Here is a 55,212-nt window from a genome sequence, read left to right as displayed (position 1 = left end):
TGCTTGAGAATCCAGTGGGTGCGGTCGCTGACATAGGGCTTCATCATCGCCGCCGAGAGCTCACCGTGATTGTAGGGCGACAGGATGTCGCCGATGTCATGCACCAGCGCGGCCACCACCAGTTCCTCGTCCGCACCGTCTTCGTAGGCGCGGGTCGCGGCCTGAAGGCAGTGCTGATAGCGGTTCACCGGATAGGGCGTCCAGTCCTCGTCCAGCGAGCGGATGGCGTCGAGAATGCGGTCCGGCAGGGCGGCGTTGTAGGCTTCCTCATATGCCATGACCGCGTCCCAATCGGCCTTGGTCGCCTCTTCGAACGTGGTCCAGGTGGGTTTGTGGGTCTTGTCCAGCATGATCTGTCCTCTGGCCTGAATCTGCCGAGAGGATAGACGAGTCGCGTTGCGCAAAAAAATGAATTGATTTTATCATTCCGATAAAAAAATACTTTCACATGCAGATGAAGGCGCTGACAACCTTTCTGTGCGTGGCCGATACCGGCGGCTTTCACGCGGCCGCGCGGCGGCTGAACGTGACGCAAACCGCGGTCAGCGCCCGCATCCGGCAGATCGAGGAGGCGACCGGCAAGGCCCTGTTCACGCGCGGCGTCGGCGGCACCGCGCTGACGGAGTTCGGACGCCAGTTCCGGCCCTATGCCGAGCAGATGGTGTCGCTGTGGTCCTTCGCATCGAACGATCTGCCGGCGCAGACGCAGAACCGGGTCGCCTTTAGGCTGGGGGCGCAGCTGAGCATCTGGGATCCGCTGCTGGTGGATCTGGCGGTCAGTTTCGAGGAGCATTTCGGCAAGCTGCTGCTGACCCTGAATTACGATCACGACCTGAACATGGTGGATGCGGTCGCCACCCATGTCCTCGACGCCGCGCTGACGCACGAGAAACCGGGCGATGCGCGCACGATCTGTCATGCGCTGCCGCCCGAACGGCTGATCCTGGTGGAAACGCCGGGCGCCTCGGACGGCGTGCCGCCGCTGTTCGTCAATCTGGAGCTTGGCGACCTCTACCAGGATCACGTGCGCGGGGCGGCGCGGGCCGCCTCGGGGCAGACGATCTTTCTGGGCAACTGCATGATGGCGTTGCGCTATGTGCTCCGGCGCGGCGGGCGGGGGTTCTTCCCGGCTGGCGTGGTTGCCGAGCATGTCGAGTCCGGTGCGTTGGTGCCGGTGCCCGGAGCGCGCGACTTGATGCTGCCGCTCTACCTCGTGTCCCGCCCGGACGCCGAGGTTCGGGAACTGATCGACGAGTTGCTGAGCTGCCTTGAGGCGCTGCGCGAGTGAACGCCGGTTCCGGCCCTGGATGTCAGATCAGCATCTCCAGCCTGGCCCCCGGAAAGCGCGCCAGAGCCTCGGCCATGCGGTCTCGGGGCAGGAGGCAGAAGGCCGTCGAAAGCCCGTCCGCCACGGCCGCGCCGGGGGCCGAAACCGAGACCGCCCGATGCAAGGACACGCCGCCGCGTGGGTCGAGGATATGCCCCTGCCCGGCGCTCAGCATGGTGGCGTCAGGGGCCGAGGTGGCCACGGCGCGGTCGCTGAGGGTGATCCGCTGCCGCACCGCCCGGTCGGGCCCGAGCAGGCCGACGCGCCAGGCCGCCCCGTCGGCGCGTGTGCCCAGCGCCGCGATCTCGCCCATGTCCACCAGCACGTCGGTCAGCCCGTGCGCCCGCAGCAGATCGGCGATGCGGTCGGTGATCGCGCCCTGGGCGATTCCGTTCAGCGTCAGCGCGGATGTGCCGGGCCGGGCCAGACGCACGCTGTCGGGGCGCACCCGCACCTTGTCCCAACCAACGGAGGCGCGGGCCTGTTCGATCTCGGCGCGGGGCCGGCCAAGGGCCAGCGCCATCCAGAGCGGCTGCACCGTCGGGTCGAAGGCGCCGCCGGTGGCCTGGTGCAGCGCCGCGCACAGGCTCAGCACGTCCAGCAGTTCCGGCGCGGGGGATGACAAGTGGCCCGCGGCGTTCAACCGGCTCAACTGCGAGTCGGGCCGGTAGAGGCTGAAGATCCGCTCCAGCCGGTCCAGTTGCGCCTCGACCGCGGCAATGACGGGCGCAGCCTGCGCGTCGTCCAATCCTTCGATGCGCAGGCTGGCCCCGGCCCCCAGCGCGGTTCCGCGCCACCGGGCAACCGGTGCGCCAATGGCACCTGCGGGCAGCGCCGCGCAGGCGGCCGAGATGGTCAGAAAACGACGGCGGGATAGGCGGGTCATGCCGGGGTCTCCAGTGTCATGTCCAGATCGACCGGGCCGAGAACCTCGGCATCCGGGATGTCGGCCAGTCGCATGGCCGAACCGCCGTAGCGGGCGATGAAATCTTCCGCGGCGCCGGGATCGGCAAAGGGCACCACCTCGGGGGCGCCCATGCCGCCGGCGACATCGGCGCCGACGACGAAGGTCGCGCCCTCGGCGGCGATCCAGTTGGAGATGCCCGGCGAGGCCCAGCTGGGGGCCACGCCCATGTCGCTAACATAGACGGCGGTGATTTCGGCGTCGCGCTCGGGGCTTTTGAGATAGGCCAGCATGTCGCGCACCTGCGCGAAGAACAGCGGTGCGGGATGGCCCTGCAAGTGGATCTGCCCCTTGGGGCCGCCATGTTCGGCCACGTTCATCTGGCAGAAATAGCTGAGCGCGGTTTCGGTCAGGTCCATCGGCGCGGGCGGCGCGGCGGCCTGTTCTTCTTTGCAGGCCGCGAGAGCGACCAAGGCGATCAGGGCGATACGTTTCATGGTTCGACCCTCCGGAAAGCGAGCCGGGCCAGGCCAAAACCCAGCACCGGCCAGATCAGCAGCGAGGCGGGCGCCGCCCAGGCCGGCAGGGCCTGCGCCGCGCCGGTCATGCCGGATGCCATGGCCACGCCTTCGGTTGCGGCGATGTTCCACAGACGGAATGCGTCGGCCGGGTTGGCCACCATCACCCAGGGAAAGACGGATTGGGTGAAGGTGCCGCCCTGATCCATGACCACGGCCCCCAGCAGGCCGAGATCGTAGAGGACGACAAAGACGAGCCAGAGCCCGGCCGACAGACCCGCCGCCGCCGTGGCGCCCCGTGCCAGGGCCGACAGCAGGTATCCCAGCGCCAGGAACACGGCGCCCAGCAGGATGGAAGTGAGGATGAGGCGCAACAGCGCCGTCAGGCTTTCGGGGCCGGCGCCGCCGAACCAGGCGGCGACCGCGCCGGCGGTGCCGAAGCCCACGGTCATGGCAAAGGCGAGCGCCGCCAGATGGGCGGCGAACTTGCCCAGCAGGATTTCGCCGCGCCCGGCCGGATAGGACAGCAGCAGCGCCAGGCTGCCCCGGTCCACGTCGCCGGCGATGGCGTCGAACGAGATCATCAGCGCCAGGAGCGGCGCGAGATAGACCGACAGGGTGGTCATCGAGGCAACCGAGACTGTCAGCATGTCCACGCCCAGCGTGCCGGTGGGGGCGCTGCCCGCAAAGGTCAGGGCCAGCGCGAACAGCACCATGATCAGGGTCGCGACCAGCAGCCAGCGGTTGCGGCGCAGGATCAGCATTTCGGCGCGGGTGATGGCAAGAAAGCGGGTCATTGCAACTCCTCCCGTGCGTAGTGGCGATAGAGGTCTTCGAGCCGGGGCGGCGTCATCTCGACATCCGCCACCGCCTCGCCCAGACCGGCGATACGGCGCAGCGCCTCCATCTTGTCGGCGGGCAAGCACAGCAGTTCGACCGACGCGCCGTTGATGCGGCTGCCGCCCAGTTCCGCGGCCAGCGCCTCGGCATTGTCGGTGGCGCGGACCCGCAGCCGGATCGGCAGCCCGGCCAGCGCCGACAGGTTGGCCAGCGTGTCGTCGGCCACCATCCGGCCCTTGCGCATGATGGCGATGCGGTCGGTGCGGGCCTCGACCTCGGTCAGGGCGTGGCTGGCGATCAGCACCGCCGTCCCCTGCCCGGCCAGCTCGTCGATGATGGCATAGAGATCCTGGCGCGACAGCGGATCGAGCCCGCTGGTCGGTTCGTCCAGCAAGGCCAGCTTCGGCCGACCCAGCAGCACCTGCGCCAGGCCCAGACGCTGCCGCATCCCCTTGGAATAGGTGCCGATGCGCCGGTCGAGCGCGTCACCGAGCCCGACCCGTTCGAGCAGGCCGGGAATGTCGGCGCCCTCGCCCGAGAGCCGGGCGAACAGGGTCAGCTGCTCGCGCCCGGTCAGCGCCGGATGGAACGAGACCGCCTCGGGCAGATAGGCCGTGTCGCGGCGGGCGGCGGCGCTGCCGGGGGCGGCTTCGCCCACGCGGATGGTTCCGCCATCGACCGGGATCAACCCGAGGATGGACTTGATGAGGGTCGATTTGCCCGCGCCGTTGTGGCCCAGGAGCGCAACACGCTCGCCGGGGGCAAGGATCAGGTCGATATCGCTGAGGACGCGGATCCTGCCGCGGTCCTTGCAGACGTGTCGGATGGTCAGGGCCTTATCCGTCATGAGGCACCTTTTGCATGGCTGGGGGTTGGGGGGCTTGCATCAGGGGATTGCTGTCGATCACGCCGCCCGGCAGCAGCGCCGGGAACGCGGATTGCGACCAGCGCACCAGCTGCACGGCGGGGGAACCGAGCAGCAGCTTGGCTGAGGGTTGGGTCCACAGCACATGGTCCATCGAGTCATTGGGGCGATAAGGGGCGTCGGCGATGCCGTCGCCGTTCACGTCATAGGCGGCGAAATCGGACCAGTAGTTGCCGCGCCCGTCCTCGGACCATTCGACCCAGCGGGTCGAGACGTATTTCACCTGCGTCCGGTTGCCGACAAAGGCGTTGCCGACGATGCGGTTGCCTTCGGACCCGGCGGTGAAGTGGATGCCGATGCCGCATCCCTGGAACCAGTTGTCCGAAAACTCGTTCTTGTTGGCATTGTAGAGGAAGGTGCACTTCTCTTTCGCACCCATCACCACATTGCCCGAGATCACGCTCTGGTTGGCGTAGTTCAGCATGACGCCGTGTTCGCGGTCGTCGATGGACACGTTGTCGATGACCTTCACGCGCTTGGTGAACATCACCGCATAGCCCAGATCGTTGCCGATCGAGACATTGCCCGAAACCTCGGAATGGTCGGCATACATGTAGTGCACGGCAAAGCGCAGGTCGCGGAACAGGTTGTTGCGGAACACGTTTTTCTTGGACGAGTTCACGAAGATGCCGTCGCGGCCATACTGGATGTCGTTGTCTTCGACCACCGCGCCGGGGGCGTTCCAGACGTAGACGCCATTGCCGCGCGCGTTCATGTGGCGGTCCTGACGGCCTTCGATCCGGTTGCCGCGCACGATGCTGTCATCCGCGCCGTGGATATCGACACCGTAGAGGTTGCCGATCAGCACGTTGTCCTCGACCACGGCCGCGCGGGCGGTCTTGGTCAGCTGGATGCCGCTGTCGATGCCGTCATGGTCCGAACCCGAGCCGATCACCGTCAACCCGCGCAGGGTCACGTCCGGGCCGGTCACGGTGATGACGCTGCCGGTGCCCTGTCCGTCGATGGTGGCCCGGCCCTGCCCGTCGATGGTGACGGGCCGGTCCAGAACCAACCGCTCTTTGTACGTGCCGGGCGACAGGCGGAGGGTGTCGCCATCCGCCGCCTGCGCCAGTATCTCGTTGATGGCCCCCGCCCGGTTGGGCACATCCCAATCCGCCGCCCAGAGGGGCGAGCCGAGCAGGAGCGGTATGAGCAGGGGCCAGCGCATCTTAGGCGCTCCGAGGCTCGACGAACATCCGTCCGCGCATCTCCATGTGGAGCGCGTGGCAGAACCACTGGCAATAGAACCAGTGCACGCCCGGACGGTCGGCGATGAAAGTGACCGAGGCGGTGGCCATCGGTGCGATTTCCATCGCGATGCCGAAGTTCGACAGGCACAGCCCGTGGGTCACGTCGTCCACGTCATCGAGGTTGGTGACATAGAGCGTGACTTCGTCGCCCTGCTTGACGGTGAACTTCTCCAGGCTGAAGGTCGGCGCGGTCGAGGTCATGTAGACGCGGACCTTGTTGCCGTCGCGGATCGGCTCGTCGGCGCCGTCTTCCAGCACCACACCGTCCGCCTCGGCCTGTCTGCGGGCATCCTCCCACATCGGGTCGTTGCGGTCCCAGACATTGACCGGGTTGACGATGTCGCGACGCACGATGATCGAGTCATGCGGCTCGGCAAAGGTCGGACCGTCATGGACCACCTTCATCTTGTCGCCGGAGATGTCGATCAGCTGCTCGTTCTCGGGTTTCAGCGGACCCACGTTCAGGAACCGGTCCTTGGAGAACTTGTTCATCGAGATCAGCCACTTGCCGTCGGCCTCGGCGGTTTCGCCCATCGAGGTCGAGTTGTGGCCCGGCTGATAGTGCACGTCCACCTTGTCGAGGATCGGGTCAACGTCCTCGCCCGCGAACTGGCGGATGGCGGCGTCGATGTTCCACTTCACCACCTGGCTGTCGAGGAACAGCGTGGTAAAGGCGTTGCCCTTGCCGTCGAACGCGGTGTGAAGCGGGCCAAGGCCCAGCTGCGGTTCGGCGACGATGGCGGAACGCGGATCGGCGTTGTCCGTGAACAGCGCATCGACCTTTTCCACATCGATCACGGAAACGGTCGGGGACAGCTTGCCGTTGATCATGATGTGCTTCTTGTCGGGCGCGGCGTTCACGCCGTGCGGCGAGTTCGGGATCGGGATGTAACGGGTGTAGTTCTTGCCCGACTCCTTGCGCCCGTCGACGACCTTGACACCGTTCAGCTCCTGATAGTCGCCCGCGGCGATGCCGGCCTCGATTTCCTTGAGGTTGAAGACGACCACGTGGTCCAGCTCGTTCTCGGTCATCTCGGCCAGGTTCATGCCCATCTCCGAGTTGTACGAGGTCGAGAAGGCGTATTTGCCCTGATAGTCGCAGTCGGTGTTGTCGAGGTTGCCCGACACGATCACCTGCCACGCGATTTCCATCGTGTCGCCGTCGATGGCGGTGAAGATGTTCACGTATTGCGACGGATCGTCCAGGATCTCTCCATCGTTGACCAGAGGGGCCTCATGCTCGCCATTGGCGAAGACATAGCCGGTGCGCGGGAATTTCTGCGGGCGCAGGCCGTGGATGTCATGCGCGTTCGGGATCTCGATGATCTTGTCGCATTTCATCACGTCGCAGCGCACGCGGGCCACGCGGGTGTTGGCCTTGTCGTTCATGAACAGATAGCGGCCGTCATAGGTGCCATCGGTGAACGACATGTGCGGGTGGTGCAGGTCGCCGTTGTCATAAGTCACCTTGCCGTTGGCGGCGAGGTATTCCTTGGTTTCCGGCAGCAGCCCTTCGGTCAGCACCTTGAGCGACTCGTTGGTCTGGCCCCAGCCGGTGGCAGAGCAGCGGTTGAACACCGGCACCCGCATCAGCTCGCGCATGGAGGGCACGCCCAGAATGCGCAGCTCACCGGTCTGGCCCGAGGACCAGAAGCCGTAATATTCATCCAGTTCGCCCGGCTCCAGGGCGGCGTTGGCCGCGGCGCTGGCCTCTTTCGCGGTCATCAGGGTCGAACCCAGACCGGTCCCGGCCAGCACGGCGCCGGTGGCGGTGGCCCCCAGCATCCCGCGACGGGTGATGTTCAGTTTGTTCTCGTGTTCCGACATGATCGTTCCTCCTTTCAGGAAACTACTTTCGGTTTGGCGTTCGGATGGTTCGCCGGTGGTGGTCCGAGAGGGGTCTTGAGATCGACCGACCCGGTCTTGGCTCGCCGTTTCAGCTGGCGGATGACGACGGGACACTTGGTCTCGGACTGATAGAGCACCTGGCAATGCAGGCAGGTGACGCATTCGTTCGGGTTGATCTCGCCGGTCGGGTGGATGGCCTGGACCGGGCATTCGTTGCGGCAGGTCTGGCAGGGACTGCCGCAATCCTTGTAGCGCCGCAGCCAGTCGAACATGCGGATGCGCGCCGGGATGGCCAGCGCCGCACCGAGGGCGCACAGGTAGCGGCAGTAGAATCGCTCGACGAACAGCCCGATCGCCAGCAGGCCGACGGCAAAGACCACGAACGGCCATTCGCGGACGAATTTCAGGATGATCGCGGTCTTGAACGGCTCGATCTCGGCGAATTTCTCGGCCAGCGGGATCGAGACGATGGACAGGCCGAACAGACCCAGGAAGATCATGTATTTCAGCGGCCAGAGGCGTTCGTTCAGGCCCCAGGGCAGCGACCATTGCGGCACCTTCAGGGCGCGGGCGATCTTGTTGGTCAGCTCTTGCAGGGCGCCGAACGGGCAGAGCCAGCCGCAATAGGCGCCGCGGCCCCAGAACAGCAGGGCGGCGGCCACGGCGAACCACTGGACGAAGACCAGCGGATCGAGCAGGAAGGCATCCCAGGTGAAACCGCTGCGCAGGCTGCCGGCCAGCGCCATAATGTTCACCACGCTCAGTTGGGCATTAGCGTACCAGCCGATGAAGAACAGGGTCATGGTCAGGAACCCGATGCGGAACCAGTAGAACACCCGCGCGTTCATCGTGGCGTGGAACTGGAAGAAGAATGTCGCGGTCAGCACCAGCAGCATCACGCCCAGAACCGCGATCTCGACCTGCCGGTCCTTCCAGATCCGCTGCCACAGGGCGGTCTTGGCGGCCGCCTCGCCGGTGGCGTCGTCTACCACCGCGGGGGCGGCGGCGGGCAGCAGGTAGCGTTCGGGCAGCTTGTAGCCGAGATCGAAGGTCAGAAAGGTCTTTTCCACCGCGCCAACGGCCCGTTGCGCCAGCAGTTGCAGGCGGAAGGGCGCGGCGGGATCGAACTCCGCATCGGCGGGGATCTTGAAGATGTCGAGTTCGGCAAAGCTCGGCGCATCGGGGGCCGCGACCGCGCCCAGACGCCGCTGCTGGCGGTCGAAGAACCGCACCGACCGGTCGCCCTGGATGAGCTGAATGCGGTCGAATATCCCGCCGCGGACATAGCCGGAGCCCTTGAAACTATAGGCCCCGCGGCCCAGCACCAGAATGGCGTGCTCGCCCTCGTCCAGCCAGTTCATCAGGTTCTGGTATTCGGCTTCGCCCAGCAGGGACTTGCCGATGGACGGCACCGAAACCAGGGCCATGTGCATGTCGATGAAGGTGTCGTCGGGCGCGCCCGGTTCGGGCCGGTTGATGGCGCGCTGGTCGCCGGTGGCCTCGAACGCCGCGTTGATCTGGCCGATGTCGAGGGTCATCCGCCGCACCGAGCCGTCGCCCGACAGCGTGGCCCAGTCATAGGTTTCGGTCTGGGCCATGTCGATTTCGCGCCTGGGGCCTTCCGGTTGCACGGGGGACAGGCCGCCGAGGCCCAGGGCGCGGGACACCTTGATCCCGGCGCGCACCAGGCTGTCGTCGATCACCATGATCGTCACCGTCGCGCCGGAAATGATGTCGAGGTCATGCCCCTCGCCGCCGGTCGCCGCCTCGCGCTTGAGATCGAGCCCGGCATAGCCTTCGGTCAGATCGACCATGCGCGAGTTGGGAATGCCAATGAGAACAATGGGTTCCGAGTGCTTGACGAGCTTCACGCCGGTCAGAACCGCATCGCCGTCGATGGCGGCGACCACGTGGATGGGCTTGCCGGAATAGCCGGTCGTGCCGACGAAATCCGAGGTCAGGAAGGCCCAGGCCACGGTCTCGCCGCCCTTGCGAACGGGGGCGACTTTCACGTCGTCGCGCACCGGGCCAAAGGAGTCGGCGCCGGGGGCGAGTTCGGACGGGTCTATGTCGGGAAGGAAGCTGGCGAGGCTGTCGGCCTGCGCGGTGGCGGCGCCGAGGCAGAACAGAACGAGGGCCAGCAGAGTATGAAATGCGCGCTTCACGACCACGGCGCACCTCCGGTTGCTTGGGTTGACGCCATGGACGCGCGCGGGGCGCGGTCGGTTCTCGTGTGCGGCATGCGCGGGGGACCGCGGCCGCGGGTCCAGAATTGCGCCGGATCGTCCGGTTTGTACGCCCCGTGAGCCCCGTATCTTCCGGTTTGTACGAAACGGATCGGGGCGATCGCGGGCAGGTCGGGCAGCGGCGCGTCGGCGGTCGCGGCGCACAGGACGCAGCGCGCGCAATCCGGGCAAGAGGCGGTGTGGGTTGAATCCTGGTTCGGAGTCACCTGAACCCACACCGCCCCTGCCTCCGAGCAGATCTCCATCCATTCGCCCTGCTCCGCGCTCGCCAGCGACGGAGCGATGAGTTGCAACAGCAACAGGAGGATGCCCAAGACCCCGGCCACGTTAAGGGACGCGCGAACGGTGGAACGAGGGTTTGGACGGCGGGCGAACATGAAACATCCGACTCGGAATTGGTCTGTGACCCGAGTCCTATGCCTGCGCCCGGACGGGTTACTTGACTTTGGTCAGGCCGTGCCCGCCGTTTCGATCACGTTTTGGTCCGAGTCGTTGATTCGGTTCGGAAAACCTCCGCTATCGCCATTTGACCGGTCCGACCTATACTCCTTTCGCAAGGTCAAAGGCCCGGTGCCGGCACCGGGCCGGACCACGTTGATTGACGGAGTACCGGAGGACATTGAATGACCAGCCTGGTTTGGAAAGCCGCCGCCCTGGGCACCGCCCTTGCCTGGACGAGCGCGGGCGCGGCGCAGGAGATTGCCGACACGATCTATACGGGTGGGCCGATCCTGACGATTGCCGACGCCCGGCCGACCGCCGAGGCGGTGGCGGTGAAGGACGGGCGCATTCTGGCGGTGGGCGATCTGGCCGATCTGACCCGGCATCAGGGCGCCGAGACGCAGATCTTCGATCTGGACGGGCGGGCGATGCTGCCCGGCTTCGTCGATAGTCACGGGCATGTGGTCATGGGCGGGCTGCAGGCCCTGTCGGCCAATCTGCTGGCCCCGCCGGATGGCGACGTCACCGACATTGCCAGCCTTCAGGCGGCGTTGACCGACTGGGCCGCGCAGAATGCCGAGGCGGTGGACCGAGTGAAGATGATGGTCGGCTTCGGATACGACAATGCGCAGCTGGCCGAATTGCGGCACCCGACGCGGGACGATCTGGACGCGGTGTCCGAGGATCTGCCGATCGTCATCGTCCACCAGTCCGGGCATCTGGGCGTGGCCAATTCCAGGGCGCTGGAACTGGCGGGCATAGATGCCTCGACCCCCGATCCGGCGGGCGGCGTCATCCGGCGCGATCCGTCCGGCGAGCCCAACGGCGTTCTGGAGGAATACGCGTTTTTCACCGTGCTCGTTCCCATGCTGTCCGGACTGGGGCCGGACGGGATGACCGCGTTCGCACGCGCGGGCTCGGAGCTTTGGGCGAGCTACGGCTACACGACGGCGCAGGAAGGCCGGAGCGCGGCGGCGGTGGTCGAAGCGCTGAAGGCGCTGGATGCCGCCGGCGGGCTGGAGGTTGACGTGGTGGCCTATCCGGATGTGCTGGAAGACCGGGACTATATCGCGGCGAACGTGTCGAAGGAGTACACCGGGCGGGTCCGCGTGGGCGGGTGCAAGCTGACCATCGACGGCTCGCCGCAGGGGTTCACCGCGCTGCGCGATCGCCCCTATTACGATCCGGTGGGCGACTATCCGCCCGGCTATGCCGGCTATGCCTCGGTCACGATGGAGCAGGTGCAGGAGGCGGTGGACTGGTGCTATGAACGGGGCGCGCAGATCCTGACCCACGCCAATGGCGAGGGCGCGTCGGACATGCTGATCGCGGCGCTGGAGTCGGCTCAGGCGACATACGGCGATCCGGGCAATCGCCCGGTGCTGATCCACGGCCAGTTCCAGCGCGAGGACCAGATCGACAGCTACAAGCGGCTGGGCGTTTTTTCGTCGGTCTTTCCGATGCACACCTTCTATTGGGGCGACTGGCATCGGGATCACACGGTCGGGCCGGTGAATGCGGAGAACATCTCGCCCACCGGCTGGATCCGGCAGCGCGGGTTGATGTTCGGCACCCATCACGATGCGCCGGTGGCGCTGCCCGACAGCATGCGGGTGCTGGCGGCGACCGTGACGCGCCGAACCCGGTCCGGCGACATCCTCGGCCCGCATCAGCGGGTCGATGTGATGACCGCGCTCAAGGCGATGACGATCTGGCCGGCCTGGCAGCATTTCGAGGAAGACGACAAGGGCAGCATCGAGGCCGGCAAGATCGCGGATTTCGTCCTGCTGTCGGACGACCCGACCGCCGTCGATCCGGAAACGCTGGCCGAGTTGGAGGTGCTGGTCACGATCAAGGAGGACAAGGTGATCTTTGAAGCCGAGGAGGGCGTCCGCGAGGGCCATCTGAGGATGTCGCCCTTTGCCGCCGATCCGGCGCTTGCGCATGAGTTCCTGCACGCCATCCATGAAGGACTGGGCCGGATCTAGGGTGCGGCGCAGCCCGGCGGGCGCCGCGGATCACGCGCCGGGCGCCGGTTTTGCCGCCTCCTTGCCCAGCGCGGCGATCATGTCGTCCACCCGTTTCTGCACCAGTTCCAGATGCAGGCGGGCGTCGTACTGACCCTGGCGGTAGGCCGCCGGCAGGCGAATGCGGGCCAGACGCTCGTCCAGCTCGGCCAGCCGTGTCCGCATCGCGCCCAGTTCCGCCTCGGACGGGTCGTCGCCGAGCTCGTCCTCGATCTGGCGGATTTCCGGGTAGTGCTGCCAGACCCGCCAGCGCATGAAATAGGCGTATCCCAGCGGCAGGAGCCGCAACAGCGGGATGACGATGAAGAAGAACGGCAGAAACAGCAAAAGCACCCGGTTGACCTGTGCCGCGACCCAATAGGGCAGCCAGTCGTGCCAGGTGGAGGGGCCTTCCTGAAGCAGTTGCCGGGCGTTGTTGTTCTGGGGCAGCCCGGTGCCCTCGACCGATGGAAATGTGCCGGGATCGGTGATGATGCCGCGATTGCGGTGCAGCGCGATCGCCGCCATGGTCAGCCGGTTCACCAGCGCCGGATGCAGGTCCGGGCGCACCGCCAGCCGCGCCTCGAGCGCGATCAGCTTGCGCGGACGGGGCGGCAGCACCGGGTCCAGCGACATGCCGCCGGCCGGCACCGTGACGACGCGGGCATATTCCAGCCGCCGCGAGATCGCCTCGACATGCTGCAGCGCCAGCACCCGCAGCCCCGGCTGGTGATAGGCGCGGCGCAGATAGGGCGCGTCGATCGGGGCGACGAACACGGCCATGTCGATCCGGTCGGCGGTGAGCGCGTCGATGGCGTCGTCATAGGGGATCTCGAAATGTTCGTTGTCCTCGCGGGTCAGGCCGACGGCGCGTTCGAAATCGCGAAACGCCGCCTCGGTGCCCGATCCCGGCGCGCCGGAATTGATCCGCAGGTTGCGCCAGCGCGCCGGGTTGCGGGCAATGCCCGAGCCGTCGCGGACCAGAAAGATCATCGGTTCGTAGAACACCGCCCCGATCGCCTCGACATCCGCGGGATCGGCCGCGATGCCGCCCTGGAGAAAGCCGGCCTCGACCCGGCCGTCCTCCAGAAGGCGCGCGTTTTCGACCGATCCGGCGGTTTCGACGATCTCCATCCGGATGCCGTCGCGGGCCAGCAGATCGGCATAGTTGCGGGCGATCTCGACATAGGCGCCGCCGGCGGGCCCCGCGGCAAAGCGGAAGCTGCCCGGCGGGTAGAGCCGCGTCAGGATCACCGCCAGCGCGGCCAGCACGATGCAGACGGAGATGACGAACCACGTTCTCATTGTCCCTCCGGGGGGGGGCGGAAAACACTTGTATTGCAGAACGCTACGGCGGCGCGGCGCGCAAGACAAGCATCCTAGCGGTTGCGTTTCGGCAGCGGTGCGTTGGCGGTCCAGTCCCAGGTGCCCTCATCGCGCTCGGCGACCGCCTGTTTCCAGCCGACCTGCTCGGCGCGGGTCTTGAAGTTGATCCCTTCCGGCGAGTGCCGGGTGATGCCGTCGAAGATCGTCGCCAGCCGCTGGGTCTGCATCACGCCGGTCTGTTCGATGGCCTGGTTGATCACCAGTTTCTGCATGGCCAGCTGGTTGATCGGAACCGAGGCCATGCGGGCGGCCATCTCTTCCACCGCATCGTCCAGCGACTCGGCGGGCACCGCCCTGAGCACCAGACCCATCTCGGCCGCCTCGCGCCCGCTGATCCTGTCGCCGGTGAACAGCATCCGCTTGGCCCGTTCCGCGCCCAGGCGATAGACCCACATGGCGGTGGTCGGGCAGCCCCAGACGCGGGCAGGCATGTAGCCGATCTGCGCGTCCTCGGCCATGATCGTCAGATCGGCGCAGAGCGCGATGTCCGACCCGCCCGCGACGGCGAATCCGTGCACCTTGCAGATCACCGGCTTCATCGCGCGCCAGAGCGACATGAACGCCTGGGTGTTCTCCCACATGAAGCGGTAGTCCCTGATCGGATCCCAGGGCATCGGCTGGGTCACCTCGCCCGATCCGTTGCCCTCGGCATAATAGGTCAGGTCGTAGCCGGCGCAGAACGCCCGGCCCCGGCCCGACAGGATCATGACATGCACCTGCGGGTCGGCATCGGCCCGCGCCACCGCCGCCGCCAGCGCGCCCGGCACCTCGTCGTTGATGGCGTTCATCACCTCGGGCCGGTTGAGCGTGATCCGCGCGATGCGTCCGTCCCGTTCGTATTCGACAACTGACATGGCGACCTCCCCTGTTGCGCGGCCAGCAAAGCACGCCGGAGACCGATCCGCCTAGGGAGACCGGGCCGGAACGTCACGTCGCGCGCGGCCCCCCTTGCAATCGCGGCGCGCAGCCGGAACCCTGCCGCCAAAGGGAGGAGACACCATGCTGGACGGCGTCCGCATCATCGAAATCGAAGGGCTGGGTCCCGGCCCCTTCGCGGCCATGCTGCTGGCCGATCTGGGGGCCGACGTGATCACCGTGCACCGCAAGGGCGGCGGCGTGACACCGGGGATGCCCGACCGCTCGCTTCTCGACCGCGGCAAGCGGTCGATCGCGCTCGACCTCAAGGACGCGGAGGATCTGGACACCGCCAGGCGGCTGATCGCCACCGCCGACGGGCTGATCGAAGGGTTCCGCCCCGGGGTGATGGAAAAGCTGGGGCTCGGCCCCGAGACCTGCCACGCGCTGAACCCGGCGCTGGTCTACGGGCGCATGACCGGGTGGGGCCAGTCCGGCCCGCTGGCCCATGCGGCCGGGCACGACCTGAACTACATCGCGCTGTCGGGCGCGCTCTGGTACGGCTCGGCCCCCGGCGATGCGCCGCTGACGCCGCCCACGCTGGTGGGCGACATCGGCGGCGGCGCGCTCTATCTGGTGGTCGGGCTGCTGGCCGGCATCCTGAACGCCCGCGCCACCGGGCAGGGCACGGTGGTCGATGCCGCGATCTATGACGGCTCGGCGCATATGATGAACCTGCTGATGAGCCTCGGCCAGTCCGGCAGCCTGTCCGCCACGCGCGGCCGGAGCCTGCTCGACGGCCCGCACTGGTGCCGCAGCTATGCCTGCGCCGACGGGGGCCATGTCTCGGTGCAATGCCTCGAACCGAAATTCTACGCGCTGTTTCTCGACCGCATGGGGCTGGCCGACGACCCGGAGTTCCAGCGGCAATACGATCCCGAAGCCTGGCCCGGCCTCACCCGCCGCCTGGCCGGGATGTTCCGGCAGCACCCGCGCGATCACTGGGCGGCGCTGTTTCTGGGCACCGATGCCTGCGTCGCGCCGGTCCTGAGCCCGCCGGAGGCCGCCGCGCACGAGATGAACGCCGCCCGCCGGACCTGGCGCGAGATCGACGGCGCGCTGCAGGCCGCCCCCGCGCCGCGCTTTTCCACCCGCGACTGGACCCCGAAACCGGCCCCGGCCCGCGGCGCGCATGACGGCGAGATCCGCGCCGAACTCGACGGATCGCAGGGCCGCTGACCCGCTGCTTCTTTCTGGTCGAAAATACCCCGGGGAGCGCGAGGGGCTGGCCCCTCGCCCGCGCCCTCAGCCGCCGCGCACCGTGTCGATCATCAGCTGCACGTTGTCGGGATCGGCATCCGGGGTGATCCCGTGGCCCAGGTTGAAGATATGCGGCCCCCTGGAAAACGCCTCGACGATGCGCCGGGTCTCGTCCACCAGCGCCTGGCCGCCCGTCACCATATGCGCGGCCGCCAGGTTGCCCTGCACGCAGCCATCGACCTGCACCTGCGCGGCGGCCCATTCCGGCGTCACCGAATTGTCCAGCGCCACGCAATCGACGCCGGTTGCGCGGGCAAAGCCGACATAGCCTTCGCCCGCCTCGCGGGGAAAGCCGATGACCGGGATGCCCGGATGCCGCGCCTTGAGCGCCCGGGTGATGACCCGGCAGGGCTCGACCGCGTATCTGGCGAAGGCGTCGCCCTTGAGCGATCCGGCCCAGCTGTCGAAGATCTTGACCACTTCGGCCCCGGCTTCGATCTGGGCCGAGAGATATTCGATGGTTGCCGCCGTGATCCGGTCGATCAGCGCATCGAACAGCGCCGGATCGCCTTCGCGCAGGGCATGGGCCGGGGCCTGATCCGGGGTGCCGCGCCCGGCGATCATGTAGGTGGCCACGGTCCAGGGCGCGCCGGCGAACCCGATCAGCGCCGTTTCGGCCGGCAGCTCGCGCGACAGGATGCGCACGGTCTCGTAGACCGGGGCCAGCGTCTTGTGGATCGCCTCGACCGGTTTCAGCGCGTCGAACTCCGCCTGGCCGCGAATCCGCGAAAGCCGCGGGCCTTCGCCGGTCTCGAACCACAGCTCCGCGCCCAGCGCCTGCGGCACCAGCAGGATGTCGGCGAACAGGATGGCGGCGTCGAATCCATAGCGCCGGATCGGCTGCAGCGTGACCTCGGCGGCCAGGTCCGGGGTGTAGCACAGCCGCAGGAAATCGCCGGCCTGCTCGCGGGTGGCGCGGTATTCCGGCAGGTAGCGGCCGGCCTGGCGCATCATCCAGATCGGCGGCACGTCCTGCACCTCGCCCGCCAGCGTCCGCAGCAGTTTCTTCGTCTCGGCCATGCGCGCCCCCACTCTTCCGATTTCCGCCACGGGTCCGTCTTCGGCGGCAATTTGTCAAGCTCTGCCCCCATTGTCAGGGCAAAGTGACGCGACTAAAGCTGGGGTCATGACTGCATCCCTGCCCTCCCCCGCATCGCCGCTCAGGATCGGCACCCGCGGCTCGCCGCTGGCGCTGGCCCAGGCCCATGAGACCCGCCGCCGTCTGGGCGCGGCCTTCGACCTGCCGGAGGAAGCCTTCGAGATCGTGGTGATCAAGACCACGGGCGACGATCGCGCCCTGATCGATGCCGACCGGCCGCTCAAGGAGATCGGCAACAAGGGCCTGTTCACCAAGGAAATCGAAGAGGCGATGCTGCGGGGCGAGATCGACATCGCGGTGCATTCCACCAAGGACATGCCGGTGGAACAGCCGGCGGGGCTGGTCCTGGACACGTTCCTCCCGCGCGAGGATGTGCGCGATGCGTTCATTTCGCCCGCGCTGGCCGCGATCCACGACCTGCCGCAGGGCGCGGTGGTGGGCACCTCGTCGCTCAGGCGGCGGGCGCAACTGCTGAACCGGCGGCCCGATCTGAAGGTGGTGGAGTTCCGCGGCAACGTGCAGACCCGGCTCAGGAAGCTGGCCGAGGGGGTGGCGGACTGCACCTTTCTGGCCATGGCGGGGCTGCGGCGGCTGGAGATGACCGGGGTGCCGGCCAACCCGATCTCGCCCGACGACATGCTGCCCGCGATCGCGCAGGGGACCATCGGGATCGAGCGGCGCGCCGACGATCGCCGCGCCGCCGGGTTGCTGGAGGCGATTCACGATGCCGGCACCGGACGGCGGCTGGCGGCGGAGCGGGCGCTGCTGGCGGCGCTGGACGGATCCTGCGAAACGCCGATCGCCGGGCTGGCCGAGCTGGAGGGCGGCAGCCTGCGGCTGCGCGGCGAGGTGCTGCGCCCGGACGGGTCCGAATCGGTTGCCGACGACATGCGCGGCGCGGCCGAGGACGGCGCCGAGATGGGGCGCGCCATGGCGGCCGGGCTGCTGGCGCGGGCCGGGGACGGGTTTTTCGACTGGCGGTGAAAGTTTTTCCGGTTTTTCGTGAAAATTGTGAACTGGATCACTGACGCAACCAGAGGTTTCGGGCGATCGTCGTCTCAGCCAGAATGGCAAAGTGGGGACAAGCCCGATGAAGATCGGATCATTCAGCGGAAATCTGCTGCAATCTCTGGGTCTTGAGGGGGTTGGGCTGATCCTCGTCGGGCTGGTGGGGGCAGTCGGAGAAGACATGTCCACCCCGGAGGCCATGTTGGCGGCAGCCGCGTTCGGAGCCACGGTTTTTGTATGGGTCTGCGCGCGCTCCGGAGGGCAGGAATGCCCCCGGCAGGAGTGTCGCGCAGGCCGGGTTGAAGAGTAACCCGGACGCGGCTGCCATCCCGTCGTGACGCCGCGACGGAATTGACAGAACCCGGCCCGATCTGGGACGATTCGGGCCGAGGAGGCGTCGCAATGACACCCGGTAAGGCCTATCTGACCACCGACGAGATTCGCCCGCTCGCCCGACGTTCGGACGCGATGGGGCTGTGGCTGATCGCCCATTGCTGGGGCACCATCGCGCTGGCGCTGGTGCTGTTCGGCGTCTGGCCCAATCCGCTGACCTTCGTGCTGGCGGTGATGGTGATCGGATCGCGGCAGCTGGGCCTGGCGATTCTGATGCACGAAGCCGCCCACAACGCCCTGTTCCGGACCAAGCGGCTCAACGATTTCGTCGGAGAATGGCTGTGCGGCCGGCCGATTCTGGCCGAGCTGGACGCCTATCGGCACTATCACCTGACCCATCACCGGTTCACCCAGACCGAGAAAGACCCCGATCTGGTGCTGTCGTCGAAATTCCCGACCTCGCACGCCTCGATGAAGCGCAAGTTCACGCGGGATCTGACCGGGCGCACCGGGATCAAGCAGCTTTGGGGCCAGATCGTGATGTCGTTCCGGCTGGCCGGGGACGAGGAGGCGATTCGGGCCGCGGCCTCGGATTTCGCGCAGAGCTTCAACGCGCCGCAGCTGTGGAAGTCGCTGCCGGTCTTCGTGGCGGTGATGGTGATCATGGGGCTGGCGGGGCAATGGTGGTGGGGTCTGGCGTTCTGGCTGCTGCCCTATCTGACCTGGTTCCAGTTCGTTCTGCGCATCCGCAACATCGCCGAACACGGCGCGACCGAGGAATCGGAAAACCCGCTGCAGAACGTCCGGACCACCTTTGCCGGGCCGCTGGCGCGGCTGCTGCTGGCGCCCTATTGGGTGAATTACCATCTGGAACACCACATGATCATGCATGTGCCCTGCTACAACCTGCCCCGGCTGCACCGGGCGCTGGTCAGCAAGGGGCTGGGGCCGCAGATGCGCACCGCGCCCAGCTATGCCCATGCGCTGCGCGAGGCCGGATGGCGGTCGGCCTGAGCCTTACCCGCCGAAGCGGTCCAGAACGTTGCGGGTGATCTGCTCGACCTGCCAATCCCCGCGCGCCAGCCCCATGACCCATTCGCAGGTCGCCGCGTTGAAGACCGTTCCCCTGCCCCGCTCCCAGCACAGGATCACCCCGTTGCCGCGGGTGGAGCGGTCGAGCGTTTCGGCGGTCACGTCGCCGAATCGCATCAACGCCTTGAAGGCCGCATCCGCCCCGCCGATATAGGCCGTTTCGCCCCAGATGCCGTGGTCGGGTTCCAGGTTGGTGGCAAGTCCCATGGCCAGGATTTCGACGCCCGGATCGGTGCCGTCCGCGCCGGTGGGGAATGGCAGGCCGTCCTCCATCCGGCAATCGATGCCGTCCACCTCGTAGCCGAAGATGCGCGACCCGGCCCCGAGGATGTCGCCATAGCCAAGCTGCGTGCCCGCCAGCGCCCAGTGGCCGGGACGATAGACGGTGTAGCCGCCGCTGCCCTGCCCGACGCAGCGGCCGAGGCTGGCATAGACGCCCATCAGCCCGTTGGCGCCGAAGGTGGCCGCGCCCGGCCAGTTGACCGGCGCGACATCCCATGCGCCGGTGACGAGCGCCTGTCGGTCGGTACCCATCAGCGGGTCGCGCTCGTGAGCGGTGTATTTGTAGCAGACCTGCGTCGCGCCGCCGTCCTCGATCCGGGTCTGCCACAGGAAGTTGCCGGCGAATCGCGCGACATGGCCGCCGTTTTCGACGAAGCGATCGACGGCGTGGCGCATGCGGGCGCTCCAGTATTCGTCATGGCCCACGAAGATGGCGCAGCGGTGGCGGGACAGCAGGTCGGGATCGGCGTCGAGATCGTGCTGGGTCACGATTTCCAGTTCATAGCCCTGTGCCTCGGCCCAGCGGGCGAAATGGCGTTCATAGCTGGCCCATCCGGCCGAGGCGTATTTCTTGGAATAGCCATAGGCATAGGCCCATTCCATGTAGGGATAGCGCACCATTCCGCCGGGAACATGCGGGCGTTCGGGAACCGCGCGCGGCGCGCCCCGGGGCAGTTTGCAGAAGCCGCGCGTCCAGGGTCGCCGGGTCGAGACCACGGGGGCGAAGGCGTTGCCCTCGGGGCCGGTGATGCCCTCGTAGTGGTTGGAGCCGCCCCAGCAGTTGTAGGCCAGCCAGGTGCCGGTGGCGCAGACCAGAACGCAGGGCGCGGGCGGATGGTCGGGCGCGCGGCGCAGCAGGAACAGGTGGTGTTCCTCGACCAGATCCTCGCCGCGGCGGGCGCGCAGGGTGATGAGATAGCCGCCCGCTGTCCAGTCCGCCGGGATGTTGAGTTCGAAGCCGGCGGGCCAGTCGCAGCCGCGCACCGAACAGTCGGCGGGCGTGTCGTGATGCACGCCTTGCAGGCCGGATTGCGTGAACACGGGGTCATAGCGGGCGCCGTCGCGGCCGATTTCGATCGCCCAAGTCTCCGCGGTGGTCGAAACGTGCAGCGACAGGCGCTCGCCGGGGCGATAGGTGTAGCGGTCGGTGTAGCCCCAGATCTCGAGCACCGAATCGTCGCGGGCCGGGCCGATGTAGTAGTTGTCGAGGATGTGCCGGGCCTTGGCGCGGGTGCGTGGCGTGATGGCCGGGCCGGCGCTTTCGCTGATCCGCATGGGGGGCTCCGTCTTGCCGCATCGCCGGTCACGGTAAACGTCCTGCCGGCAGGATCAATGGGCGGCAACCGGCGCCCGCCGGTCAGTCGTAGCGCACCGGGCCGCGATAGGGCGTGCGCGCCACGATACCGTGCACCATCGTCGCAAGCGTGGTCAGGTCGGCCACCGGCAGGCCGAGCGCCCGCTGCAGATGGTAGGCATAAGGCGGCAGATCGGTGCATTCCAGGACGACCGAGGTCACGTCCGGGGCTTCGGCCAGCAGGTTCCGCCCGACCGTGACCAGTTCGCCGGCCAGCCGGGCCGCGTCGATGTCGGGGCGTTTGTCGTTAAGGATCACATCCGAGAATTCGGGCTGGTCCTCCATGCCGGCGATGGCGACCGGGGTCGCCCCGGCGCCCACGGCCTCCAGATGCGCCGGGGTGAGCGCCGATTCGCGCGCGGTGATGACCCCGACCCGGCCGCGCAGGCCGGACATCTGGTGCATGAGCGGGATCTGGATCAGGCTTGAGGCAAAGACCGGGACGCGGACCTGCGCCGCAAGCTCGCGCTGGAACAGGGCCATGAAACCGCAGCTGCCGGTGATCGCGGCGCAGCCCTGAGCCTCGAGCTCCTTGGCCGCCGCCAGGAAGGGTTCGAAGAAGGCGAGGCTGGGGCGTTCCAGCAACTCGCGGATCGTGGCGCCGCGCACGACCCGCTTGACGGTCGGGAAAGGCAGGCTTTCGGAACAGCGGATATGGCCGGGCGGCTTGGCGAAATGGGTGTCGAGGCAGAGGATGCCGACGGGGGCGGTCGTGTCAGCCATGCCGAATATCCGTCGTTGGAATCAGTCCGTTGGAAAACCGGCCGGTGGCATAGGCCGAAAGGTCCATGTTGGGTTCGCGCCCGGTCAGCATGTCGGCCAGCAGCTCGCCGGTCTTGGGCGCCATCATCAGGCCGTAGTGGGAGTGACCGAACCCGGCAAAGAGCCCCGGCTGGCCATCGAACGGGCCGATCATCGGCAGGCTGTCCGGAAGCGATGGCCGCCGCCCCATCCAGAAGCTCGGCCCGTCTCCGCAGAGGCCGGGAAACGCGGCTTTCGCCTGCGCCAGCATCCGGCGCCGCTTGCGCGGGTCGGGCGGCGCATCGACGCGCCCGAATTCGGCCTGACCGGCGACGCGCAGGCCGCCCTCCATGGTGGAGGCCACGAATTTGGCGTCGGTGTCCATGACGGAATGGTGCAGTTCGATCCCCGGATCGGGGAATTCCAGGTGATAGCCGCGCTCGGCCACCAGCGGCACCGGCAGGCCCAGCGGGCGCAGGATCTCGGGCGACCAGGCGCCCAGGGTCACGACCACCCGGCTGGCATCGTAGGTATCGGCGTCGCAGGCGATGCGCCAGCCGAGATCGGCGCGGATCAGCCCCCGGATCTGCGCCCGCACGATCTCGACCCCCATGCCGCGCGCCTTTTCCGCCAGCACCGCGCCGATCCGTCCCGGCGACAGGGCGCGGGCCTGATCGTGGATGACGACGGCGGCCCGGAACTCGGGCGACAGGGCGGGTTCGAGCCGGTGCAGCGTGTCGGCGCCGACCAGCTCCAGCCGTGCGCCCTTGTCCCGGCGGATGCTGTAGTCGATCGCGTCGAGCGACGCGCGGGAGGCGTCGCGGAAGGCGTGGATGTAGAGGCTGTCGCGGACCAGATGCTCGGCCCCGGTGCCCCGAAGGTGGCGGCGGAAGAGGTCGATGGACGGGCCGCAGAGCCGTTCCATCGCGTCGGACACCTGGCGGACCCGCGCTTCGGTCCCGTTGGACAGGAACGCCATCCCCCAGGGCACCATCCGGGGCCAGAACCCGGCCCGCACGGCCAGCGGACGGTGCCGGCCCAGCAGGAGGCCCGGCAGCTGCTTCCAGAGGCCCGGCAGGGCCTGCGGAACGATGGACCAGGGCGAGATCACGCCTGCGTTGCCGAAAGAGGTCTCCTGCCCCGGATCGCCCCGGTCGATCAGGCGGACGGGCACGCCGCGCTCGGCCAGAGAGAGGGCGGTGCAGATGCCGACCACACCCGCCCCGAGGATCGTCACGTCGTTTTGCATGTCGCTCAGGCCTCGGAGGTCCGGGACCGCCGGGCGATCACCTGGCTCAGGATCGGGGGGATGAGGATGATCAGCGACACCAGGTCCGCCTGCAGGGACGGCGCGATGAAGACCAGCCCGGCAATGGCGCAGAGCAGGCGGTTGATCACGCCCATCGGCGCCAGCCAGTAACCCACCACCGCGACCGAAAGCGCCACGACCCCGGCGATGCAGCTGGTGGCGGTATAGGAGAATTCGACGATGTCGAATCCGGTCGAGGACACGAACAGCAGCACCGGCGCATAGACGAAGGCCATCGGCGCCACCACCTTGCCCAGCCCCAGCGAAAAGGCCGAGAGGCCGGTGCGGAACGGGTTGGAATTGGCGATTGCGGCGGCGGCATAGGCCGAGGTGCAGACCGGCGGCGTGATCTCGGCCACGACGCCGTAATAGAGCACGAACATGTGGCTGGCGATGGGCGGAATGCCGAGCTGCGCCAGCGCCGGCTGCGCGACCGAGACCAGCATGATGTAGAGCGCGGTGGTCGGCACGCCCGCGCCCATCAGGATGCAGGCGATGGCGATGAAGACCAGGCTGATGAAGAGCGTCAGGTCTTCGACCGAGAACAGCTGGAACGAGCCGAAGGTCAGAAGGCTGTTGATGTCGCTGCCCAGGAAGGCGGCGGCCTGCGTCACCATGAACCCGATGCGGAACCCGACGCCGGTGGTGTTGATCACGCCGATGACGATGCCGACGGCCGCCGCCGCCGCGCCCACGGCCAGCGCGTATTTCACCCCGGTTTCCAGCGTGTCGGCCATCTCCGAAACCGTGGTGCGGCGTTGCGGGTTGAAGGTGGCGATGACTGCGCCCGCAATCAGGATCAGCGACATCGGCAGGTCAAATCCCTGGCCCGCGTATTTCCAGAGGACGAAGGCGATGAAGGCCGCCGGATAGGCCAGCGTCAGCGGCTGGCGATACCGGCTCATCCCGGCGATCAGCGCCAGAGAAATGCCGCAGAAAGCGGACATATAGGGCGTGTAGCCGGAAAACAGCACCAGCAGCAGGCCAATCAGCGGCACGATGTTGGCCCAGCCGTCGCGCCAGACCTCGCCCAGCTTGGGCAGCATGTCCTTGGACAGGCCCTGCAGGTTCAGGCGGCGCGCCATCAGGTGCACCACGGCGAAGACGCCGGTGTAGTGCAGAAGCGCCGGGAAGATCGCCGCGATGACGATGGTGGTGTAGGGCACTTCGAGGAACTCGGCCATGATGAAGGCCGCCGCACCCATGATCGGCGGGGTGATCTGGCCGCCGGCCGAGGCCGCGGCCTCGACCCCGCCGGCGAAATGGCCGGGATAGCCGAGGCGTTTCATGTTGGGGATGGTGAGCGCCCCGGTCGAGACGGTGTTGGCGACCGACGAGCCGGAGATGGTGCCGAAAAAGGCCGACGAGACGACCGAGACCTTGGCCGGGCCGCCGGTATACCGGCCCGCGAGGATGGTCGCGTTGTCGATGAAGAGCTGCCCCAGCCCCGTGCGCTGCGCGATCACGCCGAACAGGACGAAGTGGAAGACGATGGTCGAGACCACCCAGAGGGTGACGCCGAAGATGCCTTCCTGCGGGAAGTACATCGACGAGACGAAGGTTTTGAACTTGACGCCCGGATGCTGGAGGATGCCGGGAAAGATCGGGCCGAACAGGGCATAGGCCATGAAGACGCAGATGATCAGCGGCAGGATCCAGCCCAGCGTGCGGCGGGCGATGTCGAGCACCAGCACGATCAGGATGCAGCCGAAGATCATGTCATAGGTGTTCGGATTGCCCATGCGAAAGGTCATCTCTTCGATGCCCAGGAACGGAATGCCGTGCCAGGCCAGCCCGAGATAGAGCGCCGAGGCGACCCCGAGCACCATCAGGATCACGTCCAGATAGGGCACGCCGCCCAGGTGGAAGGCGCCGGTCCTGAGGTCGAACGAGGTTTCGGTCTTGAGATGCGGGAACAGCGAATAGATCAGGATGAACAGGCCCGACAGGTGCCAGCCCATGTGCCAGTAGTCGGGCGGCAGGCCGAACCCGGCGGTCAGGTAGTGATAGGCGGCGAAGACGAGCGCGACATAGCGCAGAAACTTGGCGAACCGGCCGGAAACCTGGCGCGTGGCCGCGCCCTCGTCGAATTTTTCCTCGATCGCGGACAGCTCGTCCGCGGAGAGTTCCGGAGACTCGTGATTTGGCGCGTTGCTCATGGCCCGCCCTCTCGCGTCAGATGTGGGATGGGTCGGTGGTCGGGCGGCGCGACGGTGCCGCCCGCCGCCCGGTGCCGGAGATAACAGGGGAGAGAGGTGTTATTCCAGGACTCCGGCTTCCTTGTAGAACTTCTCGGCGCCCGGATGCAGCGGGACGCCCAGATTGGCGATGCCGTCCAGCGCGGTTTCCAGCGTGATCTGCTTGCCCTTGGCGTGGCCGTTGTCCAGCAGCTTGCGGGTGTTGTCGTTCCACATCGCCTTGGTGATGCCATAGACCAGCTCTTCGGACAGGTCCGAGGACACCACGAGCAGCGCCGACACGGCGGGTGTCTTCACCTCGTAGTCGATGCCCTCGTAGACGCCGGCCGGAATGCTCGACGGGATGTAGGCCGGGATGATCTCGTTGATCTTGGCCAGGTCTTCCTCGGTGAAGCTGTGCAGCTCCATGCCCTTGGTCGAGGCAAGCTGGACCATCGCCGAGACCGGCCAGCCGGCGGCGTAGAAATAGGCGTCGAGCTGACCGTCGGCCAGACGTTCGGCGGACTGGCTGTTGTTGAGCTCGGCCTCGTCCATGTTGTCGCGGGTCACGCCCCAGGCTTCGAGCATCTGCAGCACGGCGACCTGAGTGCCCGATCCGGCCTGCGCGATGCCGACGCGCTTGTCGGCCAGGTCGCCCAGATTGCCGATCGACTGGCCCTTGGGCAGCACCAGATGCAGGTCTTCGGGATAGAGGTTGGCGACGACCCGCAGCTTTTCATGCGGCTTGCCGTCGAACTTGCCTTCGCCCAGGTACATCGAGCGGGTCACGTCGGCGGCGGCCAGTCCGGCCTCGAGCTCGCCGTTCTGCACGGCGGTGTTGTTGAACACCGAGGCCGTGGTGGATTGCGCGATGGCGATCAGGCCGGGCACGCCGCACTGGCCGCCTTCTTCGCAGGGGCGCGAACCCGGCGGGGCCGAGATGCCGTTGGCGATGGTTCCGCCGATGGGGAAATAGGTGCCGCCGGCGCTGCCGGTGCCGATGCGGAAGAAGGTCGGATCCTGGGCATGGGCCGTCCCGGCCGCCAGCGTGGCCGCCAGCACGGCGCCGCCGAGATTTCTGAACAAGGTCATTTGGGTCTCCCTTTTGGTTTGGTCCGGACGTGCGTCGCGGTTGTTATCCCTGCACGATGATCGAAGTTTTCGATAAATACAAATTTGATTACTTTAGATTGATCAAAGTTTGACTTATGGTTTGCCCATGAATCTCTCGCAAATCGCCGCTTTTCGGGCGGTCATGAACTCTTCTTCCCTGTCGGAGGCCGCGCAGAAGCTGGGGCGGACCCAGCCGGCGGTGAGCCTGGCGATTCGGTCGCTGGAGGATTCGCTGGGGCTGAAGCTGTTCGAACGCCGCGGGCGGCAGCTGGTTCCGGTGCCCGAGGCGCATTACCTGCTGGCCGAGGCCAGCGACATCCTGGACCGGCTGTCCGCCGTTGCCGGGACGATGAAGGGGCTGGTCAAGGGGCGGAGCGGGTCGCTGAACATCGCGTCGATGCCGGGGCCGTCCTCGTTCCTGCTGCCGCGCTTCATCAGCCGGGAGATCGGCGATGCCGAGGACATTCGCGTGTCGCTGTCGTCGCGCACCTCGATGCAGATCCGCGAACTGGCGGCGACCCAGGCGTTCGATTTCGGCTTTGCCGATCTGGCGGCCAGACCGGACGAGGCCACGACCTATCGGCAGGAACTGATCACCGCCGACTGCTTTTGCGCGCTGCCGCACACGCATCCGCTGGCGGAAAAGGAGTCGATCGCCTTCGAGGATCTCGACGGCGTTCCGCTGGGCACCCTGCAGAGCTATCACGTGATGCACCAGCGCACCGTGGACGCGCTGCGCCGGGTCGGGGCGACGCCGAACATCGTGCTGGACAGCCAGTTCTTCGCCCCGCTGATGCAGTTCATCCGCGTCGGACGCTGCCTGTCCATCGTGGACCCGCTGACGGTGGTGACAGAACTGGAGACGCGCACGGCAAAGGATCAGGTCGTGTTCCGCCCGATGCCGGGGTTGTTCCGCTATGAATACGTGATCCTGTCGCCGCTTTACCGCCCGCTTTCGCAACTGGCGCAGCGGATCAAGGACGGCTGGCGCGCCGAGGTCATGAGCCTGCTGACGGATGTCGGTGCGAATCCCGAAGGCGTGGTGCCGCCCGACGGCTGACGGCGGATCAGAAGGCGTTCTGCAGGTCGGTCTGATAGCCGAACAGCGCCGCCAGCCCGCCGGTATGGACGAACAGAACCCGGCTGCCCGTGGCGATCTCTCCGCTTTCGACCAGCGCGGGCACGGCGGCAAACGCCTTGGCGGTGTAGACCGGATCGAGCAGGATGCCCTCGGTCCGGGCCATCATCCCGATCGCCGCGGTGGCGGCAGGCCCGAGCCGGCCGTATCCGGGCGCGAGCGCGCCGTCCCAGATCCGAATGTCCGCGGGGGTCACGGCGGTAGGCGGATCGGTCAGGTCGGCGAGCCGGTTCAGAACCTCGCCGATGCGACGGGTCTGCGGGTCGCGGGGACGGCGGACGCAACTGCCGGTGACGGCGGCCGTGCTGCCTGCCTGACGCAACCCGGTGAGCAGCCCGGCATGGGTGGCTCCGCTGCCCGAGGGGACGACGACATGGTCGAAGTCCCCGGCCTGGGCAACGATCTCGTGCCCGGCGCGGACATAGCCCAGCGCGCCGAGCGGCGGGTTGTCCACCGCCAGGGGGATCACGTAGGGGCGGCGGCCCGCGGCGCGCAGCTGTTCGGCCTTTGCCCGCAGCGCGGCATCGGCGCCGGCTTCGTCTTCGCCCTCGGGATAGCGCAGGATCTCGGCCCCCAGAATGCGCAGCAGCAGGACGTTGCCGGAGGTGCGATAGGTGTCGTCCATGCCCTCCACGCGCTCTTCCAGCTGCACGACCGTGCGCATCCCCAGCGATGCGGCGGCGGCCGCGGCGGTGCGGACGAAATTCGACTGCACCGCGCCGGTGATCAGGATGGTGTCGGCCCCGGCGGCCTGCGCCGCGCCCAGATAGTATTCGAGCTGCCGGGACTTGTTGCCGCCGAACGGTGCGCCGGCCAGATCGTCGCGTTTGATCCAGAGGTCGATGCCGAGCCGGTCGGACAGCCGCGGCAGGCGGTGAAGCGGGGTGTTGGACGCCCCGAGATCGGTGCGCGGTCGTTCGTCGGGCTGGGGCATGGCGGATCGTCCCTGTCGCGGTCTACTGAGCGCGCAGCCTACAGGCGCGCGCGGGGCGCGAACAGGGCGGAAGAAACCGGTGGTTCGGTCGTCGGACTACTGCGCCGCCATGGGCATCCGGGCGATCTGGCAGCGGTGCCAGAGGGTCGAGAGTGCGCCGACGAGGTGATCGACATCGGCCTCGGTATGCACCGGCGAGGGTGTGATGCGCAGCCGTTCGGTGCCTTTGGGCACGGTGGGATAGTTGATCGGCTGGATGTAGATGCCGAATTCCTCCAGCAGCGTGTCCGAGATGAACTTGCACTTGACCGGATCGCCCACCATCACCGGGATGATGTGGCTGGGGTTGGGCAGGTGCGGGATGCCTTCGGCATCCAGCCGGGCGCGGACCTGGGCCACGCGTTCCTTCTGAAGGTCGCGTTCGGCGTTCGACCGTTTCAGGTGCCGGATCGAAGCGGCGGCGCCGGCGGCGATGGCGGGCGGCAGGGCGGTGGTGAAGATGAAGCCGCTGGCGAAGCTGCGCACGAAATCGCACAGCGCAGCCGAGGCGGCGATGTAGCCGCCGACCACGCCGAAGGCCTTGCCCAGCGTGCCCTCGATCACGGTCAGGCGGTCCATCAGCCCTTCGCGTTCGGCAATGCCGCCGCCGCGCGGGCCGTAGAGGCCGACAGCGTGCACCTCGTCGAGATAGGTCATGGCGCCGTATTTGTCGGCCAGATCGCAGATCTCCTTGATGGGCGCGATGTCTCCGTCCATCGAATAGACCGATTCGAAGGCGATCATCTTGGGGGCGTCGGGATCGGCGGCGGCCAGTTTCGCCTCGAGATCCGCAAGGTCGTTGTGTTTCCAGATCACCTTTTGCGCGCGGGAATGGCGGATGCCTTCGATCATCGAGGCGTGGTTGAGCGCGTCCGAGAACACGATCAGGCCGGGGATCTTCGAGGCCAGGGTGCCGAGGGCGGCCCAGTTGGACACATAGCCGGAAGTGAAAAGAAGCGCGGCCTCCTTGTCGTGCAGATCGGCCAGTTCGGCCTCGAGCAGCACGTGATCGTGAGTGGTGCCGGATATGTTGCGGGTGCCCCCGGCCCCTGCCCCGCAGCGGTCGAGCGCGTCGTGCATCGCCGCGAGGACGGATGGGTGTTGGCCCATGCCGAGATAGTCGTTGGAACACCAGATGCGCACGTCGCGCTGGGTCTGCCCATCGGTCTGGCGGGCATTGGGAAAGGCGCCGCAGCGGCGCTGCAGGTCGATGAAGACGCGGTAGTTCCCCTCGGCCCTCAGATCGTCGAGGCTTTGGGCAAAGAAACGCTCGTAATTCATGACTCTCTCTCCCGCGCAGTCTGGCTTTCGGCCGAGACTAGGCAAGCCCGCTGGCGGGGGACATGACATTTGTCAAGAATCCGGGCGGGATTGACTCACCGTGGGGGAGAGGGCAGGTGCATAGGGGAGCGCCGGTGTCGGGCGCGGACGGGGACAGACGGGACGGCCGGGAAAACCGGCCCATGCACGGGAGGGGATGCCCGCGTGGCACATGAAGCACAAAAGGCGGTTGCACGGCAGTCGCTGCTGATCCGGTCGCTGCCGGAGCATCACGTGGAAACGCTGCTGAGCCATGCGATCTGGCGCAGCTATGAGCGGGGCGAGACCATCTTTCTGCAGGAAGAGAAGGCCCAGGCGATCCATGTGGTGATCGGCGGCTGGGTCAAGCTGTTCCGCATGGCGCCGACCGGCGCCGAGGCGGTGGTGAGCGTGTTCACCCGCGGCGAGAGCTTCGGCGAGGCGGTGGCGTTGCGCAACCTGCCCTATCCGGTCTCGGCCGAGGCGGTTTCGCCCTGCGAGATCATGCATATTCCCAGCCCCGTCTTCGTGTCGCTGATGAAAAAGGATCCCGAGATCTGCATCTCGATCCTGGCCTCGACCTTTACCCATCTGCATTCGCTGGTCGCGCAGCTGGAGCAGCTCAAGGCGCAGACCGGGGCGCAGCGGGTCGCGGAGTTCCTGCTGGGCCTGTGCGATTGCGACGCGGGCGCCTGCGAGGTCACGCTGCCCTATGACAAGATGCTGATCGCGGGGCGCCTGGGGATGAAGCCCGAAAGCCTGAGCCGGGCGTTCTCGCGCCTGAAGACGGCGGGGGTGACGGTGAAGCGGAACCATGCCGAGATCGCGGATATCGAAGCGTTGCGCGACTATGCCGACAGCGATCCGGCCGAGAACTGGAGCAGGTCATGAGCGCAAGGATGCAGGCAGTTCTGGACGCGATCGACGCGGCCAATGCCGCCGACCCGAACCTGGAGGACGGGCGGCCGGCGGCGCTGCTTTACGGCGAGCGGATGAGCGCGGAGCTGGAGCGGCTGGTGCCGGACGCCTCGGAGGTGCTGCGGATCGCCGCGCGCGGGCAGCATGTGGAGCGGTGGAAACTGGCGCGCACCGACTATCCCGAGGGGCGCGCGGGCTATCTGGCCTGGCGCCGGGCGCAGGGCGTGCATCACGCCGACCGGGTCATGGGGATGATGGCCGAGGCCGGTTACGACGCCGAAGACCGGGAAGCGGCAGGCCGGATGCTGCGCAAGGAGGGCCTCAAGCGCGATGCGGAGGTGCAGGCGCTGGAGGACGTGATCTGCTTCGTCTTCCTGAAATGGTATTTCGCGCCTTTCGCGGAGAAGCACTCGGCCGAGAAGATCCTGCGGATCGTGGAGAAGACGGCGCGCAAGATGTCGGCCGGGGCGCGGGCGCGGGTGCTGGCGGAGTTCGACCTGCCCGAAGACCTGGCGGCGGCGTTCCGGGGCTGAGGCGCTCCCGCCCGTCCGGCGCCGCATCTGCGATGCGCGCGTCCGGTTGGGCCGGGCCGCGCCTGCGGCGCGGCGGTTCCGGCCGCCTCGACATTGCCTGGTCGGCGGCGGGGATCGGGGACGAAGGCGGGCGGAGCGGCCGATGCAGGTGATGTGTCTGAACGGATGGGGAGGAAGGCACTATGACGCCCTTCACGCTTATGTGGCGGCGGCGGCCCCGACCGTCCTGTGCCTGCAGGAAGTCGTACACACGCCCGACTCGGACAAGGACTGGCTGACCTACCGGGACGGCGATCACGTCCTGGAGCAGCGGGCCAATTTCTTTCGCGACCTCCGCACCGCGCTGCCGGACCATATGGCCACCTTCTGCCCGGCCGCGCAGGGCGTTTTGTGGGACGCGGACACCGCGGTTCCCTCGCAATGGGGTTTGGCCACCTTCGTTCACGAGTCCTGCCCGGTGGTCGGACAGGTGCAGGGATTCGTGCACAAGGACTATTCGCCCGCGGCCTACGGGGCGCATCCGCGGTCGCGCAGCGCGCATGGCGTGCGGATCCATGACCCTGACGGGAAGCGCATGGTCAGCATCACGCACATGCACGGGCTTCGCGACCTCAGCGGCAAGACGGATACGCCGGAACGCGCCGCCCAGGCGCGCCGGTTGTGCGCGATCTCGCAGGCGGTGTCGGCGGCGGGAGACCTGCGCGTGGTCTGCGGCGATTTCAACGTGGAACCCGGCAGCGAAACGCTGGAGATCCTGGCCGCCACCGGTCTGGTCGAACTGGTCACGGGCCGGGGATTCGCCGGGACGCGGACCGCGCACTACGGCAAACCGGGACGGTTCGCCGATTATCTGCTGGTCAGCGACGCAGACGCGGTGAGAGATTTTCAGGTCGTCGCGCAGCCCGAGGTGTCGGATCATTGCCCGCTGGTGCTGCAGCTGTGAGGCGCGGCATTTCAAACCAGGTAGAGGCCGAGAAGCAGCAGGGTGAAGGCGCTCAGGGCCAGCGTGAAGCCGCGCAGCCAGGCGGGGCTTTGATCGAGGTCGAGATAGCGGGCGAGGATCACCCGGGCCTTGGCCAGCGCCAGCAGCAGGATGCCCGTGCCGGCGAGTTCGGACGGCAGAGGCAGGGTCGTCAGCAGCGCGGTGGTCAGGCTGAGCGCCAACAGTGCGACCCAGGCGCCGGTGAGGCGGTCGGGCCGCCTCCGGCGGGAGTATTTGGGGCAAGATGAAGGGGGGGACATCGCGCTCATCCCAGCAGGTAGATCACCGGGAACAGCATCACCCAGACCAGATCGACCATGTGCCAGAACTGCGCGCCGGCCTCGATGTTGCGGGGATGGTCCCGCCAGGCGACCAGCAGCAGGATGCCGACCCCGGCCAGCACATGGGCGGCGTGGAACCCGGTGAGCAGGTAATAGAACAGGAAGAACGGGTGGGTTTCAAAGCCGATGCCCTGCGCCGCCTTGTCGGCATATTCCACGCCCTTGACGATCAGGAAGACGACGCCCAGAGCCGCCGCGCCGATCAGGGCGATGCGGGCCGCCCGGCGCGCGGAGGCCCGCCGCCAGTGCAGCGCCTGGGCGGCGAGAAAGCCGGACGAGACCAGGACCGCGGTGTTGAGCGCGGCGCCGGTGCGGTAGAGATGCGACTGCGCCTCGGCAAAGCCGGCCGGATCGGTCAGCCGCACCGCCATGAAGGCCGCCAGCCCCGCCCCGAACACGAGCAGTTCCGAGACGATCAGCACCCACATCAGCAGCTCGCCGGGAAGCTCGTCGATGAGGGAGGCTTCGCTCATGCGCCGACCAGCTGGCGGTAGATCTGCGGCAGGGCCATGGTCAGGCGGTTGGGTTCGGGGATCACCGCGAAGCCCCCCTGCCCGAACATGCGCGGGAACCAGCTTTTGCCGGTCTTGTCGATGGTGACGCCGAAGACCGACTGCCCGGCGCGGCGGGCTTCGTGGACGGCCTGGCGGGTGTCCTCGATGCCGTGGCGGCCTTCGTAGTGGTCGAGGTCGTTGGGCTTGCCGTCGGTGATGACCAGGAGCAGCCGGCGCTTGCGCGACTGGCTGGCCAGATCGGCCGAGGCATGGCGAATCGCCGCGCCGAGCCGGGTGTAGAAGCCGGGGCGCAGCGAGGCGATGCGGTGTTCGACCGCCGCCGTCATGGGTTCGGCGAAGCCCTTGCACTGCTGGACGTAGACCCGGCTGCGCTTGAGCGACGAGAAGGCGTGGACGGCGAAATCGTCGCCGCAGGCGTCCAGCCCCCAGGCGAGCGCGGCCAGCGCCTCGCGCTCGATGTCGATGACGGCGCGGCCCGAGACCGCGCTTTCGGTGGAGCGGCTCACGTCGAGCAAGATCGAAACCGCCAGATCGCGGGCTTCGGGGCGGGACTGCATCCAGACCCGGTCGTCGCCTTCGCCATTGGCGCGGCGGTCGGTTTCGGCGCGGACGGCGGCCTCGATGTCGAGCTGGTCGCCGTCGAGATGCCCGCGGGTCATGACGCGGCCGGGGCGCAGCGCCTCGAACTGGCGCTTGACGGCGCGGATGCGGCGGGCGGTGGCGGGATCCTTGCCGAAGTCGGTGGCGTCCTCGCGGATCTCGGCGTGCGAGGTCAGGACGTTGACGTGATCGGGCAGATAGGCGCCGGTGCGCACGTCCCATTCGGGATAGAGCAGCCGGCCCGAGAGCCGTTCGCGGTCCACGTCCTCGGGGGCGAGGTCGAGATGCAGTTTCAGCTTGGTCGGTGGCGCCTTGGAGATCTGGCCCAGCCCGATCTCGTCCTGATCGTCGGCGGCCTTCTTGGCGTTGTCGGGATCGTCGTCATCGACGCGGCGGTTGAGGTTGAGGAATTCGGCCCAGCTGAGGATCGCTTCGAACTTGTGCAGGATGAAGCTGTCGCGGCGTTCGGCCTGTTCCGATTTGCGGCGGCGGGCGCGGTGGGTTTTCTCGCCGGACTCTTCCGGCGGGCCGTCGGTGTCGCGGCTTTCCACCTCGTGATGTTCGGAGAAGGCGACAGGGCGCAGTTCCGGCCAGAGCGGGACCGGGCGGAAGGGCTGATAGCCGCGCGGGGCGGTCAGGCCGGCGTCCAGCGCCCGGAGCCGTTCGGCCATGGACGAGAGCGGCGCCGGATCGCCCAGCATGTGGCGGATCAGTTCTTCGACCGCCGCTTCGGCGGGCGGCAGGTCGGGCACGTCGCGTTGATGCAGCACGCCCTTGCAGAGTTCGGTATGGAGCGGGCGCAGGCCGGGGGCATTGTCCAGCGTGGCCGCGACCATGCCCTGCGCGGCTTGCAGGGCGCGCAGGTCGGCGCGCAGGGGATCGTCGTCGTCGATGCGGGTGCCGGCATGGGCGGCGGCGGCGGCCAGCCAGACATAAAGCGCGCCGTTGGCCTCGCGGAAGGGGAACACCGCCAGCCGGTCGGGCAGGCGCAGGATCTCGCCGTCGAAAGAGGCACGCGGGAGCTGTTCCGCTTCGGTCCCCAGACGGCGGCGCCAGCTCAGCCGGTGGCGCGAGACCTCGAGCGATACCGGGCGCAATTCGACGCCCGGACTGCCCCCGAGGCCCCTGAACAGGACTGCCAGCCGCCCTGCGACCTGTGACAGGTCGACCGCGGCTCCGTCATGCGCCTGAGGCGCATCGAGGCGGCTGGCAAGGGTGTGCCACAGTTTCCCGATGGTTTCTTCGGGTTCCCATGGCTCGAAGTCGATCCTGACCATCGGCCGGCCTCACCCAAAGACAGCCGTGACAAGATCGAGGAGCCCGCGTTTGATATCCTCGTCATCGGTGAGAGGTTCGATCATGGCGGCAAGGATGGCGCGATCGGTGGACATGCCCTGCGCGATCAGGGTGGCGGCATAGACCACGAGGCGGGTCGAAACGCCTTCCTCAAGATCCTGGCCCTTGAGCCCGCGCAGCTTGTTCGCCAGCCGGATCAGCGGCTTGCAGCGGTCCAGCGCCAGGCCGCTTTCCTCGGCCACGACCCGCGCCTCGAGGTCGGGGGCGGGGAAGTCGAACTCCATCGAGATGAACCGTTGCCGGGTCGAGGGTTTGAGGGTTTTCAGGATGTTCTGGTAGCCGGGGTTGTAGGAGGCCACCAGCATGAAGCCGGGCGCGGCCACCAGTTCCTCGCCGGTGCGGTCGATGGGCAGGATGCGCCGGTCGTCGGTCAGCGGGTGCAGAACCACGGTCACGTCCTTGCGCGCCTCGACCACCTCGTCGAGATAGCAGATCGCGCCTTCGCGCACCGCGCGGGTCAGGGGACCATCGACCCAGACGGTCTCGCCGCCCTTGAGCAGATAGCGCCCGATCAGGTCGGCCGCGGCCAGGTCGTCGTGGCAGGCCACGGTGTGCAGCGGACGGCCGAGTTTCGCGGCCATATGCGCCACGAACCGGGTCTTGCCGCATCCGGTCGGCCCCTTGAGCAGGACCGGCAGGTTGTTGGCATGCGCGGCGGCGAAGACATCGCATTCGTCGCCCTGCGCGAGATAGAAGGGGGCGTCTGCCGCCCCCGTTCCGATGTTGATGGACCCGTCCATGGTCATGACTCCGCCGTCACGTGGTCAGGATCCTTTTCGAGCCGTTCACGCTCGATCGGGCCGGGCTGAACCACCTCTTTCCGGGGCACCCAGATCGCGTAGATGAAGAGCAGCGCGCCCAGCACCACCACCACGCCTGCGCCGAAGCGCATCCAGTAGAAGATGGCGATCTGGTCCTGCACGTCCATGAAGTAGTCGCCGACCACCCGCTGCATGTGCGTCTGGACGGTTCCGCCGAAGGTCAGCACGAAGGTCATGAAGACCATGCCGCTGGTCATCAGCCAGAACGAGGCCATGTTGAGCACCTGGTTGTAGGGGTCGCGGTTCAGCAGGATCGGCATCGCATAGGTGAAGATCGCGCAGTTCAGGGCGACATAGGCGCCGTAGAAGGCCAGGTGGCCGTGCGCCGCGGTGATCTGCGTGCCGTGGGTGTAGTAGTTCACCCCGTGCAGCGTGTGCAGGAAGCCCCAGACGCCGGCGCCGAAGAAGGCGAGCGTGGCGCAGCCCAGCGACCACAGGAGCGCGGCCTTGTTCGGGTGGTCCCGGCGGCCCTTCCAGACCATGACGAAGGCAAAGGCCATCATCGCGAAGAAGGGGATCACCTCGAGGCTCGAGAAGATCGAACCAATCCACTGCCAGTAGCCGGGGGTGCCGATCCAGTAGTAGTGGTGCCCGGTGCCGAGAATGCCCGAGAACAGGGCGGCGGCCACGATGACATAGAGCCATTTCTCGACGATCTCGCGGTCCACGCCCGTCAGCTTGAGCATCAGGTAGGCGAGGATCGAGGCCATGATGAGTTCCCAAACGCCTTCGACCCAGAGATGCACGACGTACCACCAGTACATCTTGTCGAGCGACAGGTTGGACGGGTTGTAGAAGGCGAAGAGGAACAGCAGCGCCAGACCCCAGAGGCCCAGCAGCAGGATGTTGGTGATCGCGGTCTTGCGGCCCATCAGCACCGTCATGGTGACGTTGTAGAGGAACATCAGCGCGGCCACGACGATCCCCGCCTTGACCCATTTGGGTTGTTCGAGGAATTCCCGGCCTTCCTTGCCGAGCAGCCAGTTGCCTTCGAACAGGTTGAAGACATAGGTCACAACGACGCCCAGCGTGCCGACCACCAGGATCAGCAACTGCAGATAGGCCAGCTTGGGCGAATGGATTTCACGTTCGGCCTCTTCCGGGATCAGGAAATAGGCCGCGCCGAAGAAGCCGAGCAACAGCCACACGATCAGCGAGTTGGTGTGCAGCATCCGCACGATGTTGAACGGCAGGAGCTCGCTGACCGTGTTGGGGGCGACATAGATCCAGCCGGCGAGCAGACCGCCCAGCACCTGGATCGCGAACAGCGCCATGGCCACCGCAAAGTAGGCCAGCGCGATTTTCTGGGATTCGTATTTCATTTCTCCGTTCCCTCCTTAGCCCGCGTCGTTCGGGGGCCAGCCCTGCGCGTCGATGTTGTCCGTCCAGATCAGGAAGTTGGTCAGATCGCGGAGTTCTTCGTCGCTGAGGTTGAAATTGGGCATCTGCCGGCGGCCTTCGATGCCGGTGGGTTGCGCCTCCATCCAGCCCTTGAGGACTTCGAAGGCGGCCTCCGGATCGTCCAGAACGCCCCAGCGTGTCATCACGTTGCCGACCTCGGGGGCAAAATAGGCCCCTTCGCCCAGAATCGAGTGACAGTTGATGCAAGCGTGTTTTTCCCACACGTGCTTGCCGCGGGCGACGCTGTCATCCAGCTTGGCCGCGTTCTCGGAGTTGATGATGTACAGGTGGGAATGGGCCGACAGGGCCAGAAAGATGAGGATGAAGAACAGGGAACCGCCATAGAATATGTTGCGGGCCATGCTCTTTGTCATGACTTCGCGCATTGCGCTCTCCTTTGCGCCGCTTTGCTGATGCCGGAAAGAATGGCGGGCGCCGGGTCCGGGCGCCTTAACGAAAGTCAAGACGGCCCGGAAAGGGTGTCGATGGACCGGTCGCCGGCCGGGTGGCGGCGTTGGCTCGGTCTGTGGCGCGGCCCTTGACGGCGGCGATTGCAATTGCGTCGCAAACTCATATCGCATTGTTATCATTGACAAAAACAGATCCCGCCACTATGTCGGGCGGTATCGGGGAGTAGCAACCGCTGTTTGCGGGGGCGCGTCAACAGACTCGCGGTCCGGATCCGCGTGGCGCGTCCAGCCCGGGGACGGTCCCGGGCCCTGCAAGACCGTGGCGACCGGATCCTGCGGGCGGGGTCCGACCGTCGCCAGGTCAGGCCCACCGGATGTCGCGAGGATATAGACATGACCCCGATTGCAGTCGGACTGCTGGCGATCAGCATGTCCATCGACGCCTTCATCGCCTCGGTCGGCCGCGGAACCGCAAGGGATGGCCCCGTCTTGCGTTCGGCGCTCAGGACCGGCGCGGTCTTCGGGCTGGTGGAAACGGTCACGCCGATCCTTGGCTGGATGCTGGGCATGGCCGCCAGTCGCCACGTCGAACTGTTCGATCACTGGATCGCCTTCGGGCTGCTGACTCTGGTCGGCCTGCGGATGATCCTGCATTCCGGCGGCGGCGATGGCGGCCGGCCGGCCCGCGCCCATGCGCCGATGGTTCTGGTCGCGACGGCGGTGGGCACCTCGGTCGATGCGATGGCCGTCGGCATCTCGCTGGCCTTCATGGACGCCAACATCGTCCTGATCGCCCTGGCCATCGGGGCGACGACCGCCGCCATGAGCACGACCGGGGCGCTGGCCGGGCAGATGCTGGGGCGGCGGTTCGGGCGTGCGGTCGAGGTGATCGGCGGGATCGTCCTCGTCGGTCTCGGGAGCGCGATCCTGGTCGAGCACCTGGGGATGTGACGGCGCTCAGGCCGCGCCCAGGCGCGGCCGGGTCAGGGCGGGCCACATCGAGACGAGAAACAGGACGAAGGCCGCGACCCACAGGCCGCCGGTGGTGAGCATGGCGGCGAGGTGGCCGGCGTCGAGCTCGGATCCGGCCCAGCGCAGGAGCGCCGCCGCACCCATCAGGGCATAGGCCAGCGCCATCGGCGCCGGGGCGATCAGCGCCCGGCCCGAATGGCCCAGCGCCGCGCGGCTCATCACCGCCAGCGTCATGCCGCCGACGCAGCCGATGCCGAGGATGTGCAGGCCCGCGAGTTCGTTGCCCAGACCCAGCAGCGCCGCGCCCCAGGCCAGCATCCCCAGCGCCAGCATGGCGATGCCCAGATGCAGCGACCAGAGGATCGGCTGGCGCAGGCACCATGCGCCGCGCCACCGCGCCAGACGCGCGGCCTGCACCAGCCCGAACAGGATCGCCAGCGGGCCGAGGCACCAGCCCGGAGCGCCGAGCATCGCCAGCGGCGGCAGCGCCAGCGCCAGCACCAGCGCCGCGCGTTCGACGCGGGCGTTGCTTTGCGGCCAGCGCGCCTCGGGCTCGCCGGCCCGTTTCATGGCGTTGCGGGTGAAGGCCGGCGTGACCCGTCCGCCGAGGACGGAGATCAGGGCGCAGAGCGTCACCAAACCGCCGCGCAGCCCGGTCTGCGCCGTGTCCTGGGTGACGCCCATCCATTCCAGATGCACCAGCAGATCGGCGGCCCAGAGATAGCCCAGGAACAGCAGGAACATCACGTTCTGGGGCTTTGGCCGCTTTGCAAGCTGCATCAGGATCTTGATCGCCAGGACCGGGATGAAGCTCAGATCCGCGACCGCGACCCAGACCGGCGGGACCGCGCCGGCGCACCAGACCGCCAGCCGCCCGGCCAGCCACAGGGTCACGGCCAGGGTGATGAAGCTCTGCCGCGCGCCGGGCGTGTCGGTCCAGTTGGGCACCGCCGTCAGGAAGAAGCCGCCGATGGCGGCGCTGGCATAGCCGAAGATCATTTCGTGCGCGTGCCAGAGCGTCGGGGTCTGACCCTGCGGCACCGCCTCGGCGACCCCGGCGAGGTAGAGCAGCCAGACCGCACCGCTGAGCAGGCCGAACAGGCCAGCGGCCAGAAAGAACACGCGAAAGCCTTCTCCCATGACGCGCGCGACGGTGGCGGACATTGCTGCTCTCCTTTGCCCGATGCCCCGGATGGCGGGCCGTGCGGGGAAAGGGCCGACGCCCCGGCCGCCGACTCGGGCGGCTCTGTCCCCGCATCCCGCCTGCCTTCCGGAATCTCTAGCGGCGGCGCGGCGGGGCGGACTTAACAAAAATCAAACGGGACACCAGTTTTGTCGCCCGGTGCGGCCGGTCGCCGCCACCGCCGCCGCGGGTTTCCGCCGGTGCCGTTGACTTTGGTCAAGGAGTGCGCGCCGCTCTGCGCACATTCTCCGCCCTGCCTCACCACGCATATGGAGAGTGATCATGTCACTTGGAATCAGCTACACGAGAACCGGGCGCGCCTTCGGGGCCGGTTTGGCGATGCTGCTCGGCACTGTTGCCGCGCCGGCATTCGCCCAAGAGCCAACACTGAGCGAGGAAGCTTTCGAAGCCTCCAAACAGCTTTACTTCGAACGCTGCGCAGGCTGCCACGGCGTGCTGCGCAAGGGCGCTACCGGCAAGAGCCTCGAGCCGGTGGTGAAGAAAACGAACGCCGACGGCACCGTGACCGAATCCGGCACGCTGAAACTCGGCCAGGAACGTCTGGAAAAGATCATCGCCTGGGGTACCGAGGGCGGGATGAACAACTTCTCGGACATCATGACCGAGGACGAGATCCGCGACATGGCGACCTATATCATGATGGAGCCGCCGAAGCCGCCGGAAATGTCGCTGGCCCAGATGGAAGCCACCCGCAAGGTCTATGTCGAGCCGGAGGACTACCCGACCGAGCCGCTGCATGGCCGCAACTGGGAAAACTTCTTCGTCGTCATCGAGCGTGACGTGGGCAAGGTGGCCGTGATCGACGGCGACACCAAGGAAGTGCTGGCGCATATCCCGACCGGATACGCGGTGCACGTTCTGAAAGCCTCGGAACACCACAGCATCAACGAGCCGGAAAACCCCGGCCGGTTCTGGTACACCATGGGCCGCGACGGCAAGATGACCAAGATCGACCTGTGGCAGGAGCCCGAGAACATGCTCGTGGCCGAGGTCAAGATCGCCTATGACGCCCGCGACGTGGCCGTGTCCGGCGACGGCAAATACGTGATCGGCGGGGGTTACTGGCCGCCGCACTTCGCAATTGTCGATGCCGTGACCATGGAGCCGAAGAAGGTCGTTTCGACCCGCGGCATGAACGTGGACGGCGAATATGTGGAAGAAAGCCGCGTGGCGGCGATCTATACCACGCCGCACGAACCCACCTGGATTGTCGCCATCAAGGAGCTGGGCCAGCTCTGGCAGGTCGATTACACCGACCTGGACAACCTGCAGATCACCAAGATCGACTCGGCCAAGTTCCTGCATGACGGGTTCTTCGATCCGACGGGCCGGTACTTCCAGATCGCCGCGAACGCGTCCAACAAGATGGTCGTGGTCGATACCGACGACTACAAGCTGGAAGCGATGATCGACACCGGTCCGTTGCCGCACCCGGGTCCGGGCGCCAACTGGGTGGATCCGAACTGCGGTCCGGTCGCCGGCACCACGCACCTTGGCGAGGGCCTGGTGACGGTCTGGGGCAACGACCCGGAAGGTCATCCCGACCAAGCCTGGAAGATCTGCTATGAGACCGAAACCGACGGTGCGGGCCTGTTCATCCGCACGCACCCGACCTCGGACTATATCTGGGCCGACCAGACCAAGCACCCCGAGCCTGAAATCCAGCAATCGGTGCAGGTCATCTCGAAAGAGACCGGCGAGATCGTCAAGACGATCCAGATCACCGAGGAAGAGGGCAACGTTGCCGTCCATATCGAGTTCAACCAGGACGGATCCGAGGTTTGGGTTTCCAAGTGGAACCGCTCGACCTCGAAGGAGCCGAACGGCGAGATCGTGATCTTCGACGCCAAAACGCTGGAAGAGATCGGTCGCGTGAAGGGCCTCTACGCGCCCACCGGCAAGTTCAACGTCTACAACCGGTCGAACCACGTCACCTGACGGACCGAAACGCGCCAACCGAAAGGGCGGGCTTCTCGCCCGCCCTTTCCTCGTTCCCGGCCGCGCGGCGGCGTCCGACATGACGGCCGGAGCAGTTTCACAAGCCAAATCCACCGGCCTGTCACCCAAGGCCAGACAAGACAGCCAATACGGAGCCTGGATATGACCCAGTCCGAACCGGAAAAGAAAAAACCGATCTGGCGCCGGTATTTCCTGTGGGGAATGCCCGTGGCCGGTCTGGCCGGCGCCTTTGCCGCCGGCATCATCTTCTGGGGCGGGTTCAACACCGTCGTGGAAGCTACCAACACCGAGAAATTCTGCCTCTCGTGCCACGAGATGCGGAATTACGTTTACGAGGAATACAAAGGCACCATCCATGACGTGAACCGCTCTGGCGTCGGTGCGGTCTGTTCCGACTGTCACGTACCCAAGGACTGGACGCACAAGATGATCCGCAAGGTCAAGGCGACCAGAGAGCTGTATGGCAAGGCGGTCGGCTCGATCAGCACGCCGGAAAAGTTCGAGGCCAAGCGCCTGCATCTGGCGATGAACGAGTGGGAGCGCATGAAGGCCACCGACTCGCGCGAGTGCCGCAACTGCCACGATTTCGAGTCGATGATGCCCGAGTTCCAGAAGCCGCGCGCCCGTCAGCAGCACCTGAACGCGATGGAAGCCGGCCAGACCTGCATCGACTGCCACAAGGGCATCGCACATTCGGATGCCCGCGACCGGGCGGACGAGGATTATCTGGAGCAGCTCGAAGCGCCCGATCCGAAATTCGTCCGGGCGATCCCGCAGGAGTATCTTGACAGCCTGGCCCGCATCGAGGCCAAGGAAGCCGCCGAGGCCGAGGCCGAGAAACAGGCCAAGCAGGCCCAGCACGAGGCGATTCAGGCGCAGATCGCGGCCGCCGTCGAAGCCGCGGTCGCGCAGGAGCGGGCGCAGGCCGCCGCCGAAAGCACCGAGGTCGCCGCGGCGGCCGGCGGTGATGGCGGCAGCGGTGGCGGTGGCGGCAACGCCGCGCCGAATGTCGACTGGTCCGCAGTCGCCCCGACCGAGCTGAAGCTGTTCTATCCCGGCCAGGCCTCGTTCGAATGGGCGCAGAACGGCAAGATGCATGGCGGCGCGCGCCCGCTGACCAAGGGCGGCGATGCCTGCTCGACCTGCCACGCCAAGGAACTGGACGCCATCGGCGGCAAGATCGTGGCCGGCGGCGATCTGGAACCGACGCCGATCCCGGGCAAGCGCGGCGTGATCGACGCGACCGTTCAGGCGGCCCATGACGACGAGCGGCTGTATGTCCGCCTGCAGTGGCCGGATGCCGGGCACAACCCCGCCCCCTTCGTCGATGGCGGCAAGATGGACCCGGACAACCCGATCAAGGTCGCCATGATGATCACCGGTACCGGGATCGAAATGGGCGAACAGGTGGGCTGCTGGGCCTCGTGCCACGCCGACAACACCCTGATGCCCTTCGATCCGGACGCCGAGGCGATCGCCGCGAACGGCGAGGTCGCGGCCCGTCTGGGCACGACGGACACGGTGACCAAGTATCTCAGCGAAAGCCGCACCGACATCGAGATCCGGGGTCGTGGCGACAAGCCGCTGGGCGGCTGGGACAAGCTGAAGCCCGAGGCCGAGATCGAGCAGTATCTGGCCGACGGCACCTATCTCGACCTGCTGCGCGTCTATGCGGACGGCAGCGCCACCAACGGCTATCTGCTGGAGCAGCGGGTGGTCAACGATGGCGAGATCGCGGCCGAGGCCAGCCTGGACGGCGGCATGTGGACGGTGGTGTTCTCGCGCCCGCTGAACAGCGGCGCGCCGGGCGACATCCCGCTTGAGCCGGGCCAGACCTATACGGTGGGCTTCGCCATCCACGACGACCATGCGGCGGCGCGGTTCCACCACGTGACGCTGGACACCACGCTGGCGCTGGACGACGACGCCGCGGCCATCAACGTGGTGAAGCAGTGAAACAACGGGGCGGCCGGGACGGACCGGCCGCCCCGGAGACCGGAGAGGAGACCGACCGATGCCCAAGATCAGACCTTTCGCCGCAATCCTGCTGTCGCTTGCGGCAGCGTCACCCGCCCTGGCCGCGGACGAGGATCAGGCCGCGATCTGCGCCGAGGCCGAAGAGCGGTATGTCGAACTGTTCGGGCAGCCGTCCTCGGACGCGGAGGGCGCCGAGGTGGTGCTGATGTACAAGTACAATTTCTGCCCCGCCGAGTTGACGGTGAAGGCCGGCACCACGGTGCGCTGGGTCAACGTGGACAAACGCACCAGCCACAGCGTGTTGCTGAAGGATGGCAGCGAGCCGGAAACCGACCGGGCCTTTCCCGAAGAATCCGTCGAGATCACCTTTCTGACGCCGGGTCCGCAGGACTATCTGTGCGGGCCGCATTGGGAAACCCAGGAGATGATCGGACGCGTGACCGTCGAACCCTGACGGAACGGGGCAGCGTTGCAGGCAGGCGGGGAGCGCGGGAGAATTCCCGCGCTCCTTAACTTTAGTCAAGGCGACTCCTTTTGGCTTTGGCCAATCTGCCCCCATGACATGCCAGCCAAGCCCCGCCCGCATCACGGTTTTCCCGCCATCCGTGGCTTTGGAACCCTTGTCGGCGTGCGGGGCGCACCCTGCGGAATTTCAGGACAAGCGAGTTTGCTCATGAGCGGTAAGGTTTTTCTCATCGGTGCCGGACCCGGCGACCCCGAACTGATGACCCTGCGCGCGCACCGGATGCTGCGCGAGGCGGACGTGGTCGTGTATGACCGGCTGGTATCGGCCGACATTCTGACCCTGTGCCCGGAGGGCGCGGTCATGATTCCCGTCGGCAAGGCCCCCAAATGCCACACCGTGCCGCAGGAGCGGATCAACGAGATCCTGCTGGAACAGGCGCGCGCGGGGCATCGCGTTGCCCGCCTCAAGGGCGGCGATCCGATGATCTTTGGCCGCGGCTCGGAAGAGGCGGCGTATCTGGCCGCGCATGGCGTCGCCGTCGAATACGCCCCCGGCATCACCGCGGCGCAGGGCGCGTCCTGTTCGACCGGGGTGCCGCTGACCCATCGCGGGCTGGCCACCTCGGTTCAATACGTGACCGGGCACCGGCAGGCCGACAAGGTGCTGGATCTGGACTGGAAACGGCTGGCCGATCCCGACTGCACGCTGGTCATCTACATGGGCGTGGCGAATATCGGCCAGATCGCCATGGGCCTGATGACCGAGAAGCTGCCCGGCTCGACCCCGGTTCTGGCGGTCGGCCGCGCCACGACGCCCGACGAACGCCGGCTTGTTTCGCGGCTGGACCGGATCGCCACGGATGTGCGCGAGGCCGGCCTGTCGGCCCCTTCCCTCTTCATCATCGGCCGGGTCGTTTCGCTGTATGCCGAACGGCCGGTTGCCGACCTCATGGAACAGGTGACAGCCCATGCCTAGTTCATCCTGCCTGCCCAACCCCTCGACCGAACGCATCGGACGCGCGGTCCGTACCGGTCTGACGACCCTTGTGCTGGTGGCCACATCCGCGATGGCCGCCGACGTTCTGGACCCGGCCGCGCTCAAGCGTCTGGTGCATCAGGATTGCGGCTCGTGCCATGGCCTGACGCTCAAGGGCGGGCTCGGGCCGGATCTGCGCGCCGAAAACCTGCAACATTATGACGTGGACGTTCTGTCCGGCGTCATCCTGGACGGCATCCCGGATACCGCCATGCCCCCGTGGCGGCCGCTGATGACCCAGGAAGAAGCCGAATGGATCGCCCGTTACCTGCTGGAGCCCGAGAACCAATGAAACGTCTTGCGCTGGGCCTTGTGGCCACTCTGATGCTGTCTGCGGCCCATGCCGAGCCGGTGGCGACCGGCGATCTGGGGCTGGTGATCGAGCGGGCCAAAGGCTCGGTCCTGCTGGTCGATCAGTCGGACCGCGCCGCGCTGGCCCGGATCGAGGGGCTGGGCGATCTGTCCCATGCCTCGCTGGTCTATTCGCCGGACCAACGCTTTGCCTATGTCTTTGGCCGCGACGGCGGATTGACCAAGGTGGATATCGTCACCCGACAGATCGCGGGCCGGGTCGTTCAGGCGGGCAATGCGATCGGCGGCGCGATCTCGGATGACGGCGCGCTGGTGGCGGTCTCGAACTACGAGCCCGGCGGCGTGCGCGTGTTCGACGCTGACACGCTGGAGATGGTCGCGGACATTCCGACGGGCAGCAAGACCATCGGACTGGTCGATGCGCCGGGGCGGCGGTTCGTGTTCACGATGTGGGACAGCGGCGAGACCTGGATCGCGGATTTCTCGGGCGATGCGCCGGACATCACCAAGATCACCGGAATGGGCAAGAACCCCTATGACGCGCTGATCACCGCCAATGGCCGCACCTACATCACCGGGCTGTTCGGCGAGGACGGGCTGACGGCGCTGGATCTGTGGTCGGACAACCCCGAACCGATCCGGGTGCTGCCCGGCTATGGCCGGGGGCAGGAAGTAATGCCGGTCTACAAGATGCCGCATCTGGAAGGCTGGGCGCTGACCGGGCGCGAGTTCGTGCTGCCCGCGGTGGGCCATCACGAGGTGCTGTGGGTCGATGCCGACACCCTGACCGAGACCGGGCGCACCAAGACCCACGGCCAGCCGGTCTTTGCCATGGCGCGGCCCGACGGACGGCAGGTCTGGGTCAACTTCGCCCATCCCCTGAACGACACGATCCAGGTGATCGACACGCTGAGCAAGGAGGTCATCCACGAGTTCAAACCCGGACCGGCGGTACTGCACATGGAGTTCACGCCGCGCGGGCACGAGGTTTGGCTCAGCGTGCGCGATGCCGGCAAGATCATGATCTATGACACGCAAACCTTTGAGAAACTGCGCGAAATCGAGGCGGACAGCCCTTCGGGCATCTTCTTTACCGCGCGCGCGCACAGGACAGGGCTGTGACCGAGATGTGCCATATCACCGATCCGATCGACCGCAGTCTGCTGGATGACTGGCAGCGCGACTTTCCCGTGACCGATCGCCCGTTCCGGGTCCTGGCCGATGCGCTGGACCTGAGCGAGGACGAGGTGATCGACCGGCTGGCCCGGATGCGGGCCGCCGGCCGGATCACCCGCGTCGGCGCCACCATCGCGCCCGGCACGGTCTCGGCCAGCACGCTGGCCGCCGTTGCGGCGCCCGAAGAGCGGATCGAGGAGGTGGCCGCCCTGATCGATGCGGAACCGGGTGTCAACCACAACTATCAGCGCGAAGACGACTGGAACCTCTGGTTCGTGGCCACCGGCCCGGACCGTCAGCATGTGGACGACACCCTGGCCCGGATCGGCGCGCAGGCGGGCCTGCGCGTGCTCGACCTGCGGCTGGTGCGCCCGTTCAACGTGGATCTCGGGTTCCGGATGGCGGACAAGACGCCGCGCGTGCCCGGCGCCCGCAAGGTGGACCGCTCGGTCATGCGCGCAGGCGACCGGGATCTGCTGCAGGCGCTGAGTTCCGGCCTGCCGCTGGTGGCGGACCCCTTCGCCGCCCTGGCCCGCGCCCTGGACCGCGCCGCGGGCGAAGTCATGGAGCGCATCCGGGTGCTGCATCGGGCCGGCATCATCTCGCGCCTCGGCGTGATCGTGCGGCACCGGGCGCTGGGCTGGTCGGCCAATGCGATGGTCGTCTGGGATCTGCCGGCCGCCGACATCAACGCCGCCGGGCCGGCGCTGGCCGCCCATCCCGGCGTGACCCTGTGCTACGAGCGCCGCCCGGTCGAAGGCGTCTGGCCCTACCGGCTCTATTCGATGATCCATGCCCGGTCGCGCCGCGAGGCGAACGACGTGCTGGCCGGGGCCGCCGATCTTCCGCAGTTGCGCGGCGTTCCGCACAAGGTGCTGTTCTCGACCCGGTGCTTCAAGCAGACCGGCGCCCTGATCAAGCCGCGGGAGGTGGCGGCATGACCCCGCTGGACGCAACCGACCGCGCCATCCTGAACCGGATGCAGGAGGATCTGCCGCTGGTGGCCCACCCCTACGCGGCGGTGGCCGGGGAGCTGGGGATCGACGAGGCCGAGCTGCTGGAGCGGCTGGCCCGGATGAAGGACGAGCGGGTGATCACCCGGTTCGGCCCCTTCTTCGACGCCGCCGCGATGGGCGGGGCGTTCTGCCTCTGCGCCATGGCGGTGCCCGAGGGCGATTTCGACACCGTCCTGACCAAAGTCAATGCGCATCCCGAGGTCGCGCACAATTATGAACGTACGCATCGGCTGAACATGTGGTTCGTCCTGGCCACCGAAACCCCGGCGGGGATCGGAGCCACCGCGGATGCGATCGAACGGGAAACCGGAATCGAGGTTCTGCGCTTTCCCAAACTGCAGGAATTCTTCATCGGCTTCCGGGTGGCGGCATGATCGACGACATGGACAGACGGATCATCGCGGCGATGCAGGGCGGCCTGCCCTTGGTGCCGGCGCCCTTTGCCGAGATCGCGGATCGGGTCGGTCTGGACGAACCGGCCCTGATGGACCGCATCGCGGCGCTGAAGGGCCGCGGGGTGATCCGCCGGATCGCGGCGGCGCCCAATCACTACAAGCTGGGCATGACCGCGAACGGCATGACGGTGTGGGACGTGGAGGACGGGCGCGTCGCGAAACTGGGCGCGCGGATCGGCGCCCTGCCCTGCGTCACCCATTGCTATGAACGCCCGCGCGCCCTGCCCGACTGGCCCTACAACCTGTTTGCCATGGTGCATGGCGCCGACCGCGGCGAGGTCGAGACGAAGCGGGCCGAGATCGCCGCGATCCTCGGCGCGGCCTGCCGGGGCAGCGACATCCTCTATTCCACGCGCATTCTGAAGAAGACCGGGCTGCGCCTGACAAGGAAAGGCTGAGACATGTTCCGCCTGAGCGAATACATGCATCAACTGGTCGAACCGACACCGGTGCGCAGACGCCGCCCCGGCCCGGTGAAGCCGGTGGTGATCTGGAACCTGACGCGGCGCTGCAACCTGAAATGCCGCCATTGCTATACCGTCTCGGCGGACGTGAACTTTCCCGGCGAGTTGAGCCACGACCAGGCGATGGGCGTGCTGGAGGATCTGGGCCGCTTTCGGGTGCCGGCGCTGATCCTGTCGGGCGGCGAGCCGCTGGACCGGTTCGATTTCTTCGACATCGCCGCCCGCGCACGCGCGCTGGTGCCGATGCTGGCGCTGTCCACCAACGGCACCAGGATCCACGGCGAAACCGCCGACCGGATCGCCGAGATCGGCTTCAGCTATGTCGGCATCTCGCTCGACGGGATCGGAGCCACGAACGACTGGTTCCGGGGCGTCGAGGGCGCCTTTGCCGACGCCTTGCGCGGCGTGCGCGCCTGCAAGGAACGCGGCATCAAGGTGGGGCTGCGGTTCTGTCTGACCGAGGGCACCCAGCATCACCTGCCGGACCTCTTGCAGCTGTGCGACGACGAGGGGGTGGACAAGTTCTATCTGAGCCACCTGGTCTATGCGGGACGCGGCGACAAGAACCGCGGCGAGGACGCCCGGCGCCAACGCACCCGGCATGCCATGGACCTGCTGCTGGACCGGGCCTGGATCGGGGTGGCCGAGGACATGCCGCTGGATATCGTGACCGGCAACAACGACGCGGATGCGGGGTATTTCCTGGACTGGGTACGCCGCAACTTCGACGATGCGCGGGCCGCGCATGTGCGCGAGCACCTCGCGGCCTGGGGCGGCAATTCCAGCGGCCTGGGCGTGGCCAATATCGACAATCTGGGCCGGGTGCATCCCGACACGTACTGGTCGGACTACACGGTCGGCAACGTCAAGACGACGCCGTTTTCCGAGCTGTGGACCGGGGACGATCCGATGCTGGCGCTGCTGCGCACCCGCCCGCGGCCGCTCAAGGGCCGCTGCGGGGCGTGCAGGCTGCAGGATGTCTGCGGCGGCAACACCCGCATCCGGGCGCTGCAGCTGACCGGCGATCCCTGGGCGGAAGACCCGGCCTGCTATCTGAGCGATGCCGAGATCGGCGCGGACAGCGCCGAGCGGCTGGAAGTCACACCATTTCGGGGGAAACGTCATGACCCGGCGCATCAGTTCTTTTGATCCGGTGACGCATCGCGCCGCGACCGATGCGCGCGCGGCGCGGACGGGCGCCTCCGGCGGGAGTATTTTCGGCAAGATGAAGATCGGGGCGCTGTGCGCGGTGCTGACGGCGGGGGCGGCCCTTGCCGGTCCGGTCGAGGACTATGCCGAGCACTGCGCGGCCTGCCATGGCGACAACCGGCTGGGCGGCATCGGCCCGGCGCTGATCCCCGAGACGCTGAAACGGATGCGCGGGCCGCGGGTGGCCGCGGTGATCGCCGAGGGGCGCGCGGCGACGCAGATGCCCGGGTTTTCGCAGGAACTGAACGCGTTGCAGATCGAGGAACTGGCGGGCTGGCTGAAATCGCCGCTCGAGGTCGATCCGGACTGGGGCGAGGCCGACATCATGGCCAGCCGGATGCTGGACGAGGGTTACGGGGCCGTCGATGCTCCGGTCTGGGACAGCGACCCGATGAACATCACGCTGGTGGTGGAGACCGGCGATCATCATGTCTCGGTGCTGGATGGCGACACGTTCGAGGTGCTGGACCGGTTCGAGACCCCGTTCGCGGTGCATGGCGGCCCCAAGTTCAGCCCCGACGGGCGTTTCGTCTTCATCATGTCGCGCGATGGCTGGGTGCAGAAATACGACATCTGGGCGCTGAAACAGGTGGGCCGCGTGCGGGCGGGCCTGAACAGCCGCAACATCGCCATGTCCGGCGACGGCAGGTGGCTGGCGGTGGCGAACTACCTGCCCAACACGCTGACGATCCTCTCGACGGTTGACCTGTCGGTGGCGGAGGTCCACGAGATCAAGGGCAAGGACGGCACACCCAGCCGGGTCAGCGCCGTGTACCAGGCGCCGCCGCGCGAAAGCTTCGTGCTGGCGCTCAAGGACGTGCCCGAGATTTGGGAGGTGTCCTACAGCAAACACCCCGATCCGGGGCTGTTCGCGGGCGGGCTGGCGCATGACTGGAAGATCGAGGGACCGGTGCCGCAGGACACGCCCTTTCCGATCCGCAAGATCACCACGCCCGATTACCTGGACGACTTCTTTTTCGACCAGAGCTACGAATACGTCATGGGCGCCTCGCGCAAGGGCGACGGCGGGCAGGTGATCGATCTGGTGATCGGCCACAAGGTCGCCGATCTGGATCTGCCGGGGATGCCGCATCTTGGCTCGGGCATCACCTGGAAAATGGGCGATGCCACGGTGATGGCGACGCCGCACCTGACCGACGGCGCGGTGTCGGTGATCGACATGGACAGCTGGGAGACCGTCAAGCGGATCGAGACCGAAGGCCCCGGCTTCTTCATGCGCAGCCACGAAACCTCGCCCTATGTCTGGGTGGATGTGTTCTTTGGTCCGAACAAGGACGTCATGCATGTGATCGACAAGCAGAGCCTCGAGATCGTCGAGACCCTGCGTCCCGCCCCCGGCAAGACCGTGGCCCATGTGGAATTCACCCGGGACGGCAGCCATGCGCTGGTGTCGGTCTGGGAGGATGACGGTGCGGTGATCGTCTATGACGCGGCGACGCTGGAAGAAGTCAAACGCCTGCCGATGCGCAAGCCCTCGGGAAAGTACAATGTCTGGAACAAGATCACCTTCTCGGAAGGCACCAGCCACTGAGGGCCGGTGGCCGGTCTGGAAACTGGCCCTGCTGCTCTATCCGGCGGCGGCGCTGACGGTCGCGATCAACCTGTTCCTGATCGGGCTGATCGCGCACGGGCTGGGCTGGGCGGCGATCCGTCCGGTGGCGGCGATCCTCTGGGCGCTGCCGCTGGGCATTCCGGCCGGTTGGCTGGCCGGGCGGTGGCTGCGCGGCCTGATGGACGAAGCGGACGGCTGAGATCAGGCGGCCTGGCCCCGGCGCCCGAGCACCGACAGCGGCCGGCCTGCCACCGACAGGAAGAGCGCCGAGATGATCAGGCCGCCCAGGGCGGGCAGGTAGAGCAACCCCCAGAGCTCCGGCCGCGCTATCACCAGCGGCGCGACGACCCCGCGCACCCCTTCGAGCAGCACCAGAAGCGTGAACGCCGCAAAGATCTGCGGCCAGAGCCCGAACCGCGAGAAGCTGCCCAGCATCAGGGTCGAATAGCCGACCAGCGCCACGGCGAGACAGATGAAGATCCAGGACACCCTCTGATGCAGTTCCTCGGTGATCTGGCCCTGCGTGTAGCCGTCGGCCTGCCCGATCGCCTGCGGCCCGCGCAGCAGTTCGAGCGTTGGCACGGCCTGAAGACTGCGCTGAAAGATGCCGCCGTCATCGGTCAGCGAGGTGATGTCATAGGAGGCATCCTCGAACACCGTCGAGGACATGGTCCGGTTCACGCTGTCGTAGCGCAGCGCCACGCCGTCGAGCATGACCAGGTTGATGCCGCCATTGCCGCGCACCAGATACGCCTGCGCGCCGGAATAGTTCACCGGGTTCCGGGGATCGCGCCGGTCCGACAGGAACACGTTGCGCAGCGTCCCGTCCAGTTCGATCTTGCCGATATAGACGGTGACGCCGTCGGACGGGTGCAGGAATTCGCCCTCGTTGAGCAGCTGCGCGGTCACGTCGCCGGCGACCTCCTGCTGGCGCTGTTCGAGCTGCAGCACCGAGGCGGGCCGCAGATAGAGGCTGATCGCGCCCATCATCACCCCGGTGATCAGCCCGAACCAGATGACCGGCCGGGCCAGCCGCCAGGGGCTGAACCCGGTGGCCAGCACCACGGTGAGTTCGCTTTCGCGGCTCAGCCGGTTGGTGACATAGACGGCGGCGGCGAAGATCGCCATCGGCATCACGGTCCGGATCAGCGAGGGCAGCGTGAGGGCGGTGAATTCCAGAAACACCATCGCGGACTGGCCGCCGCTGATCACCCGGTCGAACAGGCTGACCGAGCGGGTGATCCAGAACACGCCCACCAGGACCAGCGTGAAGAACCCGAAGAGCAACAGAAGCTGGCGCAGGAAATAGCCATCGAAACGCGACATGCCGCTCTACCATTGGTTCCGGTTCGGGCGGACAGTAGTCCATTCCCAGGCGGGAGGAAACCGGGATTCGCGGGTGCGGTCAGACGGCCTGCATCCGCCTGCGCCGCAAACCGAGACTCACCATCAGGGCGAGCGCCCCGGCGAGCAGGGCAATGGGTGCGGGGAGCGGTATGGGGTTGGCGGGTGCCGGGGGAGTTACCGCATATTCGCCGGCATTGGTGACGCCGCCCGGAAACCCGCCGACCAGCGGAAAGACCGCGAACAGGGGCGGAATGACGCCCGGATCGACCGAATCCTCAAGCGAAAGCACGCATTCCAATGCCAGACACCCCGGCCCGGCCGTCGAGTTCAGAATGAAGCCCTCGGTTGCGGGATTGCCGCGGATGTCGTTGGCCACGACATCATAGACCGGTGCGGCTACGCCTGTCCCCAGCGTGTCATAGGTAACGCCGTCCAGCGTGATTTCGAAGCTGGTCAGCAACCCGCCGGTATCGGGCGCGTCGAACGTGCCGGTGGCACCGTCGATTTCGATCTCGTAGGTTACGGTGATGGCTTTGGCCGATCCGGCGGACAGCCCCAGAACCACGGCCGCCGCGGCCATTGCAAATGTCGCACGGGAATGAATTTGCTTGAACATATCACCCTCAAAACCACAAAAAGACAGGCTATATCCTAGTGGAAATTGCCGATTCTGTCCAATTCGCGTCGCGCCGGACGCAAAGGGGTTCGAAAAAGGTGGGATGTTGGCAGGGGCAGCAGGGTTCGAACCCGCGACCTACGGTTTTGGAGACCGTCGCTCTACCAGCTGAGCTATACCCCTGTGACAGGGTTTCAGATATGCCAGCTCTGCGGCGGACTCAAGAGGCTTTTTGGCGAGGCCGGCAAATGCCGTGGGACAAACGAGTTGCGTCGCGCGCTGAGTAGGATAAACCGTTCCGCGCCTGAACGGAGGACGCGGAACGTGGGTTTGCGCAGCAGGATCGCGGACAGCGAGACGGTGTTGAACTGGGTGGCGCGGTGCATCGCCCGGTACATCCGGATGGTGCATCGCAACACGCGCTGGCAGCGGATCGGCTATGAGGATCTGGACCGACTAGCGGCGCAGGGTGAGCCGGTGATCGTGGTGCTGTGGCACCAGAGGCTGGCGCAGTCGCCCTATTTCTTTCCGCTCGACAAGGGGCGCATCTGTTCGATCACCTCGTCCGCGCGGGCCGGCAGCATGGTGGGCCGCGTGCAGAAGCTGTTCGGCATGGACACCATCGCCATGTCCAGTCACAAGCGTCACGTCGCCCTTTCGCGCGAGGTGCTGGGCAAGATGAAACAGGGGATCTCGATCGGCATCGCCGCGGACGGGCCGCGCGGGCCCGAACGGGTGTCCTCGACCGTGCCGCTGATCTGGGCGCGCAGTTCGGGCAAGCGGGTGTTCGGCATCACCTACGCCACGCGACATGGGCGCGAGGCGGGAACCTGGGACCGCCTGCTGCTGCCGCGCCCCTGGCGGAACGAGGGCGTGTTCCTGTGCCGGGAATGGACCGAGACGGTGCCGCGCAAGGCCAGCGAGGACCAGATCGAGGCGCTGCGGCAGAGCCTGGAGCGGCACATGAACGACCTCACGGCCGAAGCGGATCGGATGGTGGGACGGGCGCCGTGGCGCGCGGAGGAGTCGGGCGGCACGGGCTGAAGGTGCGCCCGGACACCCGGCGGGAGAGGCCGGGTGTCCTCAGGGTTCAGGGAGGAGTTGAACCCTCAATGGAGCCGGTTCACGCGCCTTTGAATCTCGGCGCACCGCTCGAAGGAGCGAAAAACGGCCCGGAAGATGCTGGCGGACGGGATCTTGTTGAAAACAGGCATCTGAAACACTCCGAACTCTCGGGAATGGAGTAAGTTTGCGATGATTCCCGAATGCCGTCTGTGAATAAGCTCACACATAACGAAGAAAAAGCCGCCCCGTTGGGGCGGCCTTCGTTGGTTTCTCACCTTGTTGCTCCCGGCAGATTTTCCTGTGGAAAATCGCCTGCCGCAACCCGGCGCGGCAAGCGCGCCTTACTCGATGATCTTCGACACAACGCCGGCGCCGACGGTGCGGCCGCCTTCGCGGATGGCGAAGCGCAGGCCGTCTTCCATCGCGATCGGCGCGATCAGCTCGACCGTGAAGCCCACGTTGTCGCCCGGCATCACCATCTCGGTGCCCGCCTGCAGCGTCACCGTGCCGGTCACGTCGGTGGTCCGGAAGTAGAACTGCGGACGGTAGTTGGCGAAGAACGGGGTGTGGCGGCCGCCCTCTTCCTTGGTCAGAATGTAGGCTTCGGCCTCGAACTTGGTGTGCGGCGTCACCGAGCCCGGCTTGCACAGCACCTGGCCGCGCTCGACGCCGTCCCGGTCGATGCCGCGCAGCAGCGCGCCGATG

Annotated in this window: 52 protein-coding genes and 1 tRNA gene (1 of these 53 only partly in view); 23 read left to right on the top strand and 30 right to left on the bottom strand. The window is 67.1% G+C overall.

The genetic code is table 11. The features are described from left to right. Window positions 1-350, bottom strand: partial view of an HD domain-containing protein gene (locus tag AC2FNJ_RS11565; RefSeq protein WP_496764389.1) — the 5' portion only. Its footprint begins 253 nt before the window's first position; 350 of the gene's 603 nt are visible here — the first part of the coding sequence; its start codon is at window positions 348-350; its stop codon lies off the left edge, out of view. A gap of 104 nt (window positions 351-454) precedes the next feature. Here AC2FNJ_RS11565 and AC2FNJ_RS11560 point away from each other — a divergent pair, with 104 nt between their 5' ends. Further along, window positions 455-1,288 carry a LysR family transcriptional regulator gene (locus AC2FNJ_RS11560; protein WP_496764388.1) on the top strand — a complete coding sequence of 278 codons (834 nt, stop codon included), beginning with the start codon at window positions 455-457 and terminating at the stop codon, window positions 1,286-1,288. A gap of 22 nt (window positions 1,289-1,310) precedes the next feature. On the opposite strand, the gene AC2FNJ_RS11555 is transcribed toward AC2FNJ_RS11560, so the two are convergent. From AC2FNJ_RS11555 to AC2FNJ_RS11520, 8 genes are read right to left on the bottom strand one after another with little or no spacing between them, the layout of a single operon-like run. Then, a complete protein-coding gene (locus AC2FNJ_RS11555) occupies window positions 1,311-2,213 on the bottom strand; it encodes an FAD:protein FMN transferase (RefSeq protein ID WP_496764387.1) in 903 nt (300 codons plus the stop codon). Next, on the bottom strand, window positions 2,210-2,728 hold the full coding sequence (locus tag AC2FNJ_RS11550) for a nitrous oxide reductase accessory protein NosL (protein WP_496764386.1): 519 nt from the start codon (window positions 2,726-2,728) through the stop codon (window positions 2,210-2,212). Before AC2FNJ_RS11550 ends, AC2FNJ_RS11555 begins: the two co-directional genes overlap by 4 nt. Next, the gene (locus AC2FNJ_RS11545; RefSeq protein ID WP_496764385.1) at window positions 2,725-3,546 is read right to left on the bottom strand and encodes an ABC transporter permease; all 822 of its coding nucleotides are present in this window, start codon (window positions 3,544-3,546) and stop codon (window positions 2,725-2,727) included. The genes AC2FNJ_RS11550 and AC2FNJ_RS11545 overlap by 4 nt, the downstream gene beginning before the upstream one ends. After that, on the bottom strand, window positions 3,543-4,436 hold the full coding sequence (locus AC2FNJ_RS11540) for an ABC transporter ATP-binding protein (protein ID WP_496764384.1): 894 nt from the start codon (window positions 4,434-4,436) through the stop codon (window positions 3,543-3,545). Before AC2FNJ_RS11540 ends, AC2FNJ_RS11545 begins: the two co-directional genes overlap by 4 nt. Next, window positions 4,426-5,682 carry a nitrous oxide reductase family maturation protein NosD gene (locus AC2FNJ_RS11535; protein ID WP_496764383.1) on the bottom strand — a complete coding sequence of 419 codons (1,257 nt, stop codon included), beginning with the start codon at window positions 5,680-5,682 and terminating at the stop codon, window positions 4,426-4,428. Before AC2FNJ_RS11535 ends, AC2FNJ_RS11540 begins: the two co-directional genes overlap by 11 nt. 1 nt (window position 5,683) lies before the next feature. Further along, on the bottom strand, window positions 5,684-7,591 hold the full coding sequence (gene nosZ / locus AC2FNJ_RS11530; RefSeq protein ID WP_496764382.1) for a TAT-dependent nitrous-oxide reductase: 1,908 nt from the start codon (window positions 7,589-7,591) through the stop codon (window positions 5,684-5,686). A 14-nt stretch (window positions 7,592-7,605) separates the two neighbouring features. Further along, a complete protein-coding gene (locus tag AC2FNJ_RS11525) occupies window positions 7,606-9,783 on the bottom strand; it encodes a 4Fe-4S binding protein (protein ID WP_496764381.1) in 2,178 nt (725 codons plus the stop codon). Continuing rightward, entirely contained in the window at window positions 9,774-10,235 is a 462-nt protein-coding gene (locus AC2FNJ_RS11520; protein ID WP_496764380.1) for a DUF2946 family protein, read from the bottom strand. The genes AC2FNJ_RS11525 and AC2FNJ_RS11520 overlap by 10 nt, the downstream gene beginning before the upstream one ends. 246 nt (window positions 10,236-10,481) lie before the next feature. Here AC2FNJ_RS11520 and AC2FNJ_RS11515 point away from each other — a divergent pair, with 246 nt between their 5' ends. Further along, entirely contained in the window at window positions 10,482-12,287 is a 1,806-nt protein-coding gene (locus AC2FNJ_RS11515) for an amidohydrolase (protein ID WP_496764379.1), read from the top strand. A gap of 30 nt (window positions 12,288-12,317) precedes the next feature. Here AC2FNJ_RS11515 and AC2FNJ_RS11510 read toward each other — a convergent pair whose 3' ends face one another. Both AC2FNJ_RS11510 and AC2FNJ_RS11505 read right to left on the bottom strand, forming a co-directional pair. Then, the gene (locus AC2FNJ_RS11510; RefSeq protein ID WP_496764378.1) at window positions 12,318-13,610 is read right to left on the bottom strand and encodes a TAXI family TRAP transporter solute-binding subunit; all 1,293 of its coding nucleotides are present in this window, start codon (window positions 13,608-13,610) and stop codon (window positions 12,318-12,320) included. 74 nt (window positions 13,611-13,684) lie between these two features. Next, a complete protein-coding gene (locus AC2FNJ_RS11505; RefSeq protein WP_496764377.1) occupies window positions 13,685-14,545 on the bottom strand; it encodes a crotonase/enoyl-CoA hydratase family protein in 861 nt (286 codons plus the stop codon). A gap of 145 nt (window positions 14,546-14,690) precedes the next feature. Between AC2FNJ_RS11505 and AC2FNJ_RS11500 the strand changes: the two genes are divergently transcribed. Then, the gene (locus AC2FNJ_RS11500; protein ID WP_496764376.1) at window positions 14,691-15,785 is read left to right on the top strand and encodes a CaiB/BaiF CoA transferase family protein; all 1,095 of its coding nucleotides are present in this window, start codon (window positions 14,691-14,693) and stop codon (window positions 15,783-15,785) included. Between the two features lie 66 nt (window positions 15,786-15,851). Here the strand turns inward: AC2FNJ_RS11500 and hemE are convergent, their stop codons facing one another. Continuing rightward, on the bottom strand, window positions 15,852-16,886 hold the full coding sequence (hemE, locus tag AC2FNJ_RS11495; RefSeq protein WP_496764375.1) for a uroporphyrinogen decarboxylase: 1,035 nt from the start codon (window positions 16,884-16,886) through the stop codon (window positions 15,852-15,854). A 106-nt stretch (window positions 16,887-16,992) separates the two neighbouring features. On the opposite strand from hemE, the gene hemC reads away from it, so the two are divergent. Both hemC and AC2FNJ_RS11485 read left to right on the top strand, forming a co-directional pair. Beyond that, window positions 16,993-17,949: a hydroxymethylbilane synthase gene (gene hemC / locus AC2FNJ_RS11490; protein ID WP_496764374.1), complete on the top strand. Its 957-nt coding sequence runs from the start codon at window positions 16,993-16,995 to the stop codon at window positions 17,947-17,949. A 426-nt stretch (window positions 17,950-18,375) separates the two neighbouring features. After that, window positions 18,376-19,320, top strand: coding sequence for a fatty acid desaturase family protein (locus AC2FNJ_RS11485; RefSeq protein WP_496764373.1), 945 nt, complete (start codon window positions 18,376-18,378; stop codon window positions 19,318-19,320). A 3-nt stretch (window positions 19,321-19,323) separates the two neighbouring features. Here AC2FNJ_RS11485 and AC2FNJ_RS11480 read toward each other — a convergent pair whose 3' ends face one another. From AC2FNJ_RS11480 to AC2FNJ_RS11460, 5 genes are all read right to left on the bottom strand, one after another. Then, window positions 19,324-20,955 (bottom strand): N,N-dimethylformamidase beta subunit family domain-containing protein, encoded by a 1,632-nt coding sequence (locus AC2FNJ_RS11480; protein WP_496764372.1) that lies wholly within the window; start codon window positions 20,953-20,955, stop codon window positions 19,324-19,326. 82 nt (window positions 20,956-21,037) lie between these two features. After that, window positions 21,038-21,757 (bottom strand): aspartate/glutamate racemase family protein, encoded by a 720-nt coding sequence (locus AC2FNJ_RS11475; RefSeq protein ID WP_496764371.1) that lies wholly within the window; start codon window positions 21,755-21,757, stop codon window positions 21,038-21,040. Then, a complete protein-coding gene (locus AC2FNJ_RS11470; RefSeq protein WP_496764370.1) occupies window positions 21,750-23,024 on the bottom strand; it encodes an NAD(P)/FAD-dependent oxidoreductase in 1,275 nt (424 codons plus the stop codon). Before AC2FNJ_RS11470 ends, AC2FNJ_RS11475 begins: the two co-directional genes overlap by 8 nt. 5 nt (window positions 23,025-23,029) lie before the next feature. After that, window positions 23,030-25,243 (bottom strand): TRAP transporter permease, encoded by a 2,214-nt coding sequence (locus tag AC2FNJ_RS11465; protein WP_496764369.1) that lies wholly within the window; start codon window positions 25,241-25,243, stop codon window positions 23,030-23,032. A gap of 99 nt (window positions 25,244-25,342) precedes the next feature. Further along, window positions 25,343-26,353, bottom strand: coding sequence for a TAXI family TRAP transporter solute-binding subunit (locus AC2FNJ_RS11460; protein ID WP_496764368.1), 1,011 nt, complete (start codon window positions 26,351-26,353; stop codon window positions 25,343-25,345). A gap of 127 nt (window positions 26,354-26,480) precedes the next feature. Here AC2FNJ_RS11460 and AC2FNJ_RS11455 point away from each other — a divergent pair, with 127 nt between their 5' ends. Next, entirely contained in the window at window positions 26,481-27,434 is a 954-nt protein-coding gene (locus tag AC2FNJ_RS11455; RefSeq protein ID WP_496764367.1) for a LysR family transcriptional regulator, read from the top strand. Between the two features lie 7 nt (window positions 27,435-27,441). Here AC2FNJ_RS11455 and AC2FNJ_RS11450 read toward each other — a convergent pair whose 3' ends face one another. Both AC2FNJ_RS11450 and hemA read right to left on the bottom strand, forming a co-directional pair. Next, complete coding sequence (locus AC2FNJ_RS11450; RefSeq protein ID WP_496764366.1) at window positions 27,442-28,446, bottom strand: D-cysteine desulfhydrase family protein; 1,005 nt, start codon at window positions 28,444-28,446, stop codon at window positions 27,442-27,444. 96 nt (window positions 28,447-28,542) lie between these two features. Further along, complete coding sequence (hemA, locus tag AC2FNJ_RS11445; RefSeq protein ID WP_496764365.1) at window positions 28,543-29,766, bottom strand: 5-aminolevulinate synthase; 1,224 nt, start codon at window positions 29,764-29,766, stop codon at window positions 28,543-28,545. A gap of 204 nt (window positions 29,767-29,970) precedes the next feature. Between hemA and AC2FNJ_RS11440 the strand changes: the two genes are divergently transcribed. From AC2FNJ_RS11440 to AC2FNJ_RS11430, 3 genes are all read left to right on the top strand, one after another. Beyond that, entirely contained in the window at window positions 29,971-30,675 is a 705-nt protein-coding gene (locus AC2FNJ_RS11440; protein ID WP_496764364.1) for a Crp/Fnr family transcriptional regulator, read from the top strand. Continuing rightward, the gene (locus AC2FNJ_RS11435) at window positions 30,672-31,235 is read left to right on the top strand and encodes a DUF4202 domain-containing protein (RefSeq protein ID WP_496764363.1); all 564 of its coding nucleotides are present in this window, start codon (window positions 30,672-30,674) and stop codon (window positions 31,233-31,235) included. The genes AC2FNJ_RS11440 and AC2FNJ_RS11435 overlap by 4 nt, the downstream gene beginning before the upstream one ends. Before the next feature lie 142 nt (window positions 31,236-31,377). Then, a complete protein-coding gene (locus AC2FNJ_RS11430; protein ID WP_496764362.1) occupies window positions 31,378-32,178 on the top strand; it encodes an endonuclease/exonuclease/phosphatase family protein in 801 nt (266 codons plus the stop codon). An 11-nt stretch (window positions 32,179-32,189) separates the two neighbouring features. Here the strand turns inward: AC2FNJ_RS11430 and AC2FNJ_RS11425 are convergent, their stop codons facing one another. The 6 genes from AC2FNJ_RS11425 to AC2FNJ_RS11400 are packed head-to-tail and all read right to left on the bottom strand — an operon-like array spanning window position 32,190 to window position 37,637. Then, complete coding sequence (locus AC2FNJ_RS11425; RefSeq protein ID WP_496764361.1) at window positions 32,190-32,477, bottom strand: cytochrome C oxidase subunit IV family protein; 288 nt, start codon at window positions 32,475-32,477, stop codon at window positions 32,190-32,192. Between the two features lie 5 nt (window positions 32,478-32,482). After that, on the bottom strand, window positions 32,483-33,031 hold the full coding sequence (locus AC2FNJ_RS11420) for a cytochrome c oxidase subunit 3 (RefSeq protein WP_496764360.1): 549 nt from the start codon (window positions 33,029-33,031) through the stop codon (window positions 32,483-32,485). Then, a complete protein-coding gene (locus tag AC2FNJ_RS11415; protein ID WP_496764359.1) occupies window positions 33,028-34,950 on the bottom strand; it encodes a nitric oxide reductase activation protein NorD in 1,923 nt (640 codons plus the stop codon). Before AC2FNJ_RS11415 ends, AC2FNJ_RS11420 begins: the two co-directional genes overlap by 4 nt. Window positions 34,951-34,959: 9 nt before the next feature. Then, window positions 34,960-35,769: a CbbQ/NirQ/NorQ/GpvN family protein gene (locus AC2FNJ_RS11410; protein ID WP_496764358.1), complete on the bottom strand. Its 810-nt coding sequence runs from the start codon at window positions 35,767-35,769 to the stop codon at window positions 34,960-34,962. A gap of 2 nt (window positions 35,770-35,771) precedes the next feature. Further along, complete coding sequence (locus AC2FNJ_RS11405; RefSeq protein WP_496764357.1) at window positions 35,772-37,172, bottom strand: cbb3-type cytochrome c oxidase subunit I; 1,401 nt, start codon at window positions 37,170-37,172, stop codon at window positions 35,772-35,774. 15 nt (window positions 37,173-37,187) lie between these two features. Continuing rightward, complete coding sequence (locus tag AC2FNJ_RS11400; RefSeq protein WP_496764356.1) at window positions 37,188-37,637, bottom strand: c-type cytochrome; 450 nt, start codon at window positions 37,635-37,637, stop codon at window positions 37,188-37,190. Between the two features lie 417 nt (window positions 37,638-38,054). Between AC2FNJ_RS11400 and AC2FNJ_RS11395 the strand changes: the two genes are divergently transcribed. Beyond that, window positions 38,055-38,612 carry a manganese efflux pump MntP gene (locus AC2FNJ_RS11395; RefSeq protein WP_496764355.1) on the top strand — a complete coding sequence of 186 codons (558 nt, stop codon included), beginning with the start codon at window positions 38,055-38,057 and terminating at the stop codon, window positions 38,610-38,612. A 6-nt stretch (window positions 38,613-38,618) separates the two neighbouring features. Here AC2FNJ_RS11395 and AC2FNJ_RS11390 read toward each other — a convergent pair whose 3' ends face one another. Further along, window positions 38,619-39,797, bottom strand: a complete 1,179-nt coding sequence (locus AC2FNJ_RS11390; protein ID WP_496764354.1) for an NnrS family protein — start codon at window positions 39,795-39,797, stop codon at window positions 38,619-38,621. A gap of 301 nt (window positions 39,798-40,098) precedes the next feature. On the opposite strand from AC2FNJ_RS11390, the gene AC2FNJ_RS11385 reads away from it, so the two are divergent. The 12 genes from AC2FNJ_RS11385 (at window position 40,099) to AC2FNJ_RS11330 (ending at window position 51,678) form a co-directional block, all read left to right on the top strand. Next, window positions 40,099-41,775 carry a cytochrome D1 domain-containing protein gene (locus tag AC2FNJ_RS11385; protein ID WP_496764353.1) on the top strand — a complete coding sequence of 559 codons (1,677 nt, stop codon included), beginning with the start codon at window positions 40,099-40,101 and terminating at the stop codon, window positions 41,773-41,775. Between the two features lie 162 nt (window positions 41,776-41,937). Next, the gene (locus AC2FNJ_RS11380; RefSeq protein ID WP_496764352.1) at window positions 41,938-43,752 is read left to right on the top strand and encodes a NapC/NirT family cytochrome c; all 1,815 of its coding nucleotides are present in this window, start codon (window positions 41,938-41,940) and stop codon (window positions 43,750-43,752) included. A gap of 58 nt (window positions 43,753-43,810) precedes the next feature. Beyond that, a complete protein-coding gene (locus tag AC2FNJ_RS11375) occupies window positions 43,811-44,227 on the top strand; it encodes a cupredoxin domain-containing protein (RefSeq protein WP_496764351.1) in 417 nt (138 codons plus the stop codon). A gap of 219 nt (window positions 44,228-44,446) precedes the next feature. Continuing rightward, the gene (gene cobA, locus AC2FNJ_RS11370; RefSeq protein ID WP_496764350.1) at window positions 44,447-45,214 is read left to right on the top strand and encodes a uroporphyrinogen-III C-methyltransferase; all 768 of its coding nucleotides are present in this window, start codon (window positions 44,447-44,449) and stop codon (window positions 45,212-45,214) included. Then, the gene (locus tag AC2FNJ_RS11365) at window positions 45,207-45,566 is read left to right on the top strand and encodes a c-type cytochrome (protein ID WP_496764349.1); all 360 of its coding nucleotides are present in this window, start codon (window positions 45,207-45,209) and stop codon (window positions 45,564-45,566) included. The genes cobA and AC2FNJ_RS11365 overlap by 8 nt, the downstream gene beginning before the upstream one ends. Then, window positions 45,563-46,708: a cytochrome D1 domain-containing protein gene (locus AC2FNJ_RS11360; RefSeq protein ID WP_496764348.1), complete on the top strand. Its 1,146-nt coding sequence runs from the start codon at window positions 45,563-45,565 to the stop codon at window positions 46,706-46,708. The genes AC2FNJ_RS11365 and AC2FNJ_RS11360 overlap by 4 nt, the downstream gene beginning before the upstream one ends. A 5-nt stretch (window positions 46,709-46,713) precedes the next feature. Next, window positions 46,714-47,703, top strand: a complete 990-nt coding sequence (gene ahbB, locus AC2FNJ_RS11355; protein WP_496764411.1) for a siroheme decarboxylase subunit beta — start codon at window positions 46,714-46,716, stop codon at window positions 47,701-47,703. Then, window positions 47,700-48,152: an Lrp/AsnC family transcriptional regulator gene (locus AC2FNJ_RS11350; protein ID WP_496764347.1), complete on the top strand. Its 453-nt coding sequence runs from the start codon at window positions 47,700-47,702 to the stop codon at window positions 48,150-48,152. Before ahbB (AC2FNJ_RS11355) ends, AC2FNJ_RS11350 begins: the two co-directional genes overlap by 4 nt. Further along, on the top strand, window positions 48,149-48,631 hold the full coding sequence (gene ahbB / locus AC2FNJ_RS11345; protein ID WP_496764346.1) for a siroheme decarboxylase subunit beta: 483 nt from the start codon (window positions 48,149-48,151) through the stop codon (window positions 48,629-48,631). Before AC2FNJ_RS11350 ends, ahbB (AC2FNJ_RS11345) begins: the two co-directional genes overlap by 4 nt. A 3-nt stretch (window positions 48,632-48,634) precedes the next feature. Further along, window positions 48,635-49,846 (top strand): heme d1 biosynthesis radical SAM protein NirJ, encoded by a 1,212-nt coding sequence (nirJ, locus tag AC2FNJ_RS11340; RefSeq protein ID WP_496764345.1) that lies wholly within the window; start codon window positions 48,635-48,637, stop codon window positions 49,844-49,846. A 76-nt stretch (window positions 49,847-49,922) separates the two neighbouring features. After that, complete coding sequence (locus tag AC2FNJ_RS11335; RefSeq protein ID WP_496764410.1) at window positions 49,923-51,458, top strand: cytochrome D1 domain-containing protein; 1,536 nt, start codon at window positions 49,923-49,925, stop codon at window positions 51,456-51,458. Further along, window positions 51,415-51,678, top strand: coding sequence for a hypothetical protein (locus AC2FNJ_RS11330; protein WP_496764344.1), 264 nt, complete (start codon window positions 51,415-51,417; stop codon window positions 51,676-51,678). Before AC2FNJ_RS11335 ends, AC2FNJ_RS11330 begins: the two co-directional genes overlap by 44 nt. Before the next feature lie 2 nt (window positions 51,679-51,680). Here the strand turns inward: AC2FNJ_RS11330 and lptF are convergent, their stop codons facing one another. The 3 genes from lptF to AC2FNJ_RS11315 form a co-directional block, all read right to left on the bottom strand. Beyond that, window positions 51,681-52,805: an LPS export ABC transporter permease LptF gene (gene lptF, locus AC2FNJ_RS11325; RefSeq protein WP_496764343.1), complete on the bottom strand. Its 1,125-nt coding sequence runs from the start codon at window positions 52,803-52,805 to the stop codon at window positions 51,681-51,683. Window positions 52,806-52,884: 79 nt separating this feature from the next. Further along, window positions 52,885-53,442, bottom strand: coding sequence for a hypothetical protein (locus AC2FNJ_RS11320; protein WP_496764342.1), 558 nt, complete (start codon window positions 53,440-53,442; stop codon window positions 52,885-52,887). A gap of 107 nt (window positions 53,443-53,549) precedes the next feature. Next, window positions 53,550-53,625 (bottom strand) — tRNA-Trp (locus AC2FNJ_RS11315). A gap of 141 nt (window positions 53,626-53,766) precedes the next feature. Between AC2FNJ_RS11315 and AC2FNJ_RS11310 the strand changes: the two genes are divergently transcribed. Beyond that, entirely contained in the window at window positions 53,767-54,486 is a 720-nt protein-coding gene (locus AC2FNJ_RS11310) for a lysophospholipid acyltransferase family protein (RefSeq protein ID WP_496764341.1), read from the top strand. A 362-nt stretch (window positions 54,487-54,848) separates the two neighbouring features. On the opposite strand, the gene AC2FNJ_RS11305 is transcribed toward AC2FNJ_RS11310, so the two are convergent. After that, on the bottom strand, window positions 54,849-55,212 hold a 364-nt coding region (locus AC2FNJ_RS11305; RefSeq protein WP_496764340.1), incomplete at its 5' end, for an EF-Tu C-terminal domain-related protein.

It is taken from the genome of Ruegeria sp. BHSB196 (assembly GCF_059613135.1).
This window is presented reverse-complemented; position numbering and strand designations above follow the sequence as displayed.

What these genes read in the sequence shown, in the direction of transcription:
- AC2FNJ_RS11550 (WP_496764386.1), bottom strand. Translation starts at nt 2,728, where the DNA reads ATGAAACGTATCGCCCTGATCGCCTTGGTCGCTCTCGCGGCCTGCAAA.
- ahbB (WP_496764411.1), top strand. Translation starts at nt 46,714, where the DNA reads ATGTGCCATATCACCGATCCGATCGACCGCAGTCTGCTGGATGACTGG.
- AC2FNJ_RS11500 (WP_496764376.1), top strand. Translation starts at nt 14,691, where the DNA reads ATGCTGGACGGCGTCCGCATCATCGAAATCGAAGGGCTGGGTCCCGGC.
- AC2FNJ_RS11350 (WP_496764347.1), top strand. Translation starts at nt 47,700, where the DNA reads ATGACCCCGCTGGACGCAACCGACCGCGCCATCCTGAACCGGATGCAG.
- AC2FNJ_RS11385 (WP_496764353.1), top strand. Translation starts at nt 40,099, where the DNA reads ATGTCACTTGGAATCAGCTACACGAGAACCGGGCGCGCCTTCGGGGCC.
- AC2FNJ_RS11435 (WP_496764363.1), top strand. Translation starts at nt 30,672, where the DNA reads ATGAGCGCAAGGATGCAGGCAGTTCTGGACGCGATCGACGCGGCCAAT.
- AC2FNJ_RS11455 (WP_496764367.1), top strand. Translation starts at nt 26,481, where the DNA reads ATGAATCTCTCGCAAATCGCCGCTTTTCGGGCGGTCATGAACTCTTCT.
- AC2FNJ_RS11475 (WP_496764371.1), bottom strand. Translation starts at nt 21,757, where the DNA reads ATGGCTGACACGACCGCCCCCGTCGGCATCCTCTGCCTCGACACCCAT.
- cobA (WP_496764350.1), top strand. Translation starts at nt 44,447, where the DNA reads ATGAGCGGTAAGGTTTTTCTCATCGGTGCCGGACCCGGCGACCCCGAA.
- nosZ (WP_496764382.1), bottom strand. Translation starts at nt 7,591, where the DNA reads ATGTCGGAACACGAGAACAAACTGAACATCACCCGTCGCGGGATGCTG.
- AC2FNJ_RS11460 (WP_496764368.1), bottom strand. Translation starts at nt 26,353, where the DNA reads ATGACCTTGTTCAGAAATCTCGGCGGCGCCGTGCTGGCGGCCACGCTG.
- AC2FNJ_RS11540 (WP_496764384.1), bottom strand. Translation starts at nt 4,436, where the DNA reads ATGACGGATAAGGCCCTGACCATCCGACACGTCTGCAAGGACCGCGGC.
- AC2FNJ_RS11420 (WP_496764360.1), bottom strand. Translation starts at nt 33,031, where the DNA reads ATGAGCGAAGCCTCCCTCATCGACGAGCTTCCCGGCGAGCTGCTGATG.
- AC2FNJ_RS11410 (WP_496764358.1), bottom strand. Translation starts at nt 35,769, where the DNA reads ATGGACGGGTCCATCAACATCGGAACGGGGGCGGCAGACGCCCCCTTC.
- AC2FNJ_RS11480 (WP_496764372.1), bottom strand. Translation starts at nt 20,955, where the DNA reads ATGCGGATCAGCGAAAGCGCCGGCCCGGCCATCACGCCACGCACCCGC.
- AC2FNJ_RS11360 (WP_496764348.1), top strand. Translation starts at nt 45,563, where the DNA reads ATGAAACGTCTTGCGCTGGGCCTTGTGGCCACTCTGATGCTGTCTGCG.
- AC2FNJ_RS11510 (WP_496764378.1), bottom strand. Translation starts at nt 13,610, where the DNA reads ATGAGAACGTGGTTCGTCATCTCCGTCTGCATCGTGCTGGCCGCGCTG.
- nirJ (WP_496764345.1), top strand. Translation starts at nt 48,635, where the DNA reads ATGTTCCGCCTGAGCGAATACATGCATCAACTGGTCGAACCGACACCG.
- hemE (WP_496764375.1), bottom strand. Translation starts at nt 16,886, where the DNA reads ATGGCCGAGACGAAGAAACTGCTGCGGACGCTGGCGGGCGAGGTGCAG.
- AC2FNJ_RS11390 (WP_496764354.1), bottom strand. Translation starts at nt 39,797, where the DNA reads ATGTCCGCCACCGTCGCGCGCGTCATGGGAGAAGGCTTTCGCGTGTTC.
- AC2FNJ_RS11405 (WP_496764357.1), bottom strand. Translation starts at nt 37,172, where the DNA reads ATGAAATACGAATCCCAGAAAATCGCGCTGGCCTACTTTGCGGTGGCC.
- AC2FNJ_RS11330 (WP_496764344.1), top strand. Translation starts at nt 51,415, where the DNA reads ATGTCTGGAACAAGATCACCTTCTCGGAAGGCACCAGCCACTGAGGGC.
- AC2FNJ_RS11485 (WP_496764373.1), top strand. Translation starts at nt 18,376, where the DNA reads ATGACACCCGGTAAGGCCTATCTGACCACCGACGAGATTCGCCCGCTC.
- hemC (WP_496764374.1), top strand. Translation starts at nt 16,993, where the DNA reads ATGACTGCATCCCTGCCCTCCCCCGCATCGCCGCTCAGGATCGGCACC.
- AC2FNJ_RS11320 (WP_496764342.1), bottom strand. Translation starts at nt 53,442, where the DNA reads ATGTTCAAGCAAATTCATTCCCGTGCGACATTTGCAATGGCCGCGGCG.
- ahbB (WP_496764346.1), top strand. Translation starts at nt 48,149, where the DNA reads ATGATCGACGACATGGACAGACGGATCATCGCGGCGATGCAGGGCGGC.
- AC2FNJ_RS11430 (WP_496764362.1), top strand. Translation starts at nt 31,378, where the DNA reads ATGCAGGTGATGTGTCTGAACGGATGGGGAGGAAGGCACTATGACGCC.
- AC2FNJ_RS11505 (WP_496764377.1), bottom strand. Translation starts at nt 14,545, where the DNA reads ATGTCAGTTGTCGAATACGAACGGGACGGACGCATCGCGCGGATCACG.
- hemA (WP_496764365.1), bottom strand. Translation starts at nt 29,766, where the DNA reads ATGAATTACGAGCGTTTCTTTGCCCAAAGCCTCGACGATCTGAGGGCC.
- AC2FNJ_RS11395 (WP_496764355.1), top strand. Translation starts at nt 38,055, where the DNA reads ATGACCCCGATTGCAGTCGGACTGCTGGCGATCAGCATGTCCATCGAC.
- AC2FNJ_RS11450 (WP_496764366.1), bottom strand. Translation starts at nt 28,446, where the DNA reads ATGCCCCAGCCCGACGAACGACCGCGCACCGATCTCGGGGCGTCCAAC.
- AC2FNJ_RS11515 (WP_496764379.1), top strand. Translation starts at nt 10,482, where the DNA reads ATGACCAGCCTGGTTTGGAAAGCCGCCGCCCTGGGCACCGCCCTTGCC.
- lptF (WP_496764343.1), bottom strand. Translation starts at nt 52,805, where the DNA reads ATGTCGCGTTTCGATGGCTATTTCCTGCGCCAGCTTCTGTTGCTCTTC.
- AC2FNJ_RS11365 (WP_496764349.1), top strand. Translation starts at nt 45,207, where the DNA reads ATGCCTAGTTCATCCTGCCTGCCCAACCCCTCGACCGAACGCATCGGA.
- AC2FNJ_RS11415 (WP_496764359.1), bottom strand. Translation starts at nt 34,950, where the DNA reads ATGGTCAGGATCGACTTCGAGCCATGGGAACCCGAAGAAACCATCGGG.
- AC2FNJ_RS11545 (WP_496764385.1), bottom strand. Translation starts at nt 3,546, where the DNA reads ATGACCCGCTTTCTTGCCATCACCCGCGCCGAAATGCTGATCCTGCGC.
- AC2FNJ_RS11535 (WP_496764383.1), bottom strand. Translation starts at nt 5,682, where the DNA reads ATGCGCTGGCCCCTGCTCATACCGCTCCTGCTCGGCTCGCCCCTCTGG.
- AC2FNJ_RS11520 (WP_496764380.1), bottom strand. Translation starts at nt 10,235, where the DNA reads ATGTTCGCCCGCCGTCCAAACCCTCGTTCCACCGTTCGCGCGTCCCTT.
- AC2FNJ_RS11470 (WP_496764370.1), bottom strand. Translation starts at nt 23,024, where the DNA reads ATGCAAAACGACGTGACGATCCTCGGGGCGGGTGTGGTCGGCATCTGC.
- AC2FNJ_RS11400 (WP_496764356.1), bottom strand. Translation starts at nt 37,637, where the DNA reads ATGCGCGAAGTCATGACAAAGAGCATGGCCCGCAACATATTCTATGGC.
- AC2FNJ_RS11560 (WP_496764388.1), top strand. Translation starts at nt 455, where the DNA reads ATGAAGGCGCTGACAACCTTTCTGTGCGTGGCCGATACCGGCGGCTTT.
- AC2FNJ_RS11465 (WP_496764369.1), bottom strand. Translation starts at nt 25,243, where the DNA reads ATGAGCAACGCGCCAAATCACGAGTCTCCGGAACTCTCCGCGGACGAG.
- AC2FNJ_RS11425 (WP_496764361.1), bottom strand. Translation starts at nt 32,477, where the DNA reads ATGTCCCCCCCTTCATCTTGCCCCAAATACTCCCGCCGGAGGCGGCCC.
- AC2FNJ_RS11335 (WP_496764410.1), top strand. Translation starts at nt 49,923, where the DNA reads ATGAAGATCGGGGCGCTGTGCGCGGTGCTGACGGCGGGGGCGGCCCTT.
- AC2FNJ_RS11375 (WP_496764351.1), top strand. Translation starts at nt 43,811, where the DNA reads ATGCCCAAGATCAGACCTTTCGCCGCAATCCTGCTGTCGCTTGCGGCA.
- AC2FNJ_RS11380 (WP_496764352.1), top strand. Translation starts at nt 41,938, where the DNA reads ATGACCCAGTCCGAACCGGAAAAGAAAAAACCGATCTGGCGCCGGTAT.
- AC2FNJ_RS11555 (WP_496764387.1), bottom strand. Translation starts at nt 2,213, where the DNA reads ATGACCCGCCTATCCCGCCGTCGTTTTCTGACCATCTCGGCCGCCTGC.